Annotated in this window: 50 protein-coding genes and 3 pseudogenes (1 of these 53 only partly in view); 38 read left to right on the forward strand and 15 right to left on the reverse strand. The window is 53.3% G+C overall.

Going from position 1 to position 57,671, the window contains the following annotated elements:
* Window positions 1–154 (reverse strand): helix-turn-helix domain-containing protein (locus GCWU000341_RS13515; RefSeq protein WP_242651663.1); only part of this gene is annotated, 154 nt, incomplete at its 3' end.
* 63 nt (window positions 155–217) lie between these two features.
* On the opposite strand from GCWU000341_RS13515, the pseudogene GCWU000341_RS14475 reads away from it, so the two are divergent.
* The 7 genes and pseudogenes from GCWU000341_RS14475 to GCWU000341_RS07495 all read left to right on the forward strand — a co-directional run.
* Window positions 218–375, forward strand: a pseudogene (locus GCWU000341_RS14475) (IS30 family transposase); the annotation flags it as partial.
* Between the two features lie 360 nt (window positions 376–735).
* Complete coding sequence (locus GCWU000341_RS07465; protein WP_155812721.1) at window positions 736–930, forward strand: MarR family transcriptional regulator; 195 nt, start codon at window positions 736–738, stop codon at window positions 928–930.
* Window positions 931–2,025, forward strand: coding sequence for a tyrosine-type recombinase/integrase (locus GCWU000341_RS07470; protein ID WP_009215262.1), 1,095 nt, complete (start codon window positions 931–933; stop codon window positions 2,023–2,025).
* Complete coding sequence (locus GCWU000341_RS07475) at window positions 2,015–2,344, forward strand: plasmid mobilization protein (RefSeq protein WP_009215263.1); 330 nt, start codon at window positions 2,015–2,017, stop codon at window positions 2,342–2,344. The genes GCWU000341_RS07470 and GCWU000341_RS07475 overlap by 11 nt, the downstream gene beginning before the upstream one ends.
* Entirely contained in the window at window positions 2,337–3,572 is a 1,236-nt protein-coding gene (locus tag GCWU000341_RS07480; RefSeq protein WP_040653884.1) for an AAA family ATPase, read from the forward strand. The genes GCWU000341_RS07475 and GCWU000341_RS07480 overlap by 8 nt, the downstream gene beginning before the upstream one ends.
* Window positions 3,569–3,748 carry a hypothetical protein gene (locus GCWU000341_RS14225; protein WP_009215265.1) on the forward strand — a complete coding sequence of 60 codons (180 nt, stop codon included), beginning with the start codon at window positions 3,569–3,571 and terminating at the stop codon, window positions 3,746–3,748. The genes GCWU000341_RS07480 and GCWU000341_RS14225 overlap by 4 nt, the downstream gene beginning before the upstream one ends.
* A gap of 733 nt (window positions 3,749–4,481) precedes the next feature.
* Entirely contained in the window at window positions 4,482–5,843 is a 1,362-nt protein-coding gene (locus tag GCWU000341_RS07495; RefSeq protein ID WP_009215268.1) for a MobA/MobL family protein, read from the forward strand.
* Here the strand turns inward: GCWU000341_RS07495 and GCWU000341_RS13150 are convergent.
* A complete protein-coding gene (locus tag GCWU000341_RS13150) occupies window positions 5,809–6,024 on the reverse strand; it encodes a helix-turn-helix domain-containing protein (RefSeq protein WP_081443175.1) in 216 nt (71 codons plus the stop codon). The genes GCWU000341_RS07495 and GCWU000341_RS13150 overlap by 35 nt on opposite strands.
* Before the next feature lie 432 nt (window positions 6,025–6,456).
* Between GCWU000341_RS13150 and GCWU000341_RS07500 the strand changes: the two genes are divergently transcribed.
* From GCWU000341_RS07500 to GCWU000341_RS07515, 4 genes and pseudogenes are all read left to right on the forward strand, one after another.
* Window positions 6,457–7,884 (forward strand): radical SAM/SPASM domain-containing protein, encoded by a 1,428-nt coding sequence (locus GCWU000341_RS07500; RefSeq protein WP_196794824.1) that lies wholly within the window; start codon window positions 6,457–6,459, stop codon window positions 7,882–7,884.
* 2 nt (window positions 7,885–7,886) lie between these two features.
* The gene (locus GCWU000341_RS07505) at window positions 7,887–8,618 is read left to right on the forward strand and encodes a class I SAM-dependent methyltransferase (protein ID WP_009215270.1); all 732 of its coding nucleotides are present in this window, start codon (window positions 7,887–7,889) and stop codon (window positions 8,616–8,618) included.
* Window positions 8,594–10,819 carry an ATP-binding cassette domain-containing protein gene (locus GCWU000341_RS07510; protein ID WP_009215271.1) on the forward strand — a complete coding sequence of 742 codons (2,226 nt, stop codon included), beginning with the start codon at window positions 8,594–8,596 and terminating at the stop codon, window positions 10,817–10,819. The genes GCWU000341_RS07505 and GCWU000341_RS07510 overlap by 25 nt, the downstream gene beginning before the upstream one ends.
* 475 nt (window positions 10,820–11,294) lie before the next feature.
* A pseudogene (locus GCWU000341_RS07515) lies at window positions 11,295–12,032 on the forward strand (transposase); the annotation flags it as partial.
* 194 nt (window positions 12,033–12,226) lie between these two features.
* Here GCWU000341_RS07515 and GCWU000341_RS07520 read toward each other — a convergent pair.
* From GCWU000341_RS07520 to GCWU000341_RS07530, 3 genes are all read right to left on the reverse strand, one after another.
* The gene (locus GCWU000341_RS07520) at window positions 12,227–13,087 is read right to left on the reverse strand and encodes an IS3 family transposase (RefSeq protein ID WP_155812787.1); all 861 of its coding nucleotides are present in this window, start codon (window positions 13,085–13,087) and stop codon (window positions 12,227–12,229) included.
* Between the two features lie 56 nt (window positions 13,088–13,143).
* Window positions 13,144–13,437, reverse strand: coding sequence for a transposase (locus GCWU000341_RS07525; RefSeq protein WP_040653886.1), 294 nt, complete (start codon window positions 13,435–13,437; stop codon window positions 13,144–13,146).
* Between the two features lie 144 nt (window positions 13,438–13,581).
* On the reverse strand, window positions 13,582–15,015 hold the full coding sequence (locus tag GCWU000341_RS07530) for an IS5 family transposase (RefSeq protein WP_009215276.1): 1,434 nt from the start codon (window positions 15,013–15,015) through the stop codon (window positions 13,582–13,584).
* A 303-nt stretch (window positions 15,016–15,318) separates the two neighbouring features.
* Between GCWU000341_RS07530 and GCWU000341_RS13965 the strand changes: the two are divergent.
* The 8 genes and pseudogenes from GCWU000341_RS13965 to GCWU000341_RS07575 all read left to right on the forward strand — a co-directional run bounded on the left by GCWU000341_RS13965 (window position 15,319) and on the right by GCWU000341_RS07575 (window position 24,543).
* A pseudogene (locus tag GCWU000341_RS13965) lies at window positions 15,319–16,128 on the forward strand (UPF0236 family transposase-like protein).
* Window positions 16,129–16,516: 388 nt separating this feature from the next.
* A complete protein-coding gene (locus GCWU000341_RS07540; protein ID WP_009215280.1) occupies window positions 16,517–18,151 on the forward strand; it encodes a malolactic enzyme in 1,635 nt (544 codons plus the stop codon).
* Between the two features lie 176 nt (window positions 18,152–18,327).
* Window positions 18,328–18,552, forward strand: coding sequence for a DUF1858 domain-containing protein (locus GCWU000341_RS07545; RefSeq protein ID WP_036600343.1), 225 nt, complete (start codon window positions 18,328–18,330; stop codon window positions 18,550–18,552).
* Entirely contained in the window at window positions 18,552–19,415 is an 864-nt protein-coding gene (locus GCWU000341_RS07550; RefSeq protein WP_009215282.1) for a DUF4300 family protein, read from the forward strand. The genes GCWU000341_RS07545 and GCWU000341_RS07550 overlap by 1 nt, the downstream gene beginning before the upstream one ends.
* Before the next feature lie 107 nt (window positions 19,416–19,522).
* Window positions 19,523–20,698: an MFS transporter gene (locus tag GCWU000341_RS07555; protein WP_040653887.1), complete on the forward strand. Its 1,176-nt coding sequence runs from the start codon at window positions 19,523–19,525 to the stop codon at window positions 20,696–20,698.
* 407 nt (window positions 20,699–21,105) lie between these two features.
* Entirely contained in the window at window positions 21,106–22,515 is a 1,410-nt protein-coding gene (locus GCWU000341_RS07560) for a YfcC family protein (RefSeq protein WP_040653994.1), read from the forward strand.
* Between the two features lie 118 nt (window positions 22,516–22,633).
* Window positions 22,634–23,812, forward strand: a complete 1,179-nt coding sequence (locus tag GCWU000341_RS07565) for a M20 metallopeptidase family protein (RefSeq protein WP_009215285.1) — start codon at window positions 22,634–22,636, stop codon at window positions 23,810–23,812.
* A gap of 218 nt (window positions 23,813–24,030) precedes the next feature.
* Window positions 24,031–24,543 carry a pyridoxamine 5'-phosphate oxidase family protein gene (locus GCWU000341_RS07575; protein ID WP_009215287.1) on the forward strand — a complete coding sequence of 171 codons (513 nt, stop codon included), beginning with the start codon at window positions 24,031–24,033 and terminating at the stop codon, window positions 24,541–24,543.
* Window positions 24,544–24,559: 16 nt separating this feature from the next.
* Here GCWU000341_RS07575 and GCWU000341_RS07580 read toward each other — a convergent pair whose 3' ends face one another.
* The 7 genes from GCWU000341_RS07580 to GCWU000341_RS07610 form a co-directional block, all read right to left on the reverse strand.
* Window positions 24,560–24,856 (reverse strand): MGMT family protein, encoded by a 297-nt coding sequence (locus GCWU000341_RS07580; RefSeq protein ID WP_330360390.1) that lies wholly within the window; start codon window positions 24,854–24,856, stop codon window positions 24,560–24,562.
* A gap of 13 nt (window positions 24,857–24,869) precedes the next feature.
* Entirely contained in the window at window positions 24,870–26,402 is a 1,533-nt protein-coding gene (locus GCWU000341_RS07585; protein WP_009215289.1) for an alanine/glycine:cation symporter family protein, read from the reverse strand.
* Between the two features lie 315 nt (window positions 26,403–26,717).
* A complete protein-coding gene (locus GCWU000341_RS07590; RefSeq protein WP_009215291.1) occupies window positions 26,718–28,496 on the reverse strand; it encodes a cache domain-containing sensor histidine kinase in 1,779 nt (592 codons plus the stop codon).
* Window positions 28,486–29,271, reverse strand: a complete 786-nt coding sequence (locus GCWU000341_RS07595) for a response regulator transcription factor (protein WP_009215292.1) — start codon at window positions 29,269–29,271, stop codon at window positions 28,486–28,488. Before GCWU000341_RS07595 ends, GCWU000341_RS07590 begins: the two co-directional genes overlap by 11 nt.
* A 22-nt stretch (window positions 29,272–29,293) precedes the next feature.
* Complete coding sequence (gene msrB, locus GCWU000341_RS07600) at window positions 29,294–30,475, reverse strand: peptide-methionine (R)-S-oxide reductase MsrB (protein WP_009215293.1); 1,182 nt, start codon at window positions 30,473–30,475, stop codon at window positions 29,294–29,296.
* A gap of 27 nt (window positions 30,476–30,502) precedes the next feature.
* A complete protein-coding gene (locus GCWU000341_RS13530; protein WP_009215294.1) occupies window positions 30,503–31,300 on the reverse strand; it encodes a redoxin family protein in 798 nt (265 codons plus the stop codon).
* A gap of 22 nt (window positions 31,301–31,322) precedes the next feature.
* Window positions 31,323–32,027, reverse strand: a complete 705-nt coding sequence (locus tag GCWU000341_RS07610) for a cytochrome c biogenesis CcdA family protein (protein WP_009215295.1) — start codon at window positions 32,025–32,027, stop codon at window positions 31,323–31,325.
* A gap of 259 nt (window positions 32,028–32,286) precedes the next feature.
* Here GCWU000341_RS07610 and GCWU000341_RS07615 point away from each other — a divergent pair, with 259 nt between their 5' ends.
* From GCWU000341_RS07615 to GCWU000341_RS07665, 11 genes are all read left to right on the forward strand, one after another.
* The gene (locus tag GCWU000341_RS07615; protein WP_009215296.1) at window positions 32,287–33,009 is read left to right on the forward strand and encodes an NAD(P)H-hydrate epimerase; all 723 of its coding nucleotides are present in this window, start codon (window positions 32,287–32,289) and stop codon (window positions 33,007–33,009) included.
* Window positions 33,010–33,242: 233 nt separating this feature from the next.
* The gene (locus GCWU000341_RS07620; protein WP_040654001.1) at window positions 33,243–34,328 is read left to right on the forward strand and encodes a M24 family metallopeptidase; all 1,086 of its coding nucleotides are present in this window, start codon (window positions 33,243–33,245) and stop codon (window positions 34,326–34,328) included.
* 132 nt (window positions 34,329–34,460) lie between these two features.
* On the forward strand, window positions 34,461–35,348 hold the full coding sequence (gene pepI / locus GCWU000341_RS07625) for a proline iminopeptidase (RefSeq protein WP_009215298.1): 888 nt from the start codon (window positions 34,461–34,463) through the stop codon (window positions 35,346–35,348).
* Between the two features lie 56 nt (window positions 35,349–35,404).
* Complete coding sequence (locus tag GCWU000341_RS07630; protein ID WP_040654002.1) at window positions 35,405–36,142, forward strand: YdcF family protein; 738 nt, start codon at window positions 35,405–35,407, stop codon at window positions 36,140–36,142.
* 200 nt (window positions 36,143–36,342) lie between these two features.
* Window positions 36,343–36,564, forward strand: coding sequence for a hypothetical protein (locus GCWU000341_RS13535; protein WP_155812729.1), 222 nt, complete (start codon window positions 36,343–36,345; stop codon window positions 36,562–36,564).
* Window positions 36,545–37,594 carry an extracellular solute-binding protein gene (locus tag GCWU000341_RS07640; protein WP_009215301.1) on the forward strand — a complete coding sequence of 350 codons (1,050 nt, stop codon included), beginning with the start codon at window positions 36,545–36,547 and terminating at the stop codon, window positions 37,592–37,594. The genes GCWU000341_RS13535 and GCWU000341_RS07640 overlap by 20 nt, the downstream gene beginning before the upstream one ends.
* Window positions 37,591–39,354 carry a sensor histidine kinase gene (locus tag GCWU000341_RS12685; RefSeq protein ID WP_009215302.1) on the forward strand — a complete coding sequence of 588 codons (1,764 nt, stop codon included), beginning with the start codon at window positions 37,591–37,593 and terminating at the stop codon, window positions 39,352–39,354. The genes GCWU000341_RS07640 and GCWU000341_RS12685 overlap by 4 nt, the downstream gene beginning before the upstream one ends.
* Window positions 39,329–40,084, forward strand: a complete 756-nt coding sequence (locus tag GCWU000341_RS07650) for a response regulator transcription factor (protein ID WP_009215303.1) — start codon at window positions 39,329–39,331, stop codon at window positions 40,082–40,084. The genes GCWU000341_RS12685 and GCWU000341_RS07650 overlap by 26 nt, the downstream gene beginning before the upstream one ends.
* A 144-nt stretch (window positions 40,085–40,228) precedes the next feature.
* Entirely contained in the window at window positions 40,229–41,677 is a 1,449-nt protein-coding gene (locus GCWU000341_RS07655) for a hypothetical protein (protein ID WP_040653889.1), read from the forward strand.
* Between the two features lie 183 nt (window positions 41,678–41,860).
* Window positions 41,861–43,690: an ABC transporter permease gene (locus GCWU000341_RS07660; protein ID WP_009215305.1), complete on the forward strand. Its 1,830-nt coding sequence runs from the start codon at window positions 41,861–41,863 to the stop codon at window positions 43,688–43,690.
* Between the two features lies 1 nt (window position 43,691).
* Entirely contained in the window at window positions 43,692–45,344 is a 1,653-nt protein-coding gene (locus GCWU000341_RS07665) for an ABC transporter ATP-binding protein (protein ID WP_009215306.1), read from the forward strand.
* A gap of 75 nt (window positions 45,345–45,419) precedes the next feature.
* Here GCWU000341_RS07665 and GCWU000341_RS07670 read toward each other — a convergent pair whose 3' ends face one another.
* A complete protein-coding gene (locus GCWU000341_RS07670) occupies window positions 45,420–46,199 on the reverse strand; it encodes a DeoR/GlpR family DNA-binding transcription regulator (protein ID WP_040653890.1) in 780 nt (259 codons plus the stop codon).
* A gap of 300 nt (window positions 46,200–46,499) precedes the next feature.
* Here GCWU000341_RS07670 and GCWU000341_RS07675 point away from each other — a divergent pair, with 300 nt between their 5' ends.
* The 8 genes from GCWU000341_RS07675 (at window position 46,500) to GCWU000341_RS07715 (ending at window position 56,514) form a co-directional block, all read left to right on the forward strand.
* The gene (locus tag GCWU000341_RS07675) at window positions 46,500–47,945 is read left to right on the forward strand and encodes a rhamnulokinase (RefSeq protein ID WP_040654004.1); all 1,446 of its coding nucleotides are present in this window, start codon (window positions 46,500–46,502) and stop codon (window positions 47,943–47,945) included.
* A 15-nt stretch (window positions 47,946–47,960) separates the two neighbouring features.
* On the forward strand, window positions 47,961–49,739 hold the full coding sequence (locus GCWU000341_RS07680; RefSeq protein WP_009215310.1) for an L-fucose isomerase: 1,779 nt from the start codon (window positions 47,961–47,963) through the stop codon (window positions 49,737–49,739).
* A gap of 93 nt (window positions 49,740–49,832) precedes the next feature.
* Complete coding sequence (locus tag GCWU000341_RS07685) at window positions 49,833–50,510, forward strand: L-fuculose-phosphate aldolase (RefSeq protein ID WP_009215311.1); 678 nt, start codon at window positions 49,833–49,835, stop codon at window positions 50,508–50,510.
* A 63-nt stretch (window positions 50,511–50,573) separates the two neighbouring features.
* Window positions 50,574–52,079 carry a sugar ABC transporter ATP-binding protein gene (locus tag GCWU000341_RS07690; RefSeq protein ID WP_009215312.1) on the forward strand — a complete coding sequence of 502 codons (1,506 nt, stop codon included), beginning with the start codon at window positions 50,574–50,576 and terminating at the stop codon, window positions 52,077–52,079.
* On the forward strand, window positions 52,076–53,053 hold the full coding sequence (locus tag GCWU000341_RS07695; RefSeq protein WP_009215313.1) for an ABC transporter permease: 978 nt from the start codon (window positions 52,076–52,078) through the stop codon (window positions 53,051–53,053). The genes GCWU000341_RS07690 and GCWU000341_RS07695 overlap by 4 nt, the downstream gene beginning before the upstream one ends.
* A gap of 235 nt (window positions 53,054–53,288) precedes the next feature.
* Complete coding sequence (locus tag GCWU000341_RS07700; protein WP_009215314.1) at window positions 53,289–54,413, forward strand: ABC transporter substrate-binding protein; 1,125 nt, start codon at window positions 53,289–53,291, stop codon at window positions 54,411–54,413.
* Window positions 54,414–54,440: 27 nt separating this feature from the next.
* On the forward strand, window positions 54,441–54,920 hold the full coding sequence (locus tag GCWU000341_RS07705) for an RbsD/FucU family protein (RefSeq protein WP_009215315.1): 480 nt from the start codon (window positions 54,441–54,443) through the stop codon (window positions 54,918–54,920).
* 1,126 nt (window positions 54,921–56,046) lie between these two features.
* Window positions 56,047–56,514 carry a hypothetical protein gene (locus GCWU000341_RS07715; protein ID WP_040653893.1) on the forward strand — a complete coding sequence of 156 codons (468 nt, stop codon included), beginning with the start codon at window positions 56,047–56,049 and terminating at the stop codon, window positions 56,512–56,514.
* A gap of 47 nt (window positions 56,515–56,561) precedes the next feature.
* Here GCWU000341_RS07715 and GCWU000341_RS07720 read toward each other — a convergent pair whose 3' ends face one another.
* Together GCWU000341_RS07720 and GCWU000341_RS07725 are read right to left on the reverse strand one after the other, a co-directional pair.
* On the reverse strand, window positions 56,562–57,011 hold the full coding sequence (locus GCWU000341_RS07720) for a YhcH/YjgK/YiaL family protein (RefSeq protein ID WP_009215320.1): 450 nt from the start codon (window positions 57,009–57,011) through the stop codon (window positions 56,562–56,564).
* Window positions 57,011–57,671: the 3' portion of a dihydrodipicolinate synthase family protein gene (locus tag GCWU000341_RS07725; RefSeq protein WP_009215321.1), read on the reverse strand. It continues 287 nt past the right edge of the window; only the last 661 of its 948 coding nucleotides appear in the window; its start codon lies beyond the right edge, outside the window; the stop codon is at window positions 57,011–57,013. The genes GCWU000341_RS07720 and GCWU000341_RS07725 overlap by 1 nt, the downstream gene beginning before the upstream one ends.

Raw genomic sequence — 57,671 nt, forward strand, 5'->3', positions numbered from 1 at the left:
TACTCTGGCATTCTTCGCGAAATTCATTACACCATTTGACAACGCTGGATTTAGAAACCCCATATTCTTCTGTGAGGCTCCTCATGGATCGGCCTTCCTCCAGGCGGAGACGGACAATCTTTTTCTTAAATGGTTCGTCGTAAGGTTGTGGCATGATAAAATCCTCCATTTGCTATTATATTTTATCAGCCATTTGTGTTACAACTTCAGTTTATCACTTCAGAGCCACATTAATTCTTACCGAAGGAAGACACTCGGTAATAAAAGTCCATACGAAATGTTCGCATTCCAGTATGGAGAGGACATACTCAAAAGTTCGGACTCAGGAAAATTCCACCCGACGAAATCATCTTGAGTCCGAAGCTTTTTAACTAACGCATATCGGCCGGAGCATCAGACCTTGAGGACCATCCCATGCACCATTTTCAGGGGTGGAACTTAAAAGTTCCGAATTTTCGGTTTCAGTTCGACCTCCGGTTAGGATACGCGTTTTTCAGGAACGACCGTTCCCAGGTTTCAGTTATAGCCGTTTTCGGACTCATTGTACAGCGTTGCGAGGCGAAAAAATTGAACTTTTGATTGCAGTCCGGACGAAACTGGAAGTTACCCCTTCAAACTGGAACCTCGGATTTCAACCGACCTAAATTTTCCAGTCAGGCTACTTGACTTATACATATATGCTTAGTAAAATCAGAATACAAACAAATAAGCTTAGTAAGTAAAGAGGGGATGAAGATGGATACCATCATGATGACTGCATCGGAAGTTGCGGAGGCAATGGGAGTTTCCAAAGCCTATGCCTACAAGGTGATCCAACGGCTGAACAAGGAACTACAGGCTAAGGGTTATCTGACGGTGGCGGGCAAAGTCAATCGAAAATTTTTCATGAGGAAAGTCAACTATCAGGACGAAGACAGAAAGGAGCAGTAAATGTCGGTTTACAGAGACGGTAAGACCGGTACATGGCGGGTGATCTACCGCTATACAGATTACACCGGCGAACGGAAACAGACCCAGAAGCGCGGGTTCCAGACACGGCGAGAGGCTGTGGCCTGGGAGCACGAACAGATCATCAAAACGACTGCATCCCTTGATATGACCTTTGGCAGCTTCTATGAGCGTTACGCCGCTGACATCCGTCCAAGGCTTAAAGAGAACACCTGGAACACGAAGGAACATATCATTTGCACCAAGATTCTTCCCTACTTTCAGAATCGGAAGATGATCGAGATCAAATCAAGGGATATTGTGGCATGGCAGAATGAACTGCTGACCTGCAGGGATAAGACGGGGAAACCTTTTTCCCAGACTTACCTGAAAACGATCCACAACCAGCTGAGCGCTCTTTTCAATCATGCGATGAAGTTCTACGGGCTCAGAGCCAATCCGGCGCGGCAGGCAGGAAATATGGGAAAGGAAGAACGGAAGGAAATGCTCTTCTGGACGCAGGAGGAGTACCGGAAGTTCGCGGATGTCATGATGGACAAGCCGCAATCCTTCTACGCCTTTGAGATGCTCTACTGGTGCGGCATCCGCGAGGGAGAGCTTCTGGCACTGACACCGGCGGACTTCGATTTTTACGCCGGGACAGTAACGATCAATAAGTCCTATCAGAGAATCCGAGGTCGGGATGTGATCACAGACCCGAAGACACCCAAAAGCAATCGAACCATTCAGATGCCAGACTTTCTGACAGAAGAGATACAGGAATACATGGAACTGCTGTACGGGATAGAGGAGAAAGACCGGATGTTCACGGTGACTAAGAGCTATCTTCACCACGAGATGGATCGCGGCGCGAAGGAAGCGAAGGTCAAGCGAATCCGCATCCATGATCTTCGGCACAGCCACATCAGTCTCCTGATTGAGATGGGATTCTCCGCAGTTGCAATCGCAGATCGTGTCGGACATGAGAGCATTGATATTACTTATCACTATGCACATCTGTTCCCATCGACGCAGACCGAGATGGCGAAGAAGCTCGGTGGACTTCACAGGGAAATGGAGGCAGAACATGTCAGCTAAGAAAAAAGACGACAAAAACCGGTGGAGAAACAAAACGGTTGCCTTCAGGATGTCGCCGGAGGAAGCGGAGAAGCTGGACAGCTATGTGCGGATTTCCGGCTTGCAGAAGCAGGAGTATCTGATCCATAGAGCACTTCAGGAAGAAGTGACCGTCAGGGCTTCTCCCAGAACTTACAAGATGCTTCGAAACGAGCTGGAGAGCGTATTGAAGGAGCTCCAGAGGATAGAGAACAAAGAAGCTGCAGACCGTGATCTTCTGGATGTCATCCGGCAGATCAATCGGACCTTGTATGGAATGAAGGAGGATGCAGATGAGTGAGACAAAAGAAAAGACTGCCCTGATCACGTCTGTTGGCGCAGACGCGGGGCAGCCTTCCGTAAACAATTTCATGAACAGTATAGACGATGGAGCTCCCAAGATCAACGAAAACAGGGCAAATGCCGGAGCGTTGGACGCAGAAAAGGCAAATGAAGCGGAGGTATGCGGCGAGGAAGAAGCCTGCAACGAGGAGGAAGGCCTCAGCGAAGCGGAATCCTGGAAGAAACTACAGCGGAACCTGGATCCCCGCTACCTGAACACTGTCACCATGACAGAGCTTTACGACAGGATCTATCAGAACCGGCCGCCGGTGATCAATGGATTCCTCTATCCGGGAACCTATCTCTTTGTCGGTTCGCCGAAACTGGGCAAGAGCTTCCTGATGGCGCAGATTGCCTGGCATGTCAGTACGGGAACGGAACTCTGGGGCTATCCCGTCCGAAAGGGCACCGTGCTCTACCTGGCGCTGGAGGATGGATACGGACGATTGCAGGAGAGGTTGTACCGAATGTTCGGGACAGAGTGCAGCGAGAATATGTATCTGACCGTCAGCGCGGGGCAGCTGGACAATGGACTGGATGAGCAGCTGCAAAACTTTGTGAAGGAACATCCGGACACCAGTCTGATCATCATTGATACGCTGCAAAAGATCCGGGAGGTCGGAGATGATAAATACAGTTACGCCAGTGACTACAAAGTCATCACCCGGTTGAAGAAATTCACAGACAACAACGGCATCTGCCTGCTCCTTGTCCATCACACGCGAAAACAGCAGGCGGACGACAGGTTCGAGATGATCTCCGGTACGAATGGTCTTTTGGGAGCCGCGGACGGGGCCTTTCTTCTTCACAAGGACAAGAGAACCAGCTGTGAGGCCGTGCTGGAGGTTTCCGGAAGAGATCAGCCGGATCAGACCTTCTATCTGAATCGGAATGAGGATTCCCTTGTCTGGGAACTGGACAAGGCGGAGACAGAGCGGCGACTGGAGAAACCGGAGCCTGTACTGGAAGCGGTTGCGAAACTCGTCACAGAACAAACGCCGGAATGGTCAGGGAGGGCAACGGAGCTTGCGGAGATACTTGGACTGGAAATTTCGCCAAATACACTGTTGATGAAGCTGAATGTCAATGCGGCGCGACTTTTGAACGAGTACGGAATCCGATATGAGAGCAGTAGAAATCATCATGGCAGATTCCTTCATTTCCAGCTGGAAAAAGAATCACGGTGACGGTCGTGACGATGATTATGGGAGTGCCCGGTCTGCAAAAGACCGTCACGACTGTCACCATCGTCACGGGAAAGGAAAAAACGATGAAAAAGAATGTACAGATCTCAAGGGAACTTTTCCTTGCTTTGATTCGATACCATCTCTTTGATCTGAGAGGAGATGAAGAACGGATCTGAAAAGAGCTGGAAGAGAAAATGAACGCACTGTATCGCCATGAGCTCTATGCAACGTCGAAGACAGCAGCGACATCTGCGGAGAGGGAAAAGGCGAGACAGACCTATCTGGATGAGAAAGGCGTGTCGGAAGATTTCAGATGGTAGGATTTCCTTCGTGATTGCTACAGGAACGTGGCACGTTCCTGTAGAAAGGCGATTAAGCAAAAGGTCGGGGATGATGCGGATTTTGAGGGAAAAGTTCATAGATTACAGGCAGGTACAAATGAAAAATCAGGAAAAGATAAGGTGCCCGGATACGGGCAAAATCAAAAGTAGGACGCCGGAAACGGCGATGAAAAATGCAAAAGCAAACAGGGAAAGTATGACAAGAGAGCCCTCGGCGACTGAGAACGAAATACACCCATCGCACAACCTGCGGTTATGCTCTGTGTATTTCGCGATTGAATCGAGCCAGATGCGCCGCTTGCGGCGGCATATGGCGACTGCCGCGAACCTCGAATTTATTCAAGGTCGCCGGCTGCGCCGGGGCCAAAAGCGCGGAAACGCGCATAAACGGAACCAGCACAGTTTGCCAATCTGTCTGTTCCGGATGCTCCATCGTCGGAGCGGAAAGGAGTAAGCCATCGGACGACATTCATTTATTCAGCATACTAAGCTGACAGACGTAAAGGGACGGATTGATTACATCAGTAATCCGAAGCGGCAGGAACATCTCTACGGCACCTTCTCCACTGTGGACAATCCAAAGTTCTGGGACTTCCTCGCGAAACAGAATCAGGAAGACTTCCGAAGCAGCGGAACGGCGGGAAGCTGCATTGAGGCGAGAGAGCTGATTATCTCTCTTCCGGAGGAGTTTCAGAAGTATGACCGGGAGCAGTTATTGAAGCTCTTTGCGATGAAGTTCAAGCTGGAATACGGGACGGACGCAATCGCGGCGCTGCATCACAACAAGGCGATGACCAACTATCATATCCATCTGATCTTTTCGGAACGGAAGCTCATGGAACACGCCGAGTTCAAGAAAGCGAGTCGGAACATGTTCTTTAATGAGCATGGCAAGCATGTGCGAACGAAGAAAGAGATCCTTGATGAGCATGGTGAGATTCGCAAGGGGTGCTATATCGTCGCCAAAGGAGACACCTACGATATCCGAAACTTCCAGTCAAAGGAGACAATCTTCAAGAGCAAAGTCTTCACCGCCGGAGTCAAGGAAATGTACACGGACTTTATCAACGAACTGGTAAAAGAGGATCAGAACAAGCTCACAGTGTTCCGGCATGATGGGCCCTATCTTGCGACAAAGAAGATCGGAAAGTACAATCCCAAGGAGGCGGAGATCAAGGAGGACAATGCAAAACGGCAGGAGTGGAATCACGCCGTGGATGAGGCGCTGACTGCCGGACTTCCGGAGAAGAAGATCTGTCAGGTGAAGAAGGACTGCATCCAGAATCCGATCCATGAATCAATAAAGAAGACTGGCTTTCATCCGGATCTTTTAAGTGCGATTCTTCAGGTGGCGATCCGCACGCTGCTGGATCTGATCCGGACGATTCCAAAGAAAGTACACAAGGAACCTGTATTCAACGCGGAGGTCTTCCGTAGGATGCAGGGAGTACGAAAAGACCTCCTGCATCAGAATCAGATGATTGCGGCGGCAAGGAGACGCTGCGAGAGGGCACAAGTCTTCTCGGCGGAGGCATCCAAACCGGCGAACATCTTCAAGCGCAATATGAAAACAAAGGCGGCAAAGGAGCTGTCGGCTTCCCTTCTGGAATACGAGAAAGCGATCGCGGAACCGGACAAGATCGTCAAGCGTGCCGGGTATAAAAATGTTGCCGCCTTCACCAGGGCGTATGAGAAGTCCTGTAAGTTATTGGAGTCGATACGACACAAGGAAGGCGACAAAAGAAGCGCTCTTGCCAAACTGGAGCAGTACGAAACGGCGGCAAAGATGCAAAATCAAAAGAAGACTGTACCAAGCAGGCAAGAGATCAGGCGGTATTGTAAGATTCAGAGGAAGAATTACAGGGATGAACCGAGTGTATTTACCTGTAAATACGTTACTTATTTTCTGAATCAGGAATTACTTCCATGATATCTTCAATTGAACATTGAAGAGCGGAACAGATCTTAACAAGAGTGTCTGTATTAACGTTATCACCTCGATTCAGCTTATTGATGGTATATGTGCTAATGTGTGCCACCTTTACTAGATCCTTTTTTTTCATATCCTTATCAATTAGTAATTTCCATAGTCTTTTATAGCTTACTTCCATATTGTCCACCTTATCAATAAATAATAACTAGCTATCTCCGTATTCGCTGATAACATTATACAATGGAAAACAGAGCGCTACAAGAACTAAAATATTGTTAACGATCTATTTTATATAGCGAAGTAGAATCATAACGTTTTCTTAGCAAAATTTAAGCTTGCGAAGCCATTGACAGATTCGCGGAATCGGTGCTATAATTTATTTATTACGGTGTATGACGAGCTAGCATAGGAGGCAAAAGATGTTCAAAGGACTAAAAAACATTGTAGTACCTAGCAAAAACAAGGCTCAGGTCATTGTCGTTGGTCAGCGCATGCAATGCCGCACGACACACAAGCGCAAAGATTGCTAATTTCAAAATATAATAGGAGGCAAGTATGTTCAAACAGGTTAAGACGATTACAGTTCCGGAAAAGAAAGAAAACTCGGTTCGTGTTCATTGCCAGAGATCTCAGTGCAGAACAACTCTCAAGAGAAAAGACTGCTAATCTAGGCATACTAAATGCTGAGAGGGTCCCAGGACATGTTCCTGGGACCCTTTTTAAACATACGGGAAAATATATGAGTAAAGAGTTTGATGTCAATACAAAAGTTAATTTCCCTCCCAACACGGTATGCAGGGATGTTGATGACTATCATATTGTCATAGCTCCTGAATATCCGAACTGGATCGTACTTGATGATCAGGAGTATGAGATTTTTCGAATACTTTCAGAGAATACAATAATAGATGGTTTGAATGAATATTACGCAGCATTCCCTGAAAATACAGAGGATGACTGCATTCTTGCGTTTACGGACTTTCTGGCGAAGGTTGAGGACTGCCAGTTTTATGGTGATGTCGAATTCGAGGAGGAAGAGCCGGTTGAGGCTATAAAGAAAAAGGTGCATATTACGATGACCAATAATTGTAATATGCGCTGTCCACACTGCTTCGTATCCGCCGGTATAGTGGAGAAGCAGGAACTGAAGGTAGAGGAGATATTAGCCGTTGTTGAAAGAATAAAAGAGATAAATGGCTTAACCGATATTGTTGTTTCCGGCGGAGAGCCGCTGATTCATTCAGGCACTATACAGTTGCTTAAGGGTCTTAAAGGACATAATGTAACGCTTTTTACCAACGGTACGTTGATAAACGAGAAAAATTATGAAGCCATTGCTGAATGCTGCCAGGAAGTGCAGATAAGCTTTGAAGGAGTTACACAGAAACCATATGAAAAGATTAGAGGGAAGGGCAACTATGCCAAAGCTCTGCATGCCATCGACCTGCTGAAAACTACCGGAATAAAGATTACCCTGGCTATTACTATCCTCCCTTCAACTGTGGAGGATATTCGTGACAATTTGATTTCATTCGTTGATTCATTTGACTACAAGAACCTTGAGATACGCCTTAATGACGATATTGAGATGACCGGAAATGCTCTGACGATGAACTTTACCGGATTCAATAAGTATGAGGTCGATAAGCTGATGATCTCCCTTGTCAGCCAGCTTCAGGACAGGGGCGTTTCAAAGGCTTCAAGCAGCGGAAGGAATGTCCAGTTCAAAAACTGCGGCATTGGAACAAATATTGTTATCGATGCCAATGGCAGGATTTATCCGTGCAATAAGTTCTCATCATACTATCGCAGCCCTGCTGAGGATATGGAACAGATATTTAGAGATTTTAACGAACTGAACAGGAAAACATCTACAGACTATTTAGCTAGATGCAGGAAGTGTGAGCTTAGATACATTTGTGCAGGTGGCTGCAGAATAGACTATATGAACCGGCATGGCGACATGCTTGCGGTGGACTGCACTCCTGAGTTTAAGGAGAATCAGTACAGGAAGTTGCTGCTGGACTATTTGGAGTAGGCATGATGAATACAGAAGATTCAAATAAGAAAAGCTATAACGATACGGAGATCATAAATTACTATACTGACTTCAATGCTGCGGGTCTGTTTCATTATGAAGAGATGCTGATAGAGAAATACTTCAAGGCTGGAGGAAGGACGCTTGATATCGGCTGCGGGGCAGGGCGCGTGACCATTCCACTGCATGAAAGAGGTTATAAGGTTACGGGGGTTGATTATGCTGAAAAGATGTTAGTCGCGGCAAAAACCCTGAATGGCGCAATTGATTATCGTGTCGGAAATATCCTCTCTACACCTTTTGAGAATCAGGAATTTGATAACATCATTTTTTCCTTTAACGGGCTGATGCTCCTGAATAGCTATGAGGAGCGGCTTTCTGCAGTAAAGGAAGTTTGCAGACTCTTAAAGGATGATGGAAAGTTCATTTTTACGACGCCATATCTTGATAATAAAGTAAAAAAGCCCTACTGGAGCGAAAAGGCAGAGACCCTTGGCATAGATACCGATAATATGAGCTGGGTGCAGCAGATGGAGCTGGGAGATGAACAGTTGGAGGATTACGGCAGTGAATTTTACCTCCATGTGCCCTTTGTCTCCGAGGTAGAGAAGATGTTGGAAGAAGCCGGTATGGAGCTTCTTTTTTCCGTAAGGAGATTGGACTATAGTGGGATAGAAGAAATGGAAGAAGAACTGGATGACAATTATCTATGGGTGACAAAATGCAAAAAATAACTTACAAAGGAATCAAGACACATAATCTGAAAAACATTGATGTCGATCTGTATAAGGGCGATATGACCTGTATCGCCGGGGTCAGCGGCAGCGGTAAATCGAGTCTTGCTTTCAGCACGATTTCCGGAATAAGCCAGGCTGAATACGACAAGATGACCAACGATAACAAGGTCGAGGTTGATTATGATGTGGATTCCTATGACGATGTGATCATGTCAATTCCTTTAAGGCAGCTGAACTTTAATGTGAATCCAAGATCAACCGTCATGAGTTATTTTGATTTACAGGAGTTTGTTATCTACGTAGCCGGAAGTATCACGGGGCTTCCTTTGAGTGATTTCAATTATAATGGGGATGGACGATGCCGTGAGTGCCAGGGGCTTGGCTATAAGTTGCAGCCCGATCCGGTCAGTATTATTGATTATGATAAGAAAATATCCGAGGTTCCTTTTCGATGTTGGCAGAAAACTTATGTCGACTTCTTCAGACGGCTTCTGATTGCCTACTGTGGTGAGTGCGGGATAGACAGCAACAAACGCTTCAAGGATCTGACTGAAAAGCAGAAGGAAAAATTACTGTACGGTACAGGGAATGTTAAACAGACCTTCAAGTATAAAGCTGGAGGAAGGACAAGATCTAAGACCAGTTGTTATATCGGACCGATAACCGGTTTGGAGAAGAAGTCAGATGATATGTTCTCCCATAACCGTGATCAGTACTGCGCTCAAAAAAAATGCGATTGCTGCTCAGGCAGCAGGCTAAGGGCAAAGACTGCGGCGAAGGAGCTGTCAAAAGGGTTTTCTGTAGAAAACCTTTACACGGAAGATCTTGATACTCTTGAAAAGGACTTGATGAATCTAAAGAAGAGTGGCGGGAGGAATGTTCAGTCCGCTCTGGATAATATTCTCTCTTTTATTGCGGCATGCAAGAAGGTCGGCTTGGGATATCTCAGTCTTACAAGATCGATAGCATCGCTCTCCGGGGGCGAATTGCAGAGACTCCGCATTGCGCAGCTTTTGATTGGAAAGATGCATGATTTGCTTATTGTTTTAGATGAACCTACTGCGTCTTTGTATCCTGCGGAGGTTGATTTCACAATAGGCATCATGGATGAGATGCGTAAGAAGAATACTTTGCTTGTGGTAGAGCATAACGATAAGGTCATTGAAAATGCTGATCATAATATTTATCTCGGACATGATGGTGGTAAGAATGGCGGGTACCTGATCAGCAAAGACGAGTATATGAAGTTGCAGGAAGGTTTTCTACCATATCAGTTTTTCAAGGGAACATCCCGAGATACATGTGTACTGGATTCGGACTATGTCGATTATGCCGGAAGTGAGCTGGAAATACCGCACGGATCTGTATTAGGACTTTGTGGAATATCGGGCTGCGGCAAGACGATAATACTAAGAGAAATTCTTCCAAAGTATTATGAAGATTACCTATATGTTTCTCAAAAGCCATTGAAGGGAAACTCATTTACTACCGTGGCTACATACACAAAGCTTCTGGACGAAATACGAAGCTGTTATGCAAAAGCCCTGAGTAAGGATAAAGGCTATTTTTCTCAGAGAGGTAAAGGTGCCTGCGATAAATGCGGAGGCACAGGTGTGATTGAAATTGGCAGCTTCTATGAGGAGAAGCTCTTTGATATCTGCGATAAGTGTAATGGTACCGGATACCTGCAGGAAGTTCTTAAGTGGAAGGTCGAGGGTATTAATATATATGATATACAGCAAATGACAATCGATGAGCTTATTGCTTCCGGTATGAATATTTCTGCCAAGGCGGATAAGATGCTCAAGCTCCTCTCAGATCTTGGCCTCGGATACCTGAAACTCAGCCAGAAGGTAAAAACCCTTTCTGGCGGAGAGAATCAGAGGATAAAGCTTGCCGAAGCTTTAAACGATAACAAGTACTCTATGATAGGTCTTGATGAGCCTGCAAAAGGACTGAGCAAGCGGGAGACCGTGAGACTGCTTGGACTTATATACAATCAGGTTTTAAAAAACAAGAAAACATTTATCATCGCTGAACATGACACAATGTTTTTGAACTATTGCTCTTACTTTGCAGAATTGAGACGTAAAGGGAAGTCTACGACAATCGTATTTCAGGGCAGCAGGGAGCAGCTATTCAAAGATAAAAAGAATGATATTCGAAACTGGCTTACTGCAGATCCGACAGGACTTTAATGCAGGCGCATGATGCTTTGAAAACTGTGTCCTTTGTAAGGTAAAAGTAAAGAAGAGAATTAAAGATTTGGGGAGTAAACAATCCGGATGCAATACAAGATGTAGCCGGGCTGTTCACAAATGTTATTGATCCGACACAAAAATATCAAATGCCAGTCATCCTGTTGGATAAGACGATGCGAAAGAAGCGGTCTGCCAAGTTTTTGAGAATGTAAATACAGGTGGAGTTTCGCTAATAGTATTTGAGCTTATTTCGGCGTTTTTTTTGCAATGGATGATTTTCCGTTGCGAAAAGATTGGGAAGAACGCAAGGTGAAATACCTTTCTGGAGGTATGTTGAAATGCATTGGATCAATCATACCTATCTTCGTGACGATAAATTTCAGGGAGAGTATGAAAGTTTTTCTGTAAAAACGGAATAAGGAATTCCTTCAGGGGCTCCTGTGATATACACTAATCACAGGAGGCCTTTACTATGGCAAAAAGAGAAAAGAAACCCGTCCACAAAGTCGTGATGACCGAAGGCAAACGCCAGATCATCCAGCAACTCCTACAGGAATACGACATTGAGACTGCCGAGGATATCCATGATGCTCTCAAAGACCTGCTCGGCGGCACCATCAAGGAGATGATGGAAGCCGAGATGGATGAGCACCTCGGATATGAAAAATTCGAGCGCTTCGACTCCGATGACTACCGTAACGGCTACAAGGAAAAGACTGTCAACTCCAGCTACGGTTCTATGCGAATCGACGTCCCGCAGGACCGCAAGTCCACGTTTGAGCCTAAAGTCGTCAAGAAGCGGCAGAAAGACATTTCTGACATCGATCAGAAGATCATCTCCATGTATGCCAAGGGGATGACCACCTGCCAGATCTCTGACACGCTCATGGATATCTATGGTTTTGAGGCCTCTGAGGGCTTCATATCGGACGTGACGGATAAGATCCTGCCCCAGATCGAGGACTGGCAGAACCGGCCCCTCGACGACATCTACCCCGTCCTCAACAGCCTTAAGAACCGTGGGGTTAAGGATATCCTGATCATCTGCGCTGACGGGCTGACCGGGATCCGCGAGGCGATCCAGACGGCTTTTCCGAAGACAGAATATCAGCGCTGCATCGTCCACCAGGTCCGGAACACGTTAAAATACGTGTCAGGCAAAGACCGCAAGGCCTTCGCCAATGACCGCAAAACGATCTATAATGCTCCTGGTCCTATGTCAAGAAAAAGTACAAGTTAAAAATAACCTTTTTCGCTGATACTCCGCTGTTTATCCTACCGCCCTTCATGACAGTCACAGATCAGACTGTCATTCCGGTTGGTGTATGAGTACAATAATTCCCGCTAAACAGCATTAACAGTTTCAGATGCTCTGTATCAGTGACTTGCACGCCAGATTATCTCTCAGCTTACGGGCTTGAGAGACTCCTCCAGTTTCTCCAGGTATTGCTCCTCATACTGATCCGGTGAGCAGTAATCACAATGACTATGGAGCCTCACTGTATTATAGAAAGTTTCAATATACTCAAATACAAGACGATAAGCATGTTGATAATCAAGTATCGCAAATCGATTGATCCATTCTCTTTTAATGAGTGCATGGAACGATTCGATGCATGCATTATCCCAGGGATATCCTTTTGGGGAATAACTATTAATAAAGCTTGCAGTTGCATCTTTGAAAGCATCCGAGACATACTGTGATCCGCGATCATTGTGAAATACAAGCGGTTTGTCAACATGACGTTTTTGCTTTACCAGATTGACACAGTCGACAACATGCTGCGCTTCCAGGGTCGTGCTGAGGACCCAGGCGATGATTTTCCGTGAAAACAGATCCATAATACTGGTCAGGTACACAAAACCAATCACAGTAACAATATAAGTGATATCGGAAACCCATACAGCATTTGGCTCTGCCGGATTAAATTGCTGCTGCAGTATATTTTTTAATTTTGTACTGAAGTCAGAATCTATGGTTGTCCGGGTATATGGTTTTATCCATTGAGCCTTGATACCCATCTGATGCATGTAGGTGCCCACAGTCCGCTCGGAAATGGATTCACCATCTTTATGAAGCTGCACCGTGATTTTGGGTGCTCCGTAGTTTTGATGGGAATTATCATATATTTTCTGGATTTTTTGTTTCATTGCTTCTCGACGCTTCTCTGTGTCGGAAGGGGCACGCTTCTTCCAGGAAGCATAACCGGATCGTGAAACACCCAGATATTTCAGTATCCCACTGACACAGACCCGGTGTTTCACCGGAGATTGATGAACTTCCTCCACGTATTCAGCAGTTGCTGTATATATGGCCAGTGTCAGTTTCCCAGGATACCGATTGCTTTTTTTAATACTTCAAGTGCGTCCTTTGTATCTCGTAATTCTCGCTGAAGTCTGGCGATTTCCTTTGCTTCGTCACTGGAATAATTGCCGGCTCCGCGGGTTGGGACCTCGCCATCGTTCTCCTTTGCCTTCTTGATCCAAGACTTTAACGCAGAAATACTGACATTGAGATTACTGGCTGCTGCCTGGTAAGATAGTTCCGGATGCTCCTTTTTGCAGCGAACTGCATCCTCCTTAAATTGTTGGGTATACGCCGTTCCTTTTGCCATGACTCTTTTCCCTCCTGTTCTTTCATGGTACATGATTTATCAGGAAAAGGTCATTCTTATTTTGTACTATTTAGTGTCTGCTAAGTAAAGGGGGCCATAGAAAGGCCATCCCTCAGCCCCGTTCCATCAATCGCGAATCCCGATTCATTCCTCATCTTCAAACAGGAGGAGGTGGAAGCTTTCAGCGTTGATTCCGTTTTCCCCAAAATAAAGCAAAAAATAAGGACGGATGGGGATCGCAAAAAGATTCGTGACAAACACGGATAGTGCGATGGAGGAGAGGGTCGTCTCTTCCAGCCTGGTCATGATAAGCCCCGCGCCATTGCAGCGCTTGTCCAAGCTGAAAAACCGCTCCACCTCGATCCGGTCAACATTGTCCCGATATCCTTCTTTCGTGGCTCGGGCGTCTGTTCGCTTCGGCCTCCCAAGCTTCGGCCCGGACATTCGGATGCCGTGTTCCTTGCTATACTGAAGATTCGCCCTCGTGCGATAGATTCGGTCCGCCAGAATCCTTTCCGGATAGTGTCCCGTGCGTTTCCGATACCGCTCGACGGCGTCTTTCAGAACGGAGCCTTCATGATAGGGGGTGAAAGAAATCTTCTCCAGGCGAGCATGGCCTTTCTCGTCGACGCTGATGTCGTATTTGGCGCCAAACTCTACGGGTGACTTTGCTTTGCCCCGCACGATGGGACGGATATAGGGCTGCGAAAGGTTGACAATCCAATCGGATACCTGATGGGTCTTGTTATCGTACATGTACCTCTGCTGCTCATACAATTTCCGTATCGTCAGGTACATGCCGATATCCCGGCCGGGGAGCGCATACCCCTCCGCCATGTATGCCTCCAGATATCCAAGGTCGCGGCGAACATGCCTAAGCTGCCTGCGGATCTCCATGCGGACCTTCTTCGCCGTCCGCTTTTTGGCCTTAGCCAATGTAAGATAGGTCTTCCCGGCGATCCTCCGATAGGTCCGGGGCTTCTTCCAGGGATGGAAAGCCTTGTGAAAGTCGTCTATCATCCCCTCCAGCTTCTTACGGGCTTCATGGAGGAGTTCGAAGTCCTGCGGGTATTTGATGTTGGATGGGGAACAGGTGGCATCCAGAATCTCTGTTCCAACGTTCTTTCCTCCCACTGCAGGCTGCGCATCGCCTTTATGTTCCTTCGTCGCCGCAGCGGCAAAGAGGAAGATGTCGTTGACCGTCATCAGGGCCTCTGTCCCAAGCCTTTTCCGGAACGACACCAGGAGGGGAGCCGTGAAAGGACAGCCCTTCCGGAACGATTCGCACCCAATGAAGTACTGGAGATAGGGGTTCTCACCGATCTCTTTTACCAGCCCGCGGTCGGACAACTTCTTCCGCTTCTGGATGATGAGGGACCCCAGCGCCATGCGGAACGGCTTGGCTGGATGTCCTGTCTTCGACGGGAACAACTCGTTGTAACGGGTCTTCTCCTCCATCCTGCACCAGTCCAGCCGGTCGGCAAGAAGGACCCATTCGTTCTTCGGGTCAAGCTGCATCCCGCAGGACTGATTGAAGTCTGTGAAGGCGATCTGATGAAATTTCGGGCTCGTGTACATGGTATCAGCTCCAAGAAATGCAAAGATACTTGACAAATCAAAACTTTATCTTGCATTTATTTTACCATAAACAAGAGAAAAAGTCTTTGAGAAAGATATCATAGAGTTATTTAGCTGTCACTATTTATATGCTAGCTTCAGTTCAGGCCTCCTTGATTTGGATTTGGTGTGATGACTTTATTCTACAAGGAACTTTGGACTATGTCATTTTTGGTATTCCGTTTTTGAATTTGCGCAACTTATTTTACGTTATCGAATGCTCCGCATTGTAAGGACAACTGTGAGTTCGCCAGGATGGTCTATGTGTACGAAGGAATCGAGCCGGAAGCGCCGGAAGGCAAACGTCATAGACTGATCCATCCGCACTATTTCTGTGGTGTGTATGATGGCAAAGATAATGATAAGCTTTGGCGGGAAGTATACGATTATCTTGATGAAACCTATGATCTCACGAAGGGAAAGAAAGTCTTCTTGAATGCAGACGGCGGAAGCTGGATACAGGGAGCAAAGAGGCGACTGCACGGGCTCACGCGAGTGCTGGATGAGTTCCATCTGAACTAGTATCTTCTTCGTATGACCGGTGGCCTTCCGGACAGTGCCGGCGATGCAGGACACGAACCGGTGTATCAGATCAAACATGGTACGCAGGAGGGATTTGGGCATGTAACAGAGCATATCCTGTCCGTAACGGAATCAGCAAGTGCGCAGGAACGTATCGCTGAAAGTGCGAATTACCTTCTCCATAACCGGATGCCTGCCGGAACAAGGCTGTGTCATGATGAGCATCTGATTGGCTGCAGCGCACAGGGACCTGTAAGCCATGTGCTGTCTGACAGAATGAGCTCCAGACCACTTGGATGGTGCAGAGACGGGGCGAACCGGATGGCTCATTTAAGAGCTTATTATTTTAATAAGGGGAATATGCTGGAGCTTGTAAAGGCGCAGAAGCTCCCTAAGGCTGCCGGTGCTGAAAATACGTTCATCGCAGATCCTCATAAGCTTGGAGAAACGATGTACAGCGAATGGGGAAAGTACGTAGATCATGCGAATCATGAGCTCAGTGAAATCGCGCAGAAGTTTGCCTGGTTCCATGCTGGAATTACTCTGATTTGACATGGGCTGCATCGCAGGACTATATTTATAGACGAAATGCGGATACTCTTTCGCATCATCGGTGGCTCTCACACAATCAAATCCTACAGTAAACTTACGCCGTCGATCATGCAAGAAAAATCATATAACAAAGGGCATATCAGCGCAGATGTTGGCAGTGGATTATTTCACGGTGATGTCAATCGTTCTGCGGGAGGAGCAGAAAAAGATGAAGGGAGGAACGGCGTGAAAAGATTAGAATAAAAGGGGGTCAAAATATCCTGGCATTCGGGCGGGAGGAAACGGAGGCGGAGACCCGGGCTTACGATAGGGCGCGCACTCAGAACAAATACGCCATCATGCATGGCACCGGCTAAGTCACTGGAAATGGTTTGATTGGAGGCTGACGATGAAGAAATCAGGCTGCGAACTTTTAAAGGATCCATTCATGAACAAGGGAACGGCATTCACGCGGGAGGAGCGCCGGGCATATCAATTGGAGGGGCTGCTGCCGCCTGCGGTTGAGAGCATTGAACTGCAGGCGGAGCGTGTCTACGCCGAGATGAAGCGAAAGAGCTCCGGAATCGAGGAGAGGCGTTTCCTCATGGAAGTGTTTAATCACAATCGGACGCTCTTTTTCCATGTGTTCCGCGAGCATCTGGCGGAGCTCATGCCCATCGTCTACGATCCGGTCATTGCAGAGAGCATTGAGAAGTACAGCGAGCAGTTTACGGATACACAAAATGCCTGCTACCTCTCGATTGACCGTCCGGAAGAGATTGAGGCCTCTCTTCGCAATGCGGCGGATGGGCGCGATATCCGATTGATCGTCGCAACAGACGCAGAGGGAATTCTCGGCATTGGGGACTGGGGAAGCAATGGCGTGGATATCGCGGTCGGAAAGCTCATGGTCTACACCGCTGCGGCGGGCATTGATCCCGCCTGCGTGCTGCCTGTAGTGCTGGACTGCGGCACAAACCGAGAGTCACTCCTTAGGGACGAGCTTTATCTCGGAAACCGCCACGCGAGAATTTACGGCGAGCAGTACAATGCATTTGTGGACCACTTTGTGCAGACCGCGGAGAGGATGTTCCCGAAACTCTATCTGCACTTTGAAGATTTCGGAAGAGCCGATGCGGCAGCGGTGTTGAAGCGTTACCGCGACAGTTTTCCAGTATTTAACGACGATGTGCAGGGGACCGGAATTATCACATTGGCGGGAATACTCGGCGCAATGCGCATCAACAAGGAGAAAATCACCGATCAGAGATATCTTTGCTTTGGAGCGGGAACTGCGGGAGCCGGCATTGCGGATCGTGTGTTCAGGGAGATGATCGCACAGGGCTTATCTGAGGAAGAGGCGAGACAGCGTTTCTATCTGGTGGATAAGCAGGGACTGCTTTTTGAGGATATGACGGACCTTACGCCGGAGCAGCGCCCGTTTGCCAGAAAGCGCGCGGAGTTCGCGAATGCGGCAGAGCTTACGAATCTGGAAGCGGCGGTCTTTGCGGTGCGTCCCACGATTCTGGTTGGAACATCGACGCAGCCCGGTACTTTCAGCGAGAAGATTGTGCGCGGTATGAGCTCCTGGTGCGCGCATCCCATTATCTTCCCGCTCAGCAATCCGACCGAGCTCGCAGAGGCGAAGGCGGAGGATCTGATCGCTTGGTCAGAGGGCAGAGCAATGGTTGCGACGGGAATCCCGGCGGATCCGGTGGATTATAACGGCGTCCGCTATGAGATCGGACAGGCGAACAATGCGCTGATCTATCCGGGACTGGGGCTTGGCAGCATCGCTGTGAACAGCAGCCGCATGAGCGACGAGATGATTTCTGCGGCGGCGCATGCACTCGGCTCCTTCCTCACGGTGGATGCGCCGGGGGCAGCCGTGATTCCGCCGGTTTCACGCCTCACGGAGTTTTCACATACGATAGCTTCAGTGGTCGCGCAGTGTGCGATCAGGCAGAACCTGAACCGTGTCGAGGGCGATGTCGAAAAGCTGATTGCGGAGCAGTTCTGGTCTGCGGAGTATAAGACGCTCTGAGCGCGGAGGAGGGGTGGATTCCAGGATTCAACATATTCCAAGATACAACATATTTTCTTAGCGCAAAATTCATAGAAAAAAGCGGAGCGGATTTGTTATACTATAGCGGCAGGGTATTAGCCCTGCCGACATTGCTTTTGAAAGAGGCGGAAGGCTGCCTCGGAATGGAGAATACTATGGATATCAGCAGTGTGACCAAGCTCGCGGAGCTCTTTAAGCAGTATCCGTTTCTGAAGGATGAGCTCATTAAATTCAGTGACAAGTTTACGGCGTTAAATAATCCGCTCGCAAAGGCCGTTGTGAGTCAGGTGGATCTCGCTCAGGTGTCCCAGACCTCGGGCATTGATGTGAATACGCTGATTGCGAAGATCAAAGAGATCATCGCATCCCACCAGGCCTAATGCGGGCGGGAAAGAAGGCGCTTTATCTTGCGGCTGCAGGTTTCCTGGGGCTTTTTTGCCTCATGGCCTGCGGCCCTTTTCGTAAGGGAGGGAGCGCGGGGGCGCCGGAGGAGATCAATCTGCGGGAGAGCGGCGGGCAGGAGGAGGTAAAGAAGGCGCTCAGCGCGGCAGGCATCCCGGATGCGGACAGCCGGGAATTTTTCCGCGAAGTGGAGCGCTTTAACACGGCGGTCGGCAATGCCTCGACCGAGGATGAGATGGCGGACCGCTGGGAGAAAGCCTATCCTGATTTTATTGGCACCAACTGCCGCATCACGGCCTTTATGCTCGCCCGTTCCCTGGTGAAGGTGGAGGGAGGAGAGGCCGCGTCGGAAGCCTCCGAGGATAACCTCTCTTTTGATCTGGAGGCAATTAAAGGCGCGCCGGAGGCACTCTGGGACAGCAGTGAAAATGACGCCTTCACGCGGCTTTTCGCCGAAGTTGCGGCGGCGGACAGCACGGACACGGCCGTGCAGTGCGAACAGGTTCAAAAGGCGTGGCGGGAGAGAGGAATCTCGTTTTCGGGCGGAAAGGCAAGCATCGTCACGGTATGGCTTCATTCGAAGCTTGAGCCGGAGGACAATATTCTCTTTCCGGGGCATGTGGGCGTCTTACTTCAGGAAGAGAGCGGAAAACTTCTTTTTATCGAGAAGCTCGCCTTTCAAAAGCAGTATCGAGCGCTGCGCTTTAAGGACCGCGCAGGACTGAATGCCTACCTGATGGAGCTTTATGATATCGATGAGAATCAGCCGACGGCGCGCTGCTTCCTCATGGAAAATGACAAGATGATGCAGGACTACCGCGTCCTGAAGAAGAGAGCGTAAACAAAGCCGAGGGCATGGTTTTTCGTGAGGAATAGCTCGGCCTGTCGTGGATTACTCCCGGGCGTGCCGCTGTGCTGCTCTGTCTGATAAAAGCGGAGAAGATTTCAATGGGTTCTTTACTGCTTGCGGTAATCTATCTGATTTTTATCAGTCTTGGCCTTCCCGATTCTCTGCTTGGGTCGGGATGGCCCAAAATGCAGATGGCTTTCGGCGTCCCGTCGGCCTACGCCGGCTATGTATCCATGTCGATTTCCTGCATGACGGTTATCTCGGCATTGCTCAGTCCCCGGATGATTCGGAAGCTCCGCGTCAAATGGATCGTGATCCTGTCTATCGCACTGACAGTGCTGGGATTATTGGGCTTCTCCATTTCCAGAGAATACTGGATGCTGTTTATCTTTGCGCTCCCCTACGGTCTCGGAGCCGGTTCCATCGACGCGGCGGTCAATCATTATGTCGCAAACCATTACCCGTCATCCGTGATGAACTTCCTGCATTGCTTTTACGGCGTTGGCGCGGTTATCAGTCCCTACATTATGGCGCTGGCCCTGAAGATCGCCAGGTGGAACGAGGGCTATCGCTGGACCGCTTATATTCAGCTTTTGATTCTTTTGGTCTGCATCCTCTCCCTGCCGCTTTGGAAGCGGAATGAGAATCCGGCGGATGAGGAGAATCAGGACGGTGCGGGCATTGCGGAAAGCATCAAAGTCCCCGGCGTTTTGCCGACGCTTATCGCCTTCTTCGCCTATTGCTCCGGGGAAGCCACCTGTTTTTTATGGACACCCAGCTACTTTGCCGCTACGAAAGCGGGGCTCAGCGATGAGAGGATTGCGTCCTTTGGCGCGCTGATCTTCGGCGGCTTGATGCTGGGGCGCTTGATTTCCGCTTTTATCTCCAATAGATTGGGGGACAGACGGCTGATCCGCCTCGGCATCGCCGTGGAGCTGCTTGGCATCCTGCTGGTATTATTGCCGATGAAAGCTTATATCGTCGCTGCTTTGGGATTTGTAATCATTGGGAGCGGTATGGGGCCGGTCTACCCTGCGATTCAGCATATGGCCCCCTCCAACTTCGGGAAGCATTACAGCGCGGCGGTCATCGGACTGCAGATGGCCTCTGCCTACATCGGAAGTACCTTGATGCCAATGGTTTTCGGAAATCTCCAGCAGGCGGTCGGAATCGGAATCATGCCGTTCTATCTTCTCTTCTTTGCTCTTCTGAATATCTGCCTCCTGGAAATCGCCTATAAGAAAGCAGCTCTGAAATCCGATCCTGCCGCTTGATGGCACCGGGTGCCCGCAAGAGATAAGAGCAGCATGGTCTCCAAAGTTTCAAGCGTTCCCGGTTTGATGCCGTTTGATGCCCGCAAGGGCTAAGAGGATAAGGGATAAGAGGGGGCGCTCTCTGAGCCGGATCACGGATGCATGGAGCTGGCTCAGAAAATAAGCGACAAATATTTTTGGTCAAAATAGGCAGTAATACCATTGCGGCTATGGGATAAATTGTATATGCTGAAATAAGCTGCGTTGCATCGTGCTGCGCGGCCGGCTTATTATACGGTTTTTCCCGCACATTCTGCGGGAACGTGAGCGGATCCCTGATGTCCGATTTTTGCGGTATGGGAAAATCCTGAAGGGAAGGATTGGCGGGGCTGATGCGGAATCCGGTCAGTAAGGCATGGGGGTGTGAGATGGAAGAAAAGGAAAAGAAGGAGAAGAAACGAGGCTCGATCAATGCGTTTGTCATCGTGTTTCTCGTTATCGTAGGCTGCTATATCCTGTCGCTGTTTATCAGACCGGGCGCGTTTGACCGTCAGGAGCTGAATGGGCGCACGGTGGTCATTGCGGATTCCTATCATAGCACAGAGAAAAGATATCTGGGACCGCAGGCGATTTTCCAGGCCGTTCCGAATGGGCTCGTTTCCTCCGCCGGCATGATGTTCCTGGTCATGCTGGTTGCCGGATGTATCGAGGTCTATAAGAGAACCGGAGCGCTGAATAAGGGGGTTGCGCGGATTCTCGCAAAGTCGGAGAGCTTTGGGCATGAGAAGATCCTCGTGTTGATTATGATTATCTTCGGAGCTCTGGGAGGCTTCCTCGGCTGGAATGAGCAGATTGTTCCGTTTATTCCCATTGTCCTCTCCCTCTGCCTGGCACTGGGCTATGACCTTATGACCGGGATCGCCTGCTCCGCGATGATCGATATGATCAGCTTCTCCTTTTCGCCGACCAGTGTGTATACGGTTGGCATCTCGGATGAGATTGCGGAGCTCCCGATGTTTTCCGGCTTTTTGTTCCGCTTTATCCTTCTCTGTGTGGCGGATCTCATCATCATCCTCTATGTGCTTCGCTATGCGCGCGGGGTCCGGAGCGGAAAGATCCGGTCCATCACGGCGGATCTGGATTCGGATAAGTTCCGTGTGGATTATTCGGAGGAGATGAAGGAAGCGCTGACGAAGGGGCAGAGCCTGTCACTGCTTTTCTTTATCGTGGTATTTATCTGCGCGATCGTCGGGGTCGCCAAGTTCGGCTGGTCCATGAATGACCTCTCCGCCTGCTTCCTCTTTACGGCGGTTATGGCGGGGCTTATCAACCGGATGGCTCCGAACGATCTCGTGAACGCGATCTGTGCCGGCGCCAAGGATGGGCTTGTACCCGCGCTTGTCATCGGACTTGCGAGGGGAATTCAGTGGATTCTCACAGAGTCCGGCATCATTGACCCGATTATCTACAGTATATCGAGGCCCTTGAAGAGTCTTCCGGGCTCCATTGCGGCCATTGCCGTAATGTTCGTGATCGCGTTGTTTAACGGCCTGATCACATCCGGCTCCGCCAAAGCCATGGCGCTTATGCCGATTCTGATTCCTCTTGCGGATATCATCGGCATGACACGTCAGACTATGATTCTGGCATTCCAGTTTGGCGATGGTCTTACCAATTCGCTCTGGTTTACGAGCGGAACATTGCTGATCTTCCTCACGATTGCGGGGATTCCGCTGAAGAAATGGTGGAAGTTCGTCACGCCGCTGATCACGATGCTGTTTCTCGTCTGCGTCGTTTCACTGATTATAGCGACAAAGATTAGGTACGGCCCATTCTGATCGAGCAATAACAGGGTATGAGACAATAGGACGGCTTTCCGAATCGAATGGAATCGAAAGAGCGCGGGAGAGCTTCGTTCTTCACGGAGTAAATGTATTTGGGAGGGATCAATTCGAGATGGATATCGATATCATTGCAGAGGGGAATGCGATGCAGGATGAGCTGCTTAAGCTCCGCCGTTATTTCCATGAGAATCCGGAGAGATCATGGGAGGAGAAGAATACACAGAAGAAGATTATGGAATACCTGGATCAGCTCGGAATTCCGTACATCGAGTCCTGCGGGACCGGTGTGATTGCGACCATCCGGGGAAAGCATTCCTCGGACAAGGTTCTTGGAATTCGTGCGGATATTGATGCCCTCCCAATCACGGAGCTTTCGGATGTCGCCTGGAAGTCGCGGAGGGATGGCACGATGCACGCCTGCGGGCATGATACGCATATTACGATGCTGCTTGGCACGGCGAAGCTTCTGAAGAAGATGGAGGATGAGCTGACTATCACGGTGAGGCTTTTGTTCCAGCCGGCGGAGGAGTGCATCGAGAACAGCGGTGCGGCCCGGATGAAGGATGAGGCGGAGGTGCTGGAATGCGACCGCCTGATCGCGATGCATATTTGGAGCAAGATCCCGGCGGGCTATGCTTCTCTTCGCTATGGGCCTGTCATGTCTGCGGCGGATACCTTTGATATCTATGTGAAGGGGAAAGGCGGACATGGAGCTTTGCCGCAGCAGACGATCGATCCTGTCGTCGCGGGCTCGGAGCTTGTGATGTCGCTCCAGCGTCTTGTCTCGAGAGAGGTGAATCCGCTGGAACCGGCTGTCGTCAGTGTTACGGCATTTATCTCCGGAACGACTTCCAATGTCATCCCTGGAGAAGCGCATCTCATGGGAACAGCGAGAACCTTTAATAATGAGCTCCGCGATCAGTTCCCGGAGATGATTCGGCGTATCGCCGATGGTGTCGCTGCGTCCACAAGGACCGATATTCAGCTGGATTATCACTTCGGACCGCCTCCAACGATCAATGATGACGCCTGCGTGGATACGGGAAGGAGGGCGGCGGAGAAGGTATTCGGAAAGGATCATCTGGTGGACTGGGAGCTTCAGATGGGCGGAGAGGATTTTGCAAAGTACAAGGCCCCGAAGTGCCTCTTGCTCCTGGGGGGAGGCTGGAGCGAGGAGGAGCGCCGTTATCCGCAGCACAGCCCCTACTTTGATATCGATGAAGCTGCACTGAAGCTGGGGGTGCAGTATTTTGCCGAGTACGTCCGGGAATACGAAAAAGAGCTTTCATAAGGATATGAAGGTTCCTCGCCTGCATCGGAAATGATGCAGGCTTTTCGCTTTGATTTTGAAGGAGCTTTGATGAAGGAGAAAGCCGGAAGCAGGGGCGCTGCGGGATTTGCCCTGCTTCCCTTTTTTCCCTTTTCCAGCCGAGGCGAAGGCGGGCTGCGGCAGTCGGATCAACGAACGGCAAAAGGGGAGACGGAAGAACGCGGGATGGGAGGAAAAGGATGAGACGGAAGGACAGAGAGATCAGGGATATCCGGGAGATCGCAAAGATCATGAGGAGATGCGATGTCTGCCGGATCGCGCTGAACGATCACGGCTATCCCTATATCATTCCCCTGAATTTCGGGATGGAGCTCTCGGAAGACGGGAGAATCACGCTTTACTTTCACAGCGCCCTGGAGGGGTATAAGAGGGGACTCATGGAGGAGGACAGCCGGGCCTCCTTTGAGATGGACTGCGGGCATGAACTGCAGTACTTTGCGGAGAGAGGGTATTGTACCTATGCCTACGAGAGCGTCATCGGAAGAGGGCGGATTTCGATCCTTCCGGAGGAGGAAAAGGCCGCCGCGCTCAGACTCCTGATGGATCATTATCACCCGGGGAAAGAGGCGGGATTTAATCCGGCCGCGATTCCGCGCACTTTGGTCTATAAGCTCTGCGCGGAGGAGATCTGCGGAAAGCGGAAGGAGAGAAAGGTCCTGGATCACGAGAAGTCCCGGGAGCAGGGTTCTTAAGGCAAGGCGCTGGCCTTCACGGCTTCCATTGATATTTTTTCAGGGAGACGCGGCCGGACGCCTCCAGGGATACGCCTTCTTCTTCCAGAAGGAATGCCTGCTCCGCCCAGCCCGGAGCGAGGCGGCCCGATGCGTTTACGACCCGGTGACAGGGGTAGTGTCCGTAGTATTCTGCACAGGAGAGCACCCGCGCCACCAGGCGGGCATTTTGATCGGCTCCGACCAGGCGGGCGATCTGAGAGTAGGTCGCTACACGCCCCTCGGGAATCTCCTCGACCGCGGACAGGACCATATAGGCGAAAGCGTCATTCATCTTCATCCCGGTTTTACTTCAGCTTCTCATCCCAGACGGGGAGAGAGATCCCGGCTTCCTTTGAGCAATAGCCTCTTCCGCCGTCCCTTTCGTACTGCCGGGTCGCGAGAAGGACGTGCCGGAAGCCCAGATAGAGGAGCGGGATATTGCAGTAGGCGATGAGGATATTTGCGAAATCCGATAGATTCCACAGGGCGCCGAGATCCAGACCGGCAATGCTGGTCATGCCGCCGAACGCGATCACCAGGAGGCAGAGGACACGGATCAGCAGGATGAAGCTCCGCCGCTCCGAGATTCGGTTCGCGCAGATCTCCGTGAAGGAGAGAAAGCCGAGAAGCGTGGAGAAGGCAAAGAGGCCGAAGCAGACAGAAACCAGGAGGGAGACCACGCTGTGGAAGCCCTTTCCCGGGGCGAGCTCCGCCGCAGAGGCCACAAACTTCGGGAGCTTTCCGAGCTCGAACCAGGAGGAGGCCTGATCGGTCAGCCAGACTCTGCCCATGATGATGACAAAGCTCGTCAGGGTGCAGATCACGATGGTGTCCAGGAAGACACCGATCGCCTGCACGCAGCCCTGATCGCAGGGGTGGGCCGCATCGCTGGCTGCGGCCGGCATGGTGATCGTACCCTGACCGGCCTCATTACTCATGAGTCCGCGCCGCACGCCCTGCGAGAGCGCGGTCCCGAAGGCGCCGCCGAAGACGGCCTCCGGGCGGAAGGCCTCCGTGAATACGGAGTAGAAGAACCAGGGGATGCGGTCCAGATTAAAGAGCAGAAGTGAGATGACGGTGAGGACATAGATCACCGCCATCACGGGGACGATCACATCGGTGACGCGGGTGAGCTTCCGGATGCCGCCGAAGGAGATCAGGGAGACCAGGACCAGAAGGAGAGCGAAGCTGAGCCAGTAGAGCGCGGAGTTCGTCGCGATTTCCCGTCCGCTCAGAACCTCTGCGACCTGTCCCACGGCGGAGATGGTGTTGAAGCCCTGCGCCGGGAAGCAGAGAAAGGCATAGATGATGTAGAGGAGGGAGAGAAAGATTCCCGCCGCGACGGAGCCGCCCAGCAGTCTCCTTCCGTAGAAGGAGAGGCCGCCCACATACTCATCCCCCTTCCTCTCCTTAAAGATCTGGGCGAGGGTGGATTCCGTATAGGCGGTCGCCATGCCGAAGAAGGCGGAGATCCACATCCAGAGCAGTGCGCCCGGGCCTCCCACGGAGATCGCTCCTGTGACGCCGAGGATGTTGCCGGGGCCGACCCGCATGGCTGTGGACAGGAAAAAAGCCGCGAGCGGGGAGATGCCGGACTTCGCCTTCCCGCCGGATTTCAGGATTTCTATGCCGCGGCGGAATTTTCGGAGCTGGATGAAGCGAAGCCGAACGGAAAAGTAGATTCCGCTCCCGATGAGGAGGATGATCGCGAGAGAGAAATTCCCGAGGACCGGGATATTCGAGTAGGCGGTCAGATTGGTGGGGAAGTCCCAGAAAAGATCGGAAACCGTCTGAATCCTTTCGCATACCGAGTTGATTATGTTAAAGACCGCCTGCATTGAAGCTCCTCCCCTTCCCGCATTTTCTTCTGCGGCTTTCTTCTGTTTTTTCAGATCGGAGCGGGCGCGGCATCACGCGCGGAAAGTCCCTTCCGCATCCTTTCCGATATCTTCTTTTCTTTTGATTTTAGCAAGAGGATGAAAAAAAATCCACAAAAATCAATGGAGTATGCCTTTCTCGGTCTGTGTTTATAATCCCTATCTTAGATCAAAGATCAAAGCCGAATAAAGGAAACGGAAGAGCCTGAGCAAAAAAGAGGCCCTTCCCGATGAAGGATCTGCAATCGGAAAAGAATCCTTCCGGAAAGGGGGGGCTCAGTCGGCGGAGAAGCGGAGCGGAAGGCGGATTCGGACCCTCGTCCCCTTCCCCGGGGAGGAGCGGACAATGAGCCCGTAGGATTCCCCGCACAGAAGGCGGATTCTTTGCCCGACATTGGAAAGTCCGATTCCGCCCCGTCCCGGGCGCTTCTTCGGGGCGGCCGCAGAGCTCCCGGCTCCCTCCTCCCCGGGGTGAGCGTCTCCCGCATTTTCCTCTCCGCCTTTCTTCGAGAATCCGATTCCGTCGTCTTTTATCTCCAGGATCAGGGCATTCCCCTCGATTTGGAAGAGGATCGATATCTTCCCCCTCTTCCCGGAGCTTCGGATCCCATGATAGATCGCGTTCTCCGCGATCGGCTGCAAAATGAGCTTTGGCACGTAGAGAGAGAGGAGGCTTTCCTCTCCCTCTATGCAGTAGGAGAACATATCCTCGTAGCGCGTCTTCTGAATCTCCAGATAGCTCCTGCAGTGCTCCAGCTCCCGCCCGAGCGGGATGAAGGCCTGGTCGATATTCAGAGATACCCGGAGCATCCGACCGAGCTCTCCGCAGACTCTCGCCGCCTGCTGGTTTTCCCCGAGCTCTGAGAGCCAGAGAATCGTGTCCAGGGTATTATAGAGAAAGTGGGGGTTGATCTGGCTTTGCAGGGCCCTTAATTCAAAGAGCCTCCTCGCCTCTTCCTTTCTCCGGATATTTTCCGTGAGAGCCCTGATCCGGTGCAGGAGTCGGTTGTATTCCAAAGAGAGAGCGCGCACCTCACCGGGGGAGCCGGAGGGGATTTCGATCTCTTCCCAGGTCTTGTCCGCCCGGCTCATGGCGAGGCTGAGCTTCCGTATGGGAGAGGCGAGGGTGCGGGAGAGGAGCGAAGCGAGTGCGATGCTCAGGAGAACGAGGGCCGCGGCGAAGACGGAGACAGAGCGAAGGAGGCGGCTTCGGAGAAGCCTCGCATTGTCTGCGGAGCATATGCCGTACAGTGTCCAGGAGGAGCCGGGGATCGGGACCCGGTACAGACGCCCTCCGCCCTTAGCTGCGGCCCCGCCCGACCCCGCGAGGGAAAGCAGGGAAGTTTTTCGCTCTTCATCCTCGAAGATTTCAGGGTCCGGATGATAAATGAGGCTTCCGTCGTCGGAGAGGATGAAGGAATATCCGTCCTTTCCCAGATCCAGACTGGAGAGATAGTCCTCGATGAAGCGGTAGGAGACATCGATCAGGACGAGCCCGAGATGCTCTCCTCCCTCTCCCCGGATCTCCTGGCAGACGCTGATGATCCAGTCCTCCCGGTCCATGGTGAATACCCCGTGTCCGGTGGAGGCGAGGGTCGGCATCTGCGCGGAGGAAAGCGCGTCCTGATACCACTTCTCCTGCATCATATCACCGGAAAGAGGCATGGCCATCGAGCTGCCGCTTGTGATCAGGAAGCCCTCCTTTGAGATGACCGCGACGGCGCGGATTCTGGGGTCGCTGTTTTCGGCCAGGGCGGTGAGCGCCGAGATGGATTCCAGGGATTTTTTGTCGGACTTTGCGAGAGCGCTCCGGATATCGGGGTGCATGGCGATCAGGGAGCTGAAGGACTTCAGCTTCTCCAGATAGGAAGAGACATACTCCGAGCTTTGCTCGAGGGAGGCCCGAGTCCGCCTCATGTCCTCCCTGGCAAAGAGCGAGCCGCTCAGCCGATACATCACGAAGGCGAAAAGCGAGATAGAAAGAAGGGAGAGGAGGAGAAAGGCCAGGGCGATCCTGGTATCGAGTCTTTCGAAAAAAGTCTTATCAGATTTCATGCTCCCTCACTCCCCGGCGGTATTGTTTTGGGGTGATGCGATAGCTTTTTTTGAATTTGGTGATGAAATAGTTGACATCATCATAGCCCAGGGCCTCCGCGATTTCCTGGTTTTTCATCTCCGTGCTGAGTAGAAGGAGCTTTGCTCTCTCCATCCGCTTTCTCCCGACATAGTCCTGAAACGGAACCCCATAGAGCTGCCGGATGATTTCACTCAGATAGCTTTTGTTGAAGCCAAGCTCCTGCGCGGCTTTCGTAAGGGAGAGATCCGGATCAAAGAGATGATCCCTGAGATAGGAGCTGAGCCCGGAGAAGGGGGAGAGATCCTGATCCCCTGATTCTGAGAAGGCAATGTCCTCCTGCCTTGCTCCGAGCTCCTCCAGCTTTTTTTCGCTGTGTCTCCTCGCGGCCTTTTCCATGACCCGCTTAAGAACCATCTCGATCTCGGCCCGGCTCACGGGCTTTAAGAGATAATCATCCACGCCCGTGCGGATGGCAGACTGCGTATATTCAAAATAATCGTAGCCCGTTACCATGATGAGACGGCAGTCCGGCCATCCTTCCTTCAGGAGCGCGGCGAGGCTCAGACCGTCCATATCCGGCATATTGATATCCAGCATCACGATGTCTGCCGGGCTTTCCTTCATGAGCCGCAGGGCCTCCGCCCCTCCTCCCGCCTCCAAAAGCTCCGAAATCCCGATTTCGGGGAGGGATGCGAGGGAGCGGATCCCCCGGCGGATAATCGGTTCATCATCTACAATCATAAGCCTGTACATGGCTTCCCTCCCCGCGGATGCGCTACGGCTGCTTTACGACGGACTTCAGATAGGCGTAACCCTCCTCCTCCATCTTCTCATAGGGAATGAAGCGGATCGAGGCGGAGTTGATGCAGTAGCGGAGACCGCCGAGCTCCTTTGGGCCGTCCCGGAATACATGGCCGAGGTGGATGTCTGCGCTCCGGCTTCTCACCTCCGTCCGAAGCATATGGAAGCTCCGGTCCTCCCGATAGCGGACAAGCTCCTTTGCGATGGGCTTGGAGAAGCTGGGCCAGCCGCAGCCGGAGGAGAATTTATCTCTGGAGGAGAAGAGGGGCTCTCCCGATGCGACATCCACATAGATTCCGGGCTCAAACTGATCCCAGTATTCGTTGGAGAAGGCGTGTTCCGTGTCGTTCTCCACGGCCACCTTGTACTGGACCTCCGTGAGCTTTTTCCGGAGCTCCTCCTTCCCCGGCTTCGGATAGTCCTTTTCGTCGATGAAGGGCTCCTCGGCCTTCTTCAGGTCGATATGGCAGTAGCCCCCGGGATTTTTCTCCAGATAATCCTGGTGATATTCCTCCGCCTCAGAGAAGTTTTCGAGGGGGAGAAGCTCCACCACGATTTTCTTCTCGTAGTTTTCCTGCTCTTTGTCCAGGACCTCCCGGGCGATGTCCCGGTCGGAATCCTCGGTATAATAGATTCCGCTTCTATACTGGCTTCCCACATCATTTCCCTGCTTATAGAGACTTGTGGGATCCACCACCCGGAGATAATAGTGGAGAAGCTTTTCCAGACTGATTTTATCCGGATCATAGCTGACCTTCACCGTCTCGGCATGACCGCTCTCCTTTAAATCCCGGTAGCTCGGATTTTCCGTCTTTCCATTTGCGTAGCCGCTCACGGCGTCAATGACGCCATCGATCCTTTGCATATAGGCTTCAAGCCCCCAGAAGCATCCTCCCGCAAGATAGATGCTTTTCTGCCGGCCCTCTGCAGCTTTCCGTTCGTCTTTTCCCATGCTCTCCCTCTCTTCCTCTTTGTTGTTCTCCGTCTCTTCTGCTCCGCTGCTTTCTCCTCCATATTTTACCATATTCTCCGCCTGCCTGTCTCTCCCCCTCTCTCTCTCATCCGCCGCCTTTTTTCCGGAGAGAAGAGAGGAAATCAGAAGCAGAGTCAGGAGCAAAATAGGAGAGAAGCGCAGTAATTTTCCGTACCATTTCATCTTATAAGCACTCCTTTTTTCGAAATATCAGCTCAGCTTTTTCATTTCCGTGAGAATGTCTTCCTTTGATTTATGGCCGGGCACGATGGGCTTCATACTTCCGTCAGATCCGATGAAGGCAGAGCTCGGATAGGCCCGCACTCCGTATCTTCGGACGAGCTCTCCCTTTTCGTCCAGGAGTACCTTCATGTTCTGATAGCCGAGCTTCTCGAACCACTTCCGAAACTGCTCCTTATCCTTTTCCCCGTTCAGACCGGGGCTGACCACGCTGATCACCTCGAAATCCTTATCCGGATTTCCGGAGAGCTCGTCCAGCTCATCCAGTCCCGCGAGACAGATCGAGCACCAGGAGGCCCAGAACTTGAGGTAGACCTTTTTTCCCTTCCACTCGCTTAAGCTGTGCTTGGTCCCGGAGAGATCTTCGAGGAAGGCTTCCTCCTCGCCCTCCATTCCCTGCTTTTCCTTTCCGGAGAGCTTCTTCGCGTCGACTTTTTCTCCGTGCTCTTCCACCATCCCCTTTTCCCTATCTTGCTGCATTCCGCTGTCCTCCTGCATTCCGTTTTCTTCCTTCTTTTCCCCCTCCTTCTTCATTTCCTCGGGCATTTCGGCCTTTTTCTCCTGCGCGGCCATTTCCTCCCTTCCGGAGGCCATCGGCTTTCCCTCCGCGCTTCCCGCTTCCCCTTTCGAAAGCCCCGGATCTTCTCCCAAGGCGGAGCCCGCTCCATCCATTTTTTCTTGCCTCAGAGCTGAGGGGGAAGCGCAGGACGAAAAGAGAAGCGCCGTAAGCCCCAGTGCCAAAATGCTGCTCTTGATTCTTTTTCTCATATTTTTCTCCTTCCATAGAAGCCTAGTGCAAAAATGCGCTGATGCTATTCAGCTGGTTCCCCATCAGGAGAAGGCCCATGAGAATGAGCAGGACTCCGCCCGCCTTTTTCAGTTTCAGAAGCTGTTTCTTAAGGAAGGGAAAGCTTCGCATGACGAAGTCGGAGGCAAGCATCATGATGAGGAAGGGGAGCGCGAGTCCCAGCGCGTAGAGAAGCATCAGAAGCGCCCCGTAATATGCGGTCCCTCTGGCGGCGGCCAGTGTGAGCACCGCCCCGAGGATGGGGCCGACGCAGGGAGTCCAGCCGAGGCTGAAGGCGATCCCGGTGAGGAAGGAGCCGAGGACTCCGCCTCTTTCTGTGCGGAGGGATATGCCGCTCAGCCGGTCCAGGGCCTTCAGCCGGATGAGCTCCGTCTGATGGATTCCCAGGAGGATGACCAGAAGACCGGCGAAAAAGGGGAGCCAGCGATTGGAGAGGAAGGATCCCAGGAATCCGGCTCCGAAACCTAAGAGGACAAAGCTCATGGAGATTCCGAAGACGAAGGCCAGGGTTTTCAGAATTCCGCCGGTGTCAAGGCTATAGCTTCCAAACTGTATTCTCCGGTACCTTTGCTCCCGATCGGAGAGTATGCCGAGGTAGACCGGAATCAAAGGGAAGGTGCAGGGGGCGAAAAAGGACAGAAAGCCCGCCGCAAAGACCGTTCCCGATAAAAAGAGATGATTTCCCATAAGGACTCCTTTCAATTTTTCTTTGAATGGAATAAGGATAGCGCATCCCGGGGAAGGGCAGAATAGAAAATGGTCGGAAAAAACTTGGATTTCATCGGCTGCTTAGCGGGTATCCGTGCTATGATATAAAAATGCCGCCCCCTTATCAGCGGGGAGAGAGAAGCAAGGGAAGAAGCACGGAAAGAATTACGGAAAAAACACTGAAAAAGAACTGAAAAACACTGAAGAAATACCGGAAAAGCACGGAGGAGGAAGAGCGATGGAAGAGAGAAAATGCTGTGGGGAAGGGGGACGGGAGATGATGGACTGCATCAGCGCGGAGGAGGCAAAGCTTGCGGATCAGATCGCGATTCAGGAGTTGGGGATTCCGACTCTTAAGCTTATGGAGAGGGCCGGAAAGGCCGTCGCAGAGCTCGCCGCTTCGCTTCTTCCGGACAGGAGCTCTTCGCTTTTAGTGCTCTCCGGCGTGGGAAATAATGGAGGGGATGCTCTCTGCGCCGCTTCCCTCCTTAAGGAGGATGCTTACTCGCCGACAGTCCTCATCGTCGGGGACCTGAAAAGGGGGAGCTGGGAATTCCTCTATCAGCTGAGCCGCTTCTACCGGCTCGGCGGGAAGCCTATGTATTATGGGAGCACTGTGGATCTCCCAAAGGCGGAGCTCATCCTGGACGGGATCTTCGGGATCGGTCTGCGGAGGGAGCTGCGGGGGGACTTCCGGGAATTGATCGGGCGGGTGGAAGAGCTTAAAGAGAGAAGGGTGCTCGCGATCGATATCCCCTCCGGCATCTGTGGGGACAACGGGGAGAAGATGGGTGCCGCGGTCCCGGCGGATATCACGATAAGCTTCGGGAAATGGAAGACAGGCCTTCTTTATGGGGAAGGAAAGCGTTACAGCGGAGAAGTTAGGCTGGCGGAGATCGGAATCCCGGAGGAGGCCTATCGGGAGGCGCGGAGAAGACTTCGGGAAGCGGGAAGGGGATAGACGATAGGATAGACAGAGACAGACAGAGACAGATAAGGGCATCTGCTTCCGGGGCCAAAAGAGAGCCTTCCCGTCTTCGGAGCTTCTGTACAAAAGAGCCATTCCGGATTCCGATTCAGCATGGCAATTTGCGGAATAAAGAATTGAAGATCCCCTGCCAATGTGCTAAAATACGTACATTAACAGGGGAATCCTTAGGGGATTCTTTTTCAAGCAGAATGGAGGAGCTGAGCATGGACAAAGGCAAGCTGAATCGGATTTTAGAGAGAATGAAGGAGCAGAGCATGCCGCAGATGATCATTACGGATCCTGTGGCTATTTTCTACCTTACGGGGAAGTGGATCTTCCCGGGGGAGAGAATGCTCGCTCTATATATCAATATCGACGGAAGGAGCAATCTCTTCGTCAATAAGATGCTTCCGCAGGAAAAGGACCTCGGAGTGGAGATCAGCTATTTCGACGATATCGACGACAGCGTAGAGCTTCTCTCCCGTGTGGTAGACAAGGACAAGCCGATCGGCATCGATAAGGCCTGGCCGGCGAGATTCCTTCTGAGGCTTCAGGAGCTCGGCGCGGGCAGCCGCTTCCTGAACGGCTCTGTAATCGTGGACAAGATCCGTCAGATCAAGGACAAGAAGGAGCAGGAGCTCATGATCGAGTCCTCAAGGATCAACGATCAGGTCATGGCGGAGCTGATCCCCTGGGCCGGGAAGGGACTCACGGAGAAGGAGCTGAATGAAAAGACCAGAGAGATCTACAGAAAGCACGGGATAGAGCGGGTTTCCTTCGACCCGATCACGGCCTATGCGAAGGGCGCCGCGGATCCGCACCATGTCACGGATGATTCAAAGGGAAAGAGGGGAGACTGCGTCATTCTCGACATCGGCGGCTTCTATAAGGACTATGCCTCTGACATGACGAGGACGGTCTTCATCGGAGAGGTGAGCGAGAGACAGAAGGAGATCTATAATATCGTCAAGGAGGCGAATCTCCGCGGCATCGCCGCGGCGAAGCCGGGCGCAAAGATGAAGGATGTGGATCTCGCCGCGAGAAATTATATCGAAGAGAAGGGCTATGGGAAGTACTTTACCCACAGAACCGGGCACTCGATCGGGCTCGAGGATCACGAGGTCGGCGATGTCTCCTCCGTCAATGAGGAGGTCATTGAGGTCGGACAGTGCTTCTCCGTAGAGCCGGGCATCTATATCGCGGAGGAGGGAATCGGTGTGAGGATCGAGGATCTCGTTCTGATCACAGAGGACGGATGCAAGGTGCTGAACGAGTATACGAAGGATATTATCGTCGTTCCGGAGAGCTGATAAAGAGCTGATAGATAGAAGAAAGAAGGAGAGAACGGCTCTTCCGCCCGGGCTTTGCCCCGGGCGGAAGAGCATATCAGGAGAGGCTTTTTCCGGGGAGCGGTTATAATATGAATCAGGAGGCAGAGCGCGATGGCAAAGATTAGAGAGGGCTATATGCCCTATCTGGGGCATCAGACATATTACAGAATCGTAGGAGAGAGGAAGGGAGATAAGAAGCCGCTTTTGCTTTTGCACGGCGGACCCGGCTCTACACATAATTACTTCGAGGTTTTGGATAAGATCGCGGATCTCGACGGACGGCAGCTTGTCATGTACGATCAGATCGGCTGCGGAAATTCGTATCTGGATGGCTGCCCGGAGCTTTGGACGAAGGAGACCTGGCTGAATGAGCTGGTCGAACTCCGCAGACAGCTAGAGCTGGACGAGGTGCATCTCCTCGGTCAGTCCTGGGGCGGCATGATGAGCATTATCTATGAATGCGATTATAAGCCGGAGGGAGTGAGGAGCTATGTCCTTTCCAGCACCCTTCCCTACAATAAAATCTGGGAGACGGAGCAGAAGCGGAGAGTGGCCTTCCTCCCGGAGGATATGCAGGAGGCGATCGCGGAGGCGGAGAGGACGGAGAACTACAGCGGAGAGGCCTATGAGAGGGCGATCGGAGAATTTATGAGAAGGTACTGCTCCGGACCCTTCGATGAGAATGCCCCGGAATGTCTGACCCGTGAGAAGAAAGCCGGATCGGAAGCCTATATCTATGGCTGGGGGCCCAATGAGTTCACGCCGACAGGCTCCCTCCGGGATTATGACTACATGGAAAAGCTGAAGGGCTTCCGGAGACCCTGCCTGATCATCGACGGGGAGGAGGATCTGTGCTCCCCCTACATCGCAAAGCTGATGTTTGATGCGATTCCGAACGCGAGATGGGAGCTCTTCCCCTACTCCCGGCATATGTGCTTTGTCGAGGAACCGGAGAAGTACAACAGAATCCTGATCGACTGGCTGAACGAGAACGACTGATTGTAAACGGAATGGCCGGGGAGGAACGGAAGGGAGGGGAGGGCTTGAAACGGAGGATGGGAATCTTTTTTCTTATCGCTTTATCGCTTTTTGCCTTTTTCTATGGCTGGCTCATCTTTCTCGCCGCCTCGGGGAGCCGCTTTTACCTTTTCTGGTTCTTCCTCTCCGTCTCCTTTCTCTTTTTGGAGGAGTTGATCCGCCATGGTATCTGGCGTCGCTTTCCGCTTCTTCGCGGAACCTGCCTTCTGGGGATTTTTACGGGGCTCCTCTTTCTCCTCGTAAGCTGGTGCCTGATCGGGACAGAATTTTTCTCCCGGGGGGAGGAGAAGCTGGACTATCTCGTGGTTCTCGGCGCGCAGGTCCGCCCGTCCGGCCCCGCCGCGGTGCTTCGCCTTCGTCTGGACCGGGCCTTCGCCTATCTTTCGGAAAATCCGGAGACGCTCTGCATCGTCTCCGGCGGGAAAGGACAGAATGAGCCCTGCTCCGAGGCGGAGGCGATGCGGGATTACCTCCTGCGAAGGGGGATTTCTGCGGAGCGGATCCTTCTGGAGGACCAGTCGAAGAACACGAGGGAGAATATCGCAAACAGCGCGCGTCTCCTGAATCCGGAGAGAGACAGAGTGGGGATTCTGAGCAGCGACTTCCATGTATACAGGGGGAAGGCGATCGCGAAAAAGGCGGGATACCGGGAGGTCTTTGCGGTATCGGCCCGCTCAAACAGGCTTTATCTTCTCAATAACATGCTCCGGGAGAGTCTTGCGCTCGTAAAGGACAAGATAGCGGGAAATCTCTGAGAGAGAAGGGGTCCGCATGAGGCAGGATTCAGACGGACCGTAGGGGACAGGGAATGCGGCTTTCCTTCGCTTCTTCACCGGGACAGGCAGGCTGCGGCCATGGAACGAACGGGGAAAGCGCCCGACCCCGGAAGCCCAGAGCCGTGGGAGCGGAGAGCACGGATCAAAAGGGGTGGATTTTCCTAAAGGGAGGCGGAAAGATGCCGATAATTATTTTACTGATCCTGATGGGGCTTTTGCTGAGACTCACCGTATTCTTCCTTCGGAGCCTGGGAAAGCTTTTCGGAGTCATACTGGGGATTCTCTCCTTCACCCTCTTCGCGGTGCTCGCGGTCTTTTGCTTTAGTCTGAGCCTTCTGGCGCTCCCCATCATCATCCTTTTCGGACTGATCGGAGTGATCCTTGCGGCCGCCAGATTCTGAGGGAGCGGAGAGGAGGCTTTGCCTCCTCTTTCTCGTTCTCTCCCTTTTTTTCTCTGCCTCGCTCCTCCTTTCCTGCGGGAGGGGAGACGCCGAAAGGAGAGGAGAGACGCTGCCGGAGGAGCGGAAGCTCATTGTCTATACCTCCCACAAGGAGGAGGTCTACCGTCCCCTGATCCTGGAATTCGAGGCGAAGACCGGGATCTTTGTCGAGCTTCACGCAGGGGGGAGCACGGAGATGCTGAAGAAGCTGGAGGAGGATTCCGGCTATTCGGAGTGTGACATCATGTTTGGCGGAGGGGTGGAGCTTCTCGAGGCGGATAAAGAATTCCTGGAGCCCTATCGCTCTTCCTATGCGGATCAGATCGCCGGGAGATTTCTGTCATCGGACGACAGTTGGACCGCCTTTACAGAGCTTCCACTGGTATTTATCTATAATAATAAGCTTCTCTCGGAGGGGGAAGCGCCGAAGAGCTGGAGGGAGCTTTTGACAGAGCGCTGGAGGGGAAGGATCGCCTTTGCGGATCCGGAGCGCTCCGGGACCAGCTATACGATCCTTCAGACAATCCTCTCTCTCTGCCCCGGCCGGGAGGATGAGGCACTGGAGGATTTCGCCCGCGCTCTCTCCGGGGAGTCCGCCGGAGGATCGGGGGAGGTCCTCAGCGAAGTCGAGAGCGGGGAGAAGCTCATGGGGATCACCCTGGAGGAGAGCGCCTGGAAGGAGATCGCAAGGGGAGAGGACCTTTCGCTTGTCTATCCGGAGGAGGGGAGCAGTGCGGTTCCGGACGGAGTCGCCGTCGCAAAAAATGCGCCTCATCCGGAAAATGCGAGGCGCTTTGTGGATTTCTGTGTGAGCGACGAGGTGCAGCGCTATGCCGTAGATGAGCTCTACCGGCGTCCGGTCCGGACGGATATCCCGGGGCCCGGCGGGGAGGACTTTCCCGTCCTGCCGCTTTCGATCGAGAAGATGGGCAGGGAGAAGAATGCGCTTTTGGAGCGCTGGGCGGAGCTCCCCAAAGGAGGGGGAGAATGAGGCGCTGGATCGGACAATCCTTTCGGAGGGAGCTTTTCTTTTGGAGTCTTCTGATCTCCCTCCTTCCGATCCTCCTCTCCGATATTTTGATCTATCAGCTCTTTCAGCGCCGGGTGGAGCGGGACTACCGGATCAGAAATCAGCAGGAGGCGAAGCAGATCGCCGGTAAGTTGGAAGCGGGGTTTCGTGAGATCTCCGAGATGATCGCACGGCTTTCCGAGAGCGACGGTCTTCGGAGCGGGATCCTCAGCGGCAGTCCCGGTGCCGAGTCCTACCATGTCCTCTATGAGGAGAGCCGAAAGGTCAGGGACTTTGCCCTTGTTGAGGTCTATTCCGGGGAGAAACTTCTCTGCTCGACAGAGAGCGGCACGAGGGAGGGAAGGCTTCCCTCTTACTTCGGCTTCATGAGGGAGGCTCTGGAGAAGCCGGGAAGCCCTGTCTTCTGTCTCTCCTATACCGGAGTCCCCAGAAAAATAACGGAGCTTTTGATCGGGGAGAAGATGGAGGACATCCCGGGCACAGTGCTCGTTCGTCTGAACGATGAGTCCTTCTCGAAGCTCCTCCTTGGCTCCTATGGGAGAGAGAACAGTATCCTGATCGTAAATCCCGCCTGGGAGCCGGTCTATATGGACGGAGAGAAGGCGGCGGAGCTTCCCCTTCTCCGGGAGAACCTCCTCGCGGGGCGGGAGCTCATGAGGGATGTGACGGGGAGACTCTACCGGGAGGAGATCGGAGAGAGCGGATTAAAGCTCTTTTATCTGACGAGGCCTCCGCTCTCCGGAGAGATCCGGCGGGCGATGGGTCGGATCCTCCTCTGGATCGCCTTCTTCTCCTCCCTCCTCTCGGTCCTGGCATCCCGTTTCTTCAGCGGCTATATGGCATCGCCTCTGGCCCGCCTCTCCGCTGCGATGCGGAGGCTCCGCCACGGAGATCTCTCGGTCCAGATCCGTCTGGAGAGGGAGGATGAATTCCGGGAGCTCTCGGAGGGCTTTAACCGGACGGTGCGGAAATTGTCGGATTATCTTTCGGAGCGCCTGGCCCAGCAGAAAAAGCTCAATGAGACGGAGATTGCGATGATGCAGGCGCAGCTCAATCCGCATTTCCTCTACAATACCCTGGACAGCATCAAGTGGCTTGCGAAGCGGGAGGGCGCGGAGGAAATCGCGCTTCTCTCCGGGAATCTCTCGAGGATTCTCCGAAAAAGCATCTCCGCGCCGCGCTTTTACCGCCTCTCCGAGGAGCTGGAGCTCCTCGAGGAGTACTGTGAGATCCAGGAGCTCCGCTTTGAGGGGAGCTTTTCCTTTGAGGTCGAGGTGCCGGAGGAGCTCATGCGGGCCAGGATCCCGAAGCTTTTGCTCCAGCCGATCGTCGAGAACGCCGTCATTCACGGCCTGGACGGTGCAAAGGATGGCATGATACTGCTCCGGGCTCTGCGCGAAGGAGAGGAGCTTTCGATCTCCGTACAGGACGACGGCAAGGGGATGGATCCCAGGATTCTCCAGCTGATTGAGCGACGCGAGCTGCAGCGCTTTACAGGGCATCTCGGACTTTTGAATGTGGATCGGATGCTGCGGCTCCACTACGGGGAGCGCTATGGAATCTTTGCGAAGGAGCTCCCGGAGGGGGGGAGTCTCGTGACGCTTCTCCTTCCTTATCAGGAGGAGAGGGAGGAGAGCGCTGCCTCCATGCCGGAGGCGCGCGGGAATCCGGAGGGAGAGGAGAGGGGGGAGAGAGATGGTTCGGGTCTTGGTAGTGGATGATGAGAAGATTGTCCGGGAGGGCATCGCAGAGCATACGGACTGGGAAGGCCTTGGCTGTGAGCTTCTGGGCACAGCATCCGACGGGGAGGAGGCCTCGCGTCTTGCGAAGCTCCTCCGCCCGGGGCTCATCATCAGCGATATCAGAATGCCGAAGCTCTCGGGCCTTGAGATGCTGGAGGAGCTTCGGAGGGAGAATTCCGGGATCAAGGTGATCTTTCTCACAGCGCACAGCGATTTTCATTATGCGCAGAGGGCCCTGAAGCTCGGGGCCTCCGACTATATCTTGAAGCCCTTTTCGGATGGGGAGCTGGAAAATGCGGTCCGGAGAGTGCTGGGGAGAGGAAGCCTCCTCCAGGAGGGAGAGGAGGAGAGAAGGCTTTCGCTTCCGGCCCTTCCGGAGAATGCGAACCGCTATGTAAAGGAGGCGGTCCTTCGGATCCGGGAGCGATACCGGGAGCGGGAGATCGGGATTTCCCTGATCGCGGGCGAGCTCGGCGTCTCCGAGGGGCATCTGAGCCGCCTCTTCAAGAAGGATATGGGGATAAGTCTGAGCTCCTATCTTACGATGTATCGGATCCGCGTCTCACTTCGCCTCCTGCGGGATCTCCACTACCGGGTCTATGAGGTCGCGGAGCTCGTAGGCTATCATGATCTTGGCTATTTTTCCCAGACCTTTCGGAAACTCACGGGGCTCCTTCCCTCGGAATATCAGGCGAGACCCCGGGACTAGTCAGAATTCTCGGAAAAATAGCAGACTAGCCCTGTTTTAAGAAAAAAACAGACAAAGTATAATGGAAACATTAGAAGAACGCCCACGAAAATGACGGGGAAAGAACAGGACCGGATGTGGACTTACGAGAATAGGGAGGTAATTATGAAAAAGAGAGGCATTTCTTTACTGCTCGCGGGAACCTTGCTGCTGACGGCGCTTTCCGCCTGCGGCGGCTCTCAGACAGGGGGAGAGCAGAAGGGGACGGAGGCGAAGACGGACGGGAGCGCAGCGGCGCAGTCTGAGGACGCTTCCCAGTCCGGAGAGAAGGCGGCGGATGCCAAGGGAGGAGATTCGAGTGCTGTCGATGCCGTCATCAAGGAAGCGCAGACCATGAGCATGGAGGAGCTCGCAAAGAAGGCCATAGAGGAGTCAAACGGCAAGACCTTCTACGGCGTGGGCAATTCCAGCCGCGGAAAGTCGGCGCTCCCGCTCTTCATCGATTATCTGAAGAGCGTGGATCCGAGCTATAACATGGAATTCGAGTGGCAGCAGCCAAAGAACAATAAGATCTTTGAGCAGCTCACCGCGGATTCTCTGAAGCCCAGCGGGACCTTCGCCATGACGCTCATCCAGGATGGGAACCAGATCCAGACGAAGATGGTCGACACCGGAATTCTCAGGACCTATATCCCGAAGGAGTGGGCGGAGGCCAATAAGACCAGCGCCGAGGACTACAAAGGCTTTCTCCCCCTTCAGGTCCTGAACAAGGTCTTCATGTTCAATGACACAGGGGACGCGAAGTTCACAAACTGCTGGGATTTCGTCGCGGAGGGACAGCATCCGCTTTTCATGGATGTGGATTCCGAGCTCGTCGGGAAGAACTTCCTCTATATGCTGACGGAGGACAAGTACGCGGGACTTCTGAAGGATGCCTATGAGAAGCTGGACGATCAGAAGAAGGCCTACTTTGATCCGATCCTGAAGGGAGTCGAGGGAGATGCGAAGGATCTGAACCTCGGGGAGAACGGAAAATACGCTCTCGCGTGGATCAAGTGCTGGGTGGAGAATTACAACGAGCAGACCGATGACGGTCCGATCTGCAACACCCTGGTGGATACCTCCGCGGCGGGGCAGTCCGGACTCCTGGTCTACTCCAAGCTCCGCTCCGTCGAGGAATCCTCCTCTGTCTCCGTCAACAATATCACGGTCGCGGCCTATCAGGATGACTACACGGGGATCGGAGGCTTTGGCTATGACCACTACCTCTTCCTCACAAAGAACAGTCCTCTTCCCTGGACGGCCTGTGCCTTCATCGCCTATATGACCTGCACCGAGGAGGGCTTCTCCGCCTGGGGGAAGGATATGGGAGGCTATTCCATGAATCCCGTGGTCGCAGAGGCGACGGAAAAGACCTATAACCACGCAAAGGGCGGCTATAACGAGGCCGGAGAGAATGTCTACGACGCGAAAAATGACCGGGGCTATGAGTGGTGGACCACAAAGGGCGAGCTCGTGCTGGAGGATCCGAAGTACTGCGCGGATGCCGCTTTTACCGTCGGCTCCTGGATCGAGCTTCTGAATAAGAACGCGGATAAGCAAAGCGCGAAATAGGACAGACAGCGCGGGATCAGTCCGTGAGAGGCAGTTTTCGGGGGCGCGCCGGAGGGCGTGCCCCCTTTTCCAGGGGAGCGCCGGAGAAAGGGCTGCGGGAGCCTGCCCTTTGCTCCGGGAAAATGGACACGGCACCGGGGAGAGGGATGGGAAGAAAGCCCGCGGAGAGGACAGGGAGACGCTATGACAGAGAACATCAGACTCGGAGGGGGAGGCGGCGTCGCTTTTCGAAATCAGATCAGAGGATTTTTTTCGAAGCCGCAGAACCTGATTCTTCTTATTTTCGGAATTCTTTTGAGTATCACTACGATCGCGCCGGTTGCCGCCATCATCCGGGATACCCTTGTGATCCATCCCGGCACGATTGATCAGCACCTGACCGGGAAGGCGAGCGGCTTCAGCCTCGTCAATTATGTGGATCTTTTCACGAGCAGACTTGCGGCGGCAAATCTCTGGAGACCGCTTATCAATACGCTGCTCCTCGCCATGCTCTCCTGCGCGGTCTCGATCTTCTACGGGGGCTTCTTCGCCTTTTTGGTGACGAGAACCGACATGAGCTTTCGGAAATATCTGAGCGCGATCTTCATCTTTCCCTACATCATGCCGCAGTGGACGCTGGCCGTCGTCTGGCAGAACATGTTCAATTCGAACCGGATTCTCGGGACCTCGGACGGTCTCCTCGCGACGCTCTTTCATATCTATATGCCGAAATGGTTCTGCCTCGGGCTCTTTCCGAGCGCTGTGGTGCTTGGCCTCCACTACGCTCCCTTCGCCTATATCCTGATCGGGGGGATCTTCAAGAATATGGACGCAAACCTTGAGGAGGCGGCGACGATTCTCGACACACCGAAGTGGAAGATCCTGTTTCGGATCACGCTTCCGATGATTAAGCCCGCGATCCTGAGCACAATCCTTCTGGTCTTCGGCTCCTCCATGGGCTCCTATCCGGTTCCCCATTATCTGGGACTTACGACGCTCTCCACGAAGTATATTTCCCTGAACTCAAAATATACGGGGGAGGCCAGCATTCTGGCGATCATCATGATGCTCTTCGGCATCCTGATCCTCGCTGTGAACCAGCTCTCTCTGAGGAGCCGTGCGAACTATACGACTGTCACCGGAAAGTCAGGCCAGCTCTCGAAGATACACCTCGGAAAGGGCGGAAGATACGGCATTGGCTTTGTTTTCCTCATTCTGACCTTCCTGACCTCCATCTGGCCGATCCTTCTCTTTGCGCTGGAGACCTTCCTGCCAAATCCCGGGGATTACAGCTTCCTCTATACGGGAGACAGCGCGAATCTCACTGCGAAGTGGTGGATCACGCATGAAAATATCACGGAAAGCGGAATGTACGGACAGCTCGGCATCCTCTACAATCCGACGATCTGGAAGGCCTTCTTCGGGACGCTCTACCTGGCCTTCGCCTGTGCGCTGATCGCCGGGAGCATCGGAACCCTGATCGGCTATGCGGTGGCGAAGAACCGGAGGTCCCGCTGGGCAAACTATGTGAACAATATGGCTTTCCTCCCCTACCTGATGCCTTCTCTCGCGGTGGGCGCGGCCTTCTTCATTCTCTTTTCCAATAAGCACCTGAATCTCTTCAATACCTATACGCTTCTGATCATCGCCGGTGTGATCAAGTACATCCCCTTTGCCTCCCGGAGCTCCTTAAATTCAATGCTGCAGCTGAGCAATGAGATCGAGGAGGCGGCGATCATCCAGAATATTCCCTGGTGGAAGAGGATGCTTCAGATCATCATCCCGATTCAGAAGAGCTCGATCATCAGCGGCTTCAGTCTGCCGTTTATGACCTGTCTCCGGGAGCTCTCTCTCTTCCTCCTGCTCTGTACCCAGGGCTTTATCCTGTCCACGACCCTCGACTACTTCGACGAGATGGGGCTGTACGCGTTTTCCAGCGCGATCAACCTGATCCTTATCGTCACGATCCTGTTCTTCAATACTCTTGTCAACAAACTGACCGGCGCAAGCCTGGACAACGGAATCGGAGGTTGATATGCCAAAAATCATTTTAAGTCACATCACAAAGCGCTGGAACAACTATTTTGGCGTAGACGACCTGAGCCTCGAGATCCCGGACAATTCCTTCATCACTCTGCTCGGGCCCTCCGGCTGCGGAAAGACCACCATTCTCCGCATGATCGCGGGACTGGAAACGCCGACGGAGGGGAGGATTCAGATCGGGGAGAGAGTCGTCTTCGACAGCGAGGCGGGAATCAACGTGCCGGCCAATAAAAGGAGAGTGGGCTTCCTCTTCCAAAACTATGCGCTCTGGCCGAACATGACGGTCTATCAGAACATCTCCTTCGGACTGAAAAATGTGAAGGAGGAGCTTCCGAAGCGGGATATCGAGGCGAAGGTCCTCTCCGACCTCTCCCGTGCCCTGAGAAGGGGGAAGAAGATCCGGGATCTTGTGGAGGACTGCCGGGACAAAAGCGGAAGACTGAACCTGGAGAAGGTCTATGTGAAGCTGATCGACAGCTTCGGGCTCTCCATGCAGACGGCAAAGGAGCTCTATGCGCTTCGGATCCATGAAGCCGCGGATGCCGACGCCGCCGCGGAGGGGAAGAGGGCGGAGTATGAGGCGAAGCTCTCGGAGATCCGAAAGGGCTATGAGGACAGGGGGCAGAAGCTCGGGCAGAGCTTTGAGATCCTAAAGGACGGAAAGCCGATCCTCGAGAAGCGGAAGCTCTGCACAGAGGAGATTGACGCCAGGGTGCGGGAGGTCGCCCGCATCGTAAACATCGGCATGTTCATGGACCGCTATCCCGCGGAGCTCTCCGGGGGGCAGCAGCAGAGAGTCGCGATCGCCCGGACACTTGCGCCGGAGCCGGAGGTCCTCTTCATGGATGAGCCGCTCTCCAATCTCGACGCGAAGCTGCGCCTTGAGATGCGCTATGAGCTCCAGAGGCTCCATGTCGAGACCGGGAGCACCTTCGTCTATGTGACGCACGATCAGATGGAGGCCATGACGCTCGCGACGAGGATCTGCCTCATCAACAACGGGGTACTGCAGCAGTACGCGCCTCCGCTCACGGTTTACCGGCTGCCGGAGAATCTCTTTGCGGCGGACTTCGTCGGAAATCCTTCCATCAACTTCATCGAGGCGAAGGGGAGTCAGAACATGGAGGGCGCTGTGGAGCTCTCGATCCTGGACGGGAAAAGAGCCCTCTTCCATCCGGAGGAGCCGCTTGTTCTCGAAGACTGGTTTAAGAAGAGGGATGAGGAGGCCGAGGAATCCCTTCGGAGAGAGAACGAGAGGCTTAAGGAAAAGCGGGCGGTGGAGAAGCTCAATAAGGATGAGGTCTTCCGCTGCCACATCCAGAGGGTGGAAGAGGAGGACCAATCGATCCGTGAGGACCCGGTCCTCAGCAATGAGGATCTCATCCTCGCCGTCCGCCCGGAGGCGATCGGGATCGAGGAGAGCGGAGAGCTCCCGGCCGTGATCTACGGCGCGATGCCGACGGGCATGGAGTCGACCCTGAAGCTTCGCCTGGGCGGCTACCTTCTGACCTCCGTGATCTTTGGAAAGACGGAATACCGGATCGGAGAGGAGAAGTCCATCCATATCCACGGGAAGGATATCCTGCTCTTTGACCGGAAATCGGGGAGGAGAATCGCATCGGGAAGCCTGGATATCCTGCCTTGAGCTTCCTTGAACCTTTATATCCCGTCAGGCCCTTTCCTTTTACGGCCCGACGGGATTTTTCTCGGGCTTAGAGCTTTATCGAGCCTTTTTTGCGCCGGGAAAGAGGATGCGGCAGCCGGATCTTTCGATCTGCTCCGTGAGATCCGGATGGAAGGGAGCGTCGCTCACGATTTCATTGATCTCCGTATAGTCGCAGAGCTTGAAATAGCCGACCGCTTCCTCCTTTGAGTGGTCGGAGAGAAGGATCCGCTGCTCCGCATTTCTGAGCATGGCGCGCTTACAAAGTGCCTGAGAATCGTCCCCCTCAAAGACTCCGTTTTTCCGGAGTGCCTTTACGGAGAAGAAGGCGGCGTCCGCGTGGAACTGCGCCAGGAATTCCGTCGAATACTCTCCCAGGATGGAGAGGCTTTTTTGCTTCAGAAGTCCCGGGCAGATATAGCAGCGGATATTGCTCGCGGTATTCAGAGCGGCTGCGATATGGATCCCGTTTGTGATGACGGTAAGATCCTGAAATTCCAGGAGAATCGGGCTTAAGTAGCTCACGGTCGAAGAGGAGTCCAGAAAGAGAACCATATGATCCCGGAGGAAGCTCCGGCAGAGACGAGAGATCCGGAGCTTTGCCTCCGGATTTTTCATTTTGCGAAGGGGCAGAGAATTTTCCGTATTTCGGTTTTCCGCGAGGCTGATCCCGCCGTGGTGACGGAGGATGAGGCCGTTTTCCTCCATATGAAGGAGATCCCTCCGAAGCGTGGAACGGGAGAGATAGAGCTTTTTGCAGAGGGAACTCACGCTGCACTGCCCTCCGTTTTGATTGAGCAGATTCAGGATCTCCCTTCTTCGCTCGTAGTGATCCACGATACTGTTCCTCCTGTGATTATGTATAAAAATGTGAACGGATTTGAACAATTACGAACGATTATAGCATGATTTAAGAATATAAGCCAAGAGATTGGCAAGATATTTTAAACAATATATCACTGTGCTAGACTCGGCTTATAAACATCCATGTCAAAAGGCATAAAGCTTAGAGGGCGGTATCAACGATACAGAGGATTTGGTATGCGTGTCCCTTATGGCGATAAAAAAGAGAGCTTTGTGCCGGATGGAAAACGGCGGGGGCAAAGAGGCTGGACCGGAGGGAGGAAAAGTGCGGAGATGAAAAAGGTGCTGGCGATCGATATGGGAGCGACCTCCATTCGGGGAATACTCAGCTGGATCGAGGGAGAGCGCTTTCACTTTAAGGAGGTCCTTCGGCTCAAGCATCGGATCGTGGAGAAGGATGGGAGGAAGCGCTGGGAATGGGACAGAATCCTTTCCTCGATTCGGGATACCATAGTGCAGCATCAGGCGGAGATCTCCTCCGTCGGGATCGACAGCTGGGGAGTGGACTTCGGACTGCTGGATGAAGGGGGAGAGCTCATCGAGGAGCCGATCTCCTACCGGGACGAGCGGCATATCGAGGGATATCGGGAAGCGCTCCTTCGGATGGATCAAGAGGAGCTCTTCCGAAAAAGCGGCGCGGAGCCCATGCCGATCAACACACTCTTTCAGCTTCTCAGCCTCCGGAAGATAGAGCCGGAGCAGTTTAAGAGAGCCCGAAGGATTCTCATGCTGCCGGATCTTCTCCTCTATTTTCTCTCCGGGGAGATATCGGGGGAGAGGACGATCTGGTCCACTTCCCAGCTTCTGGATATCGAGAGCGGAGAAATCAGCGCTGAGATCGCGGAGCGATTTTCCCTCCCTCCTTCGCTCTTTCCGGAGCTTCGGGAGGCCGGAACCGTGCTGGGAAGCACGAAAAACTCCAGGATACCGGAGCTTCGGACTCTGGACATCCCGGTGATCAGCGTCATGGGACACGACACTGCATCCGCGATCTTTATCACCGAGGCCGCGAGGCGGGAGGACACGCTTTTTCTGAGCTGCGGGACCTGGTCCTTGATGGGGGCCAGACTCGAGCATTCGGACCGAAGCAGGGAGGCCTGCCGGCTCGGCCTCACCAATGAGCTTGGATATCGGGATTCCAAGCTCCTCTTTCAGAATATCACGGGTCTCTACCTCCTGGAAAAGTATAAGTCGGAGAGGGAGGATGGTGCGAGAAAGCTGTCCTATGAGAGAATCACAGAGGAAGCGGCGGAATCCTTCCGGAAAAGACCGGGGAGGGGAGTGCTTGTCGATCTCTCCGATCCGAGATTCGGAGCGGGGGAGAGAGGGGCGAAGGAGAGCATCGACAGCTGGCTTTTAGAGAGGGGAGAGGCGCTCCCGGAGGAAGAGGGCGCGTACTTCCGACTGATCTATGAGAGCCTCACGGAGAAATACCGAAGCTGCAGGGAGGCCGTCGAGAAAAGAAGCGGAAGGCGCTATGAGAGGCTCCACATGATTGGAGGCGGGACCTGCTCCCCTCTTCTCTGTGAACTCATCGCGGAGCGGCTCGGATTGGAGCTTCTCGCGGGTCCCGTGGAAGCCAGTGCTCTTGGCAATGTCCTGCTTCAGCTTCAGGCGCTGGGAGAGATCGAGAGTGCGGAGCAGGGCGCGCTGCGGATTCTTGCGGAATCCGGGATGCGGCATTACCGCCCGGGGGAGAAGCGAAGCTTTCAGCTATGAGGAAGGGAGATAAAAATGTACGGAAAAATCGGAATCAGACCCACGATCGACGGACGCTGGGGCGGTGTCAGAGAATCGCTGGAAGCGCAGTGCAGAGCCATGGCGGAGAGCGCGAAGCGCCTGATTGAGTCTGAGCTCTTTTATCCGGATGGAAGCCCCGTTCAATGCGTGCTCTCGCCCTGCACCATCGGGGGAGGAGCGGAGGCCGCGCGCTGCGAGGAGTATTTTTCGACGCAGAATGTCTGCGCCACTCTGACGGTCACTCCCTGCTGGTGCTATGGCACGGAGACCATGGACTTAAATCCGCTCACCATAAAGGCTGTCTGGGGCTTCAACGGTACAGAGCGACCCGGCGCGGTTTATCTTGCGGCGGTGATGGCGGCCTACGCGCAGAGGGGGCTGCCCGCGTTTTCCATCTATGGCCATGAAGTACAGGAAAAGGATGACAGAGAGATCCCGGAGGATGTGCGGGAGAAGATCCTCCGTTTTGCGAGGGCTGCCGTCGCGGTCGGAAGTATGAGGAATCAGTCCTACGTCAATCTGGGCTCTGTCTCGATGGGGATCGCCGGCTCTGTCGTCAATGTGGACTTCCTCCAGAAGTATCTCGGCATGCGGACAGAGTGGGTCGATATGACGGAGATCCTCCGGCGCATCCAGCTCTCGATCTACGATCCGGAGGAATACGAGAGGGCCATCGCCTGGGTCAGGAAAAACTGCAGGGAGGGCTTCGACTGCAATGCGGGAAAGGACTTCCCGGAGATTATCCAAAGATCCCGCTTTATTCCGGAGGAGGAGCAGTGGAGCTTCTGCGTAAAGCATGCCCTCGTGGTCCGGGACATCCTGAAGGGAAATCCGAGGCTTAAGGAGCTCGGCTGGGAGGAAGAGGCTCTTGGGAGGAATGGACTCGCCGGAGGCTTCCAGGGCCAGAGAATGTGGACGGACTGGCTTCCGAACGCGGACTTCACGGAGGCCATCATGACCTCCAGCCTGGACTGGAACGGCCCGAAGCAGCCGATTCCCTTTGCGACGGAGAACGATACCTTAAACGGCATCGCGATGATGTTCGGCTGGCTTTTGACGAATAAGGCCCCGATCTTCAGCGATGTCAGAACCTACTGGTCCCCGGAGTCTGTGAAGAGAGTCAGCGGAAAGGAGCTCACGGGGAGGGCGAAAAACGGCATTATTCACCTCATCAATTCCGGAGCGAGCTGCCTGGACGGAAGCGCCGCGGCGAAAAATGAAGCCGGAGAGGGCTGCATGAAGGAGTGGTGGAAGCTCAGTGCCGAAGATATGCAGGCCCTCCTCGAGAAGACGGACTGGTGCCGGGCGAACTACGAGTACTTCCGGGGCGGCGGATATTCCTCTCATTTCAAGACGGAGGCGGAGATGCCGGTAACGATGATCCGCGTGAATATCGTGGAGGGAGTCGGCCCAAGCCTGCAGCTTGCGGAAGGCTATACCTGCGTGCTCGATCCAAAGGTGCACCGCATCCTGGATGAGCGCACAGACCGCACCTGGCCGACCACCTGGTTTGCGCCAAAGCTCTGCGGTGAAGCGGCGGGCTCCGTCTATGAGGTCATGGCGAAGTGGGGAGCAAATCACGGCGCGACAGTCTACGGACACATCGGAGCGGAGCTTATCACTCTCGCATCCATGCTTCGGATCCCCGTCAGCTTCCATAATGTGGAGAGAGAGCGCATCTTCCGCCCGCATTCCTTCAACGGCTTCGGAAGCTCCGATCCGGAGGGGCAGGATTTCAGGGCGTGCGCCTATTACGGGCCGCTCTATCACTAAAGCGGGAAACGAGGAGAAATTCCCGCGGCAGGACCTCTCCCGCTCCCCTTCTTTTGGGGCGGGAGAGGGGAAGAGGAGGAAGAGGACAGAACTATGCGGATGGAAAAAGAGAGAGAGGAGCTGGTCCGGTACGGGAGGAAGCTCTGTGAGGCGGGGCTTACGAAGGGCACGGGGGGAAATCTCAGTATCCTCGATCGGAAAAACGGGCAGGTGGCCCTCACTCCGAGCGGGATCGACTTCTATGAGATCCGGCCGGAGGACATCGTGATTTTGGATCTTTCGGGAAAGGTCGTGGAGGGAGAACGGACGCCCTCCTCCGAGTGGGAGATGCACCTTCTGTCCTACCGGGAGAGAGAGGACATCGACGCGGTGATCCACGCACACACGATGTATTCGACGGTGCTTGCCTGTCTGCACTGGGAGCTTCCGGCGACACATTATATGATCGCGGTGGCCGGACCCACAGTGCGCTGCGCGGAGTACGCGACCTATGGGACGCATGAGCTCGCGGTGAATGCGGCGAAGGCCATGGCCGGCAGGAAGGCCGTGATCCTGGCAAATCACGGGATCCTCGCCGGAGCGAAAGACCTCCTGAATGCCTTTAACATCATCGAAGAGGTAGAGTACTGCTCTGAGATCTATGTCAAGGCGAAGAGCATCGGAGACCCGGTGCTGCTCTCCGAGCAGGAGATGAAGAAAATGGCGGAGAAATTCAAGAGCTACGGGCAGAAGAAAAGCATCCGCCGGGAGACGGAAGAGACGAGGGGCTGAGTCGATGCTTGCCGGCCTCGTCCGGGAGGAAAGTATGGCCGGGGAGCGGGCAGAGGAGTTTATATGGGCGAAGTAATACTCACGATGAAAAATATTACGAAGTCCTTTTCGGGAGTCGCGGCGCTTCGGAATGCCGAGCTCGAATTGCGGAGCGGTGAAGTCGTCGCGCTGATGGGGGAAAACGGTGCCGGGAAATCGACGCTTATGAAAATACTGACCGGAATCTACCGGAAGGATGCGGGGGAGATCCGCTATCTGGGGCGTGAGGTCGAGTACCGGGGACCGGCGGAGTCCGAAGAGGCGGGGATCGTCATCGTGCATCAGGAGCTCAATATGATGAACGATCTCACGGTGGCGCAGAACCTCTTCATCGGAAAGGAGATCATGAAGGGAGCCCTGATCGACGATCAGAGCATGAAGAGGAAGGCGGCGGAGCTTTTCTCGCTCCTCAATATCTCGATCGATCCGGCGGAGAAGATCGGAAATCTCACGGTCGGAAAGCAGCAGATGGTGGAAATCGCGAAGGCGATCTCCAAAAAAGCGAAGATCATCGTCTTCGACGAGCCGACGGCGGCGCTCACAGAGTCCGAGATCGAGGAGCTCTTTAAGGTGATCCGGGACCTGAGGGAAAAGGGGACCGGGATGATCTATATCTCGCATCGAATGGATGAGATCCGGAGGATCTCAGACCGGGTTACAGTCATGCGGGACGGGGAATTCGTCGGGACGCTCGAGACGGAGAGCTGTGGAAAAAATGATATTATAAGGCTTATGGTCGGCCGCACCATATTCAGTGAGCCAAAGACAGAGTCGAGAGTCGGAAAGGATGCGCCGGAGGTACTCCGGGCGGAGCATCTGAACCGCGGAAAGCATGTGAGAGATGTGAGCTTTTCTCTCCGAAAGGGGGAGATTCTGGGATTTTCCGGCCTGATGGGGGCCGGCAGGACCGAGGTGGCGAGGCTTCTCTTCGGGGCGGACCGCAGGGACTCCGGAAGGATCTTCGTAAACGGAAAGGAGACGGAGATCCGGACACCGGAGGACGCTGTCAGAGCCGGAATCGGCTATCTCTCAGAGGACCGGAAGCGCTTCGGACTGATCGTCGATCAGTCTGTGGAGGAAAACACGGTGATCGCGAGTCTGGACCGCTTTATGAGGGGGATTTTCATCGACAGAAAGAAATCCATCAGCTGCGCGGAGCATTATGTGAGTAAACTTAAGACCAGGACGCCCTCTGCCACCCAGCTCGTCCGGAAGCTCTCGGGGGGAAATCAGCAGAAGGTCGTCATCGCGAAGTGGCTCGTCAGAAACTGCGATATCCTTATTTTCGATGAGCCGACTCGCGGCATCGATATCGGGGCGAAGAGCGAGATCTACCGGCTCATGGAAAATCTCGCGGAGGAGGGGAAATCCATCATCATGATTTCCTCAGAGCTTCCCGAGATCCTGAGAATGAGCGACCGCGTCATTGTGATGTGCGAGGGACGGGTGACGGGGGTGCTGGACATCTCCGAGGTGAACCAGGAGATCATCATGGAATCCGCGACCAGGCGCGAAGGAGATAAAGAATGAATGAGAAAATGAAAAAGCTTTGGTCCAATCAACAGGCGGTAGTGCTGCTTGCGCTTTTCGTCATCTGTATCGCCTTCTCGCTGATCACTCCGAAATTCATGAAGGCGACGACCTTCACCAATATCGCAAAATCCGCTTACTATGTCGCTTTTATGGCGATTGGGACGACCTTTGTGATCTCGACCGGGGGAATCGACCTCTCGATCGGCACCGTCGCAATCTGCTCTGCCCTGATCGGCGGGACGCTTATGGAGAGGGGACTCCCGATGGGAGCTGTGCTCCTTGTGATGCTGCTCACCGGGGCGCTCTTTGGCCTTCTGAATGGCATCATGGTCTCTCGAATGGGACTTCCCGCTTTCATCGCGACGCTCGGGACCATGATGATGTCCCGGGGCCTGGGATCTATCGTATCGAAGACGAAGACCATCTCCTTCCCGCAGGGGGACGCACCGGGCGCGTGGTTTCGGGAATTTTTCATGATAACAAGGGAGGGAGGCGTGCTTCCGAAGAATTTTCCGACCGGCTTCATCCTTCTCGCCCTGCTCTCCGCTGTCATGGCGCTCGTGCTGAATAAGACGAAGGCCGGGAGATATATCCTCTCCATCGGATCGAACAAGGAGGCGACCCGTCTCTCCGGCATCAATATCGCAAGGTATGAGACGCTGGCCTATGTCCTCTCCGGCATTTTCGCGGCCCTGGCCGGCATCGCCTATGTGGCGGTCTTTACGACGGCCCAGCCGAATACCGGAAATGGCTTTGAGCTGGACGCCATCGCGGGCATTGTGATCGGCGGGACCTCCCTATCAGGGGGTGTGGGTTCCATCTTCGGCACGATTATCGGCGTATTTATCATGACCGTCTTAAAGATCGGTTTCCCCTACATCGGCGTGCAGTCGCACTACCAGCTCTTCATCACGGGGATGATCCTGATCTTTGCGGTCTATATGGACATCCTGAACAGAAAGAGAGGATAGGAATTCCGCTGCGTGTCGTCTGAGGGGGATTCGCAATCGGTATGGATGCTTTATCCGGCGTTTCACACCGACTGCCGCGTCCGGCGGCGCGCAAGCGATTTTGAGCTCTCAAATCTCTGAACATCGGGTAGGCGGATGGCCTGTTTATAAACCGGAAAACGTCGGACTGATACACTTACACGGTAAGCATGGCATTGCCGATATCATCGGCAGGATTATATCAGGAGGAAAAGTGATGAAAAAAAGTATTTTGGCAATGATGACAGCGGCAGCCGTAGTGCTTGCGGCCTGCGGCGGGAGCGGCGCCTCCACCTCGGGAAGCGATGCGGGGAGCACGAAGGCAGCGGCGGACAGCTCCGAAAAGAGCTCGGAGGAGGGAGGCTCGGGGAGTGAGGCAGCCGGCGGAAAGCAGCATATCGACGTGATCGCAAAGGGCTTCCAGCACCAGTTCTGGAAGGCCGTGGAGCAGGGCTCGAAGAAGGCGGCGGAGGAATTCAATGTCGATGTGACCTTCCAGGGGCCGGATACGGAATCCAACATCGCGCAGCAGATCGAGTATCTGGACGCCGCGATCGCGAAGAAGCCGACTGCGATCTGCCTCGCGGCGCTGGACACCAAGGCCTGCCTCTCCTCCATCGAGAACGCGATGAACGCGGATATCCCGATCATAGGCTTTGACTCCGGCGTACCGGATGCCCCATCGGGAGCGATCAAGGCAAACGCGGCGACCGACAATACGGCGGCGGGTGCCCTCGCGGCCGATCAGCTTTACGAGCTCATAAAGGACAAGCTGGACGGGGAAAAGCCGGTGCGGATCGGCGTCATCGCCCAGGAGTCAAATTCTCAGTCCATCGTGGCGAGGACGAAGGGATTCGTGGATGAGATGACGAAGAAGGTCGGAGAGGACAAGGTATCCGTCGAGGGACATGACAGCCTGAAAAAGGAAAAGAGCGGCGCGAAGCTCATCCTCGACGTCGGGATCCCCGCTGAGGTCAAGGATGCGGACGCAGCGGCGGTGGCATCCGCCATCCTGGAAAAGGAGGACCTGATCGCGGTCTACGGCTCCAATGAGTTTGCGAGCAATGCCATCATTACCGCAAACGAGGGCCTGGATAAGATCGGAGAGGGAAAGGTCGTGGCGGTCGGCTTCGACGCGGGCGCGAAGCTTCTGGATGCGGTCCGCTCCGGACTCTTCGCCGGCGCTGTCACACAGGACCCGGTGCAGATCGGCTATCAGGCCGTGAAGCTCGCTGTGGAAGCCGCGGACGGAAAGGCGGTAAGTGACGTGGACACCGGGGCGAAGTGGTATGACAAGAACAACATGGAGGACAGTGAGATCAAGCCCTGTCTTTACGAGTAGAGCGGACAGCGGCTTTTAGGAGGAGTGATGCTAAAAGGGATTCCGAAAATACTGTCGCCGGAGCTTCTGAAGGCACTTTGTGAAATGGGGCATTCCGACAGACTTGTCATAGCGGACGGAAACTTTCCCGCGGAGTCCATCGGGAAGAATGCCAAGGTGATCCGCATGGACGGCTGCGGGGCGGAAGAGCTTCTGGACGCGGTGCTCGCGCTCTTCCCGCTGGACCACTATGTGGAGCAGCCGGTGCTCCTCATGGAAAAGGTCCCGGGAGACAAGGCGAAGACGCCGATCTGGGAAAGCTTCCGAAGGATTGTGGAGAAGCATGAGGGAGAAACGCGGGGAGCGAATCCAGCCGGCCCCAAGGGGAGTGCGGAGGGAGAAGAAAGGATCGGACATCTTGAGCGCTTCCGCTTCTATAAAGAAGCATCAGAGGCCTACCTCATCATCGCAAGCTCCGAGCGGGCGCTCTATGCCAATGTCATCCTGCAAAAGGGAGTCGTCGACTGAGAATGCCGCCCTGCCTTGAAGCAGTGAAGCCATGTAAAATTACTGCAGAATAAGAATCGAGTCCTGCCTTCGAGTCCTGTCTTACGACAGGGAAGGCAGGACTTTTATCTTTCCCGTGCGGCTCCGCCATCTTCTTTACGGCTTTTTGCAGAGCTGGAATGTGGAAATAGCGAACGGTAAAATAGAGATAGGAGTCTGCTGCGTGACGTAAGATTGGTTTATCGTCTGTGCCGGATTCGGTGATTTTCTACCACTCCGGAAGAGAAGTTGTGCTTTTCCCATGGCAAAATACCTGAAAAAACTCTGTTTTCACGAAAATAATCTCAGCACTTGCTTTAGCCCTTCCCATCCCTTATACTAGGGACAACGAATTCGTTTTTCACTGTCGACGGCAGCCTTTGGAGCCGATATCTTCCGGAAGCTTTTTTTAAAGCTTTTCGATCTGTAATGCCGGGGTCCCCGGTATGGCCCTTTTTCATCCGGTCCTTTGCCGCTTCCCCCTTGTTTTTTGATATCGGCTTTCCTTCGGGACAGTCTGAAAGTCCCAAAACAGACGGAGTTTTTCCGTCTTCCCGGCCGAGCTTCGGGGCGCGTCTCCTCGAGATCTTTGGAGAGCGAGGAAGCCGCTTTCCCGATTGCTTAAAACTATTCTTTCTTTTGCACAGGGTGGCCGGAAGCTCAGGATTTCTATCCCACCCGGGGAGTCCGCCCTGTGCATTTTCGGAGCTCATTATATCCAGACGAAAACCCATTCGGTTCACACTCTCTATCCGGATCACGGAGCCTATGCGGACGGCGGAAGCTCTGCTCTTCTAAGCTCCCGGGACCAGATTGACAGCGACATGATCTTTGGGATTTGCCCTTATCGCCCATGGCCCACCGCCAATGCCTCTAATCTCCCAAATACCGCCTTCTGCAAAAATGCTCCGCGCTGCTTTCAAACGGGAAATATGCGCAGACTGGAGGATTATCTGAAGCCGGATCCCCCTCTTCCCCTCACAGTGAATCATGCGAAAATCAAAATGATAGAAAAATGATCTATGCCCAGGGAAGCGTAAAAAATTTTGAAGAGAAGCTTGGGCAGCTCGTTTTTCGAGCTTGGTGTCTATGACAGAAAGGAAAAGACATGCCGAAATATTGGTACAGAGCATTCGCTTCATTCGCGATAGCCATTTCATGTACCTGTGCCGTGGCGGGGATGATGAAGATCATAAAGCTATCGAAGTTTGCGGAACCTTTATGGGGTATATTCAGCTTCTGGTCTATGTTTTTAATCCCCGTGCTGTATATTTTAGGCCTTTGCCTTATCATGATCGCTATTGTGAAAGAGATCAAAGCGAACGCTTCTGCCTATGTGATTTTTGCGTGTACAGACGCAGTACTTGCGGCCCTTATTACGATATATGCGTTACATGACATCTTTCTCGATACGGATATTCCTTCCAGTTTCTTGGGTCCACTGCTCATCGGCACTGTGCTTCGTGCGGCGGCAGGGCTGTTCGTTCTTGACATGATTGTTTGGCTGTGCGATAAGCTCAGGAAGAAATATAGGGAAAACATGGAGAAGTGGGAAAAAATGCATTTGATGGACTGACGTTCCCGCTTTCATATATTCGAAATATTATCCGCTGAAATTTTCGATTATTCCATCAGAATTTTGATGACTGCTTTTCGAACGCGGGTGCAGGAAGGGGTTCTGCAGCCTGGCTTATGCAGCTCACCGGGAAAGAAGAGGACAAAGTATCCTTCCTTCAGAATGCCCCCGGCGTTCTCCGTACCGGAGGTGAAGCCGCAGTCCTCGGTGAAATGGAAATCGCCCTTCGACTCCGCTTCTTCCGTGAAGCCCCAATGCTCACTTCCGCTCAGGACAAACTGTAAATCCGCATAGCGGCGGTGGTATTCAAAGGCTGCGGTCTCGGCATCCCGCAGCTCGGCATCCATAATGCTGAGAAAAACCCTGTCCCCATCTATGGCATTCCTGCCATTTTCCAGTTCGGCCGGAGTATAACGGCTCAGCCATTCGATGGCAGTGTCCAGATTGGGGTGCAGGCCCTTGTAACGGGTGATATGAGAAAGAGAATCCACAACCATTATTTTCTGCCTCTTTCATTTAGATTTTTGGCGGCGGCCTCGATCATATGCTGTGCTTCTGCCGTGATTTTTTCATCTCCGGGGGTGAGATTTGGCAAAGGGGATCGTACGCCTCCCAGCTCCAGACCATACATGCGGCGAAGGATCTCCTTTTGCACGGCATACAGGCTTCCGCGGGCTTCACAGATTTTATAAATGATACGGTTGACCTCATACTGGATACTGCGGGCGGCGGGGATATCTCCTTCCTCAATCAATGCATCCATTCGGAGAAAGAGCTCAGGCATAACGGCGTAGGTGCCGCCGATTCCGCCATCGGCTCCCATGACACGGCCGGAGACGAATTGCTCATCGGGTCCGTTGAAGACAGCGAAGCCATCCGCACCGCGGGCGGAAATTCCGGCATCCTTAAAGATCTGAATATCCTGGGTCGGCATGGAGGAGTTTTTGACGGCGATAAGATTTGGATTTTTCAGCATCTCCTGCAAGAGAGATATCGTCAGAGCGGAACCGGCCAGCTGCGGAATATTGTAGATCACGAATTCAGTATTCGCTGCGGCAGAGCTTATGGCATTCCAGTATGCGGCTATGGCGTGCTCGGGCAGATGAAAGTAGATCGGAGGGATGGCTGCGATGGCATCCACACCACAGCTTTCCGCA

Origin of the sequence: Oribacterium sp. oral taxon 078 str. F0262 (assembly GCF_000160135.1) — a bacterium.
Taxonomy (GTDB): Bacteria; Bacillota; Clostridia; order Lachnospirales; family Lachnospiraceae; genus Oribacterium.

What these genes read in the sequence shown, in the direction of transcription:
- GCWU000341_RS07590 (WP_009215291.1), bottom strand. Translation starts at nt 28,496, where the DNA reads ATGAAATCTGATAAGACTTTTTTCGAAAGACTCGATACCAGGATCGCC.
- GCWU000341_RS07715 (WP_040653893.1), top strand. Translation starts at nt 56,047, where the DNA reads ATGCCGAAATATTGGTACAGAGCATTCGCTTCATTCGCGATAGCCATT.
- GCWU000341_RS07720 (WP_009215320.1), bottom strand. Translation starts at nt 57,011, where the DNA reads ATGGTTGTGGATTCTCTTTCTCATATCACCCGTTACAAGGGCCTGCAC.
- GCWU000341_RS07650 (WP_009215303.1), top strand. Translation starts at nt 39,329, where the DNA reads ATGGTTCGGGTCTTGGTAGTGGATGATGAGAAGATTGTCCGGGAGGGC.
- GCWU000341_RS07540 (WP_009215280.1), top strand. Translation starts at nt 16,517, where the DNA reads ATGAAGAAATCAGGCTGCGAACTTTTAAAGGATCCATTCATGAACAAG.
- GCWU000341_RS07505 (WP_009215270.1), top strand. Translation starts at nt 7,887, where the DNA reads ATGATGAATACAGAAGATTCAAATAAGAAAAGCTATAACGATACGGAG.
- GCWU000341_RS07630 (WP_040654002.1), top strand. Translation starts at nt 35,405, where the DNA reads ATGGGAATCTTTTTTCTTATCGCTTTATCGCTTTTTGCCTTTTTCTAT.
- GCWU000341_RS07565 (WP_009215285.1), top strand. Translation starts at nt 22,634, where the DNA reads ATGGATATCGATATCATTGCAGAGGGGAATGCGATGCAGGATGAGCTG.
- GCWU000341_RS07595 (WP_009215292.1), bottom strand. Translation starts at nt 29,271, where the DNA reads ATGTACAGGCTTATGATTGTAGATGATGAACCGATTATCCGCCGGGGG.
- GCWU000341_RS07675 (WP_040654004.1), top strand. Translation starts at nt 46,500, where the DNA reads ATGAAAAAGGTGCTGGCGATCGATATGGGAGCGACCTCCATTCGGGGA.
- GCWU000341_RS07475 (WP_009215263.1), top strand. Translation starts at nt 2,015, where the DNA reads ATGTCAGCTAAGAAAAAAGACGACAAAAACCGGTGGAGAAACAAAACG.
- GCWU000341_RS07695 (WP_009215313.1), top strand. Translation starts at nt 52,076, where the DNA reads ATGAATGAGAAAATGAAAAAGCTTTGGTCCAATCAACAGGCGGTAGTG.
- GCWU000341_RS07575 (WP_009215287.1), top strand. Translation starts at nt 24,031, where the DNA reads ATGAGACGGAAGGACAGAGAGATCAGGGATATCCGGGAGATCGCAAAG.
- GCWU000341_RS07655 (WP_040653889.1), top strand. Translation starts at nt 40,229, where the DNA reads ATGAAAAAGAGAGGCATTTCTTTACTGCTCGCGGGAACCTTGCTGCTG.
- pepI (WP_009215298.1), top strand. Translation starts at nt 34,461, where the DNA reads ATGGCAAAGATTAGAGAGGGCTATATGCCCTATCTGGGGCATCAGACA.
- GCWU000341_RS07545 (WP_036600343.1), top strand. Translation starts at nt 18,328, where the DNA reads ATGGATATCAGCAGTGTGACCAAGCTCGCGGAGCTCTTTAAGCAGTAT.
- GCWU000341_RS12685 (WP_009215302.1), top strand. Translation starts at nt 37,591, where the DNA reads ATGAGGCGCTGGATCGGACAATCCTTTCGGAGGGAGCTTTTCTTTTGG.
- GCWU000341_RS07470 (WP_009215262.1), top strand. Translation starts at nt 931, where the DNA reads ATGTCGGTTTACAGAGACGGTAAGACCGGTACATGGCGGGTGATCTAC.
- GCWU000341_RS07510 (WP_009215271.1), top strand. Translation starts at nt 8,594, where the DNA reads ATGGGTGACAAAATGCAAAAAATAACTTACAAAGGAATCAAGACACAT.
- GCWU000341_RS07690 (WP_009215312.1), top strand. Translation starts at nt 50,574, where the DNA reads ATGGGCGAAGTAATACTCACGATGAAAAATATTACGAAGTCCTTTTCG.
- GCWU000341_RS07685 (WP_009215311.1), top strand. Translation starts at nt 49,833, where the DNA reads ATGCGGATGGAAAAAGAGAGAGAGGAGCTGGTCCGGTACGGGAGGAAG.
- GCWU000341_RS07525 (WP_040653886.1), bottom strand. Translation starts at nt 13,437, where the DNA reads ATGGCAAAAGGAACGGCGTATACCCAACAATTTAAGGAGGATGCAGTT.
- GCWU000341_RS07610 (WP_009215295.1), bottom strand. Translation starts at nt 32,027, where the DNA reads ATGGGAAATCATCTCTTTTTATCGGGAACGGTCTTTGCGGCGGGCTTT.
- GCWU000341_RS13150 (WP_081443175.1), bottom strand. Translation starts at nt 6,024, where the DNA reads ATGGAAGTAAGCTATAAAAGACTATGGAAATTACTAATTGATAAGGAT.
- GCWU000341_RS07585 (WP_009215289.1), bottom strand. Translation starts at nt 26,402, where the DNA reads ATGCAGGCGGTCTTTAACATAATCAACTCGGTATGCGAAAGGATTCAG.
- GCWU000341_RS13530 (WP_009215294.1), bottom strand. Translation starts at nt 31,300, where the DNA reads ATGAGAAAAAGAATCAAGAGCAGCATTTTGGCACTGGGGCTTACGGCG.
- GCWU000341_RS07680 (WP_009215310.1), top strand. Translation starts at nt 47,961, where the DNA reads ATGTACGGAAAAATCGGAATCAGACCCACGATCGACGGACGCTGGGGC.
- GCWU000341_RS07615 (WP_009215296.1), top strand. Translation starts at nt 32,287, where the DNA reads ATGGAAGAGAGAAAATGCTGTGGGGAAGGGGGACGGGAGATGATGGAC.
- GCWU000341_RS07665 (WP_009215306.1), top strand. Translation starts at nt 43,692, where the DNA reads ATGCCAAAAATCATTTTAAGTCACATCACAAAGCGCTGGAACAACTAT.
- msrB (WP_009215293.1), bottom strand. Translation starts at nt 30,475, where the DNA reads ATGAAATGGTACGGAAAATTACTGCGCTTCTCTCCTATTTTGCTCCTG.
- GCWU000341_RS07480 (WP_040653884.1), top strand. Translation starts at nt 2,337, where the DNA reads ATGAGTGAGACAAAAGAAAAGACTGCCCTGATCACGTCTGTTGGCGCA.
- GCWU000341_RS07705 (WP_009215315.1), top strand. Translation starts at nt 54,441, where the DNA reads ATGCTAAAAGGGATTCCGAAAATACTGTCGCCGGAGCTTCTGAAGGCA.
- GCWU000341_RS07700 (WP_009215314.1), top strand. Translation starts at nt 53,289, where the DNA reads ATGAAAAAAAGTATTTTGGCAATGATGACAGCGGCAGCCGTAGTGCTT.
- GCWU000341_RS07560 (WP_040653994.1), top strand. Translation starts at nt 21,106, where the DNA reads ATGGAAGAAAAGGAAAAGAAGGAGAAGAAACGAGGCTCGATCAATGCG.
- GCWU000341_RS07550 (WP_009215282.1), top strand. Translation starts at nt 18,552, where the DNA reads ATGCGGGCGGGAAAGAAGGCGCTTTATCTTGCGGCTGCAGGTTTCCTG.
- GCWU000341_RS07620 (WP_040654001.1), top strand. Translation starts at nt 33,243, where the DNA reads ATGGACAAAGGCAAGCTGAATCGGATTTTAGAGAGAATGAAGGAGCAG.
- GCWU000341_RS07580 (WP_330360390.1), bottom strand. Translation starts at nt 24,856, where the DNA reads ATGAATGACGCTTTCGCCTATATGGTCCTGTCCGCGGTCGAGGAGATT.
- GCWU000341_RS07465 (WP_155812721.1), top strand. Translation starts at nt 736, where the DNA reads ATGGATACCATCATGATGACTGCATCGGAAGTTGCGGAGGCAATGGGA.
- GCWU000341_RS07555 (WP_040653887.1), top strand. Translation starts at nt 19,523, where the DNA reads ATGGGTTCTTTACTGCTTGCGGTAATCTATCTGATTTTTATCAGTCTT.
- GCWU000341_RS07660 (WP_009215305.1), top strand. Translation starts at nt 41,861, where the DNA reads ATGACAGAGAACATCAGACTCGGAGGGGGAGGCGGCGTCGCTTTTCGA.
- GCWU000341_RS13535 (WP_155812729.1), top strand. Translation starts at nt 36,343, where the DNA reads ATGCCGATAATTATTTTACTGATCCTGATGGGGCTTTTGCTGAGACTC.
- GCWU000341_RS07530 (WP_009215276.1), bottom strand. Translation starts at nt 15,015, where the DNA reads ATGTACACGAGCCCGAAATTTCATCAGATCGCCTTCACAGACTTCAAT.